Source organism: Enterobacter nematophilus (assembly GCF_026344075.1).
Lineage (GTDB): Bacteria > Pseudomonadota > Gammaproteobacteria > Enterobacterales > Enterobacteriaceae > Enterobacter > Enterobacter nematophilus.
Map to the genome: position 1 here is coordinate 397,603 of NZ_JAPKNE010000003.1, position 56,534 is coordinate 454,136.

The following is a 56,534-nucleotide window of genomic DNA, read 5'->3' on the forward strand; positions in this document are numbered from 1 at the left end:
CGTGCTGGCGCAGCGGACCCTGGGTTGGGTCGCGCGTTAAGGAGTTATCACCGTGCATAATGTTGATGTTGCCATCGTTGGCGGCGGAATGGTTGGGCTGGCGCTGGCCTGTGGATTACAGGGCAGCGGCCTGCGCGTGGCCGTACTGGAGCAAAAGCAGCCTCAGCCCGTCGCGCCTGATGCCCCGCCGGAACTCCGCGTGTCGGCGATTAACGCGGCCAGCGAAAAGCTGCTGACGCGTCTCGGCGTCTGGTCAGATATCATCGCCCAGCGCGCCAGCTGCTATCACGGCATGGAAGTGTGGGACAAAGACAGCTTTGGCCATATTGCCTTTGATGATGAAAGCATGGGCTATAGCCATCTGGGCCATATTATTGAGAATGCGGTGATCCACCACGCGCTGTGGCAGAAAGCAGAGCAGTGCAGCGACGTGACGCTGGTAGCGCCTGCGCAGATCCAGCAGGTGGCATGGGGCGAAAACGAGGCGTTTATCACCCTGCAAAGCGGCGACATGCTCACCGCGCGTCTGGTGGTGGGTGCCGATGGCGCCAACTCCTGGCTGCGTAATAAAGCCGATATCCCGCTGACGTACTGGGATTACCGCCATCATGCGATGGTGGCGACGATCCGTACCGAAGAGCCGCACGGCGGCGTGGCGCGGCAGATTTTCCACAACGACGGTATTCTGGCGTTCCTGCCGCTTGCCGATCCGCACCTGTGCTCGATTGTCTGGTCCCTGGTGCCGGAGAAAGCCCAGCAGATGCAGGAGACGACGCCGGAGACCTTTAACCAGGCGCTGTGCGTGGCGTTTGATAACCGCCTTGGCCTGTGCACGCTTGAAAGCGAGCGTCAGGTGTTCCCGTTAACCGGCCGCTACGCGCGCCAGTTTGCGGCGCACCGTCTGGCGCTGGTGGGCGATGCGGCCCATACCATTCATCCGCTGGCCGGGCAGGGCGTTAACCTCGGCTTTATGGACGCGGCGGAGCTGGTCGAGGAGCTGCGTCGTCTGCATCGTGAAGGTAAAGATATCGGCCAGCATCTGTATCTGCGTCGCTACGAGCGCAGCCGCAAGCACAGTGCGGCGATGATGCTGGCAGGAATGCAGGGCTTCCGCGAGCTGTTTGCCGGGGCAAATCCGGCGAAAAAACTGCTGCGCGATATCGGCCTCAAGCTGGCCGACACCCTTCCCGGCGTCAAACCTCAACTTCTTCGCCAGGCAATGGGTCTTAACGATCTTCCCGACTGGTTACGCTAATCTCGATCCCCGTCACACTTTATTTTCCCGGCCTCTGCGCCGGGAAAATTCCCTCGTTTGAAATATTCTAATTCCACGCCATTTTTCGCATTAGATATTCTCATGTCATGATTTTTACGTGACGGAAATTCGGCCCATTTTTCCGCACGAAATATCACCATGTGCTAAATCCTGTTAGATCATTGTTAATTTTGTGCGGGGTTAATCGCATTTTTCCAGTGAATAACTCTGTAGGCTTTTCAGCGTTTTTTGGTCATAAGCTAATGTGATGACCCGTTTTACCTTATGGTTAACCGCCGGTTTCGGTGGTAAGTTCAGGTAAAAGAGAACGTTTGCGTCGGCATTCGGGAACGAGGCCGATACCGGGTTTCACGGTGAATTTTTCAACGAGGACAAGATGGCTCAACAGACTCCTTTGTACGAACAGCACGTGTTATGCGGCGCCCGCATGGTGGACTTCCATGGCTGGATGATGCCGCTGCACTACGGCTCGCAGATTGATGAGCACCACGCGGTGCGCACCGATGCCGGTATGTTCGACGTGTCCCACATGACGATTGTCGACCTGCGCGGAAGCCGCACCCGGGAGTTTTTGCGTTATCTGCTGGCAAACGACGTCGCCAAGCTGAAGGCTCCGGGCAAAGCGCTCTATACCGGCATGCTGAATGCCTCGGGCGGCGTGATTGATGACCTTATCGTCTACTACTTCACCGAAGATTTCTTCCGCCTCGTTGTAAACTCCGCCACCCGCGAAAAAGACCTCTCCTGGATCACCCAACACGCCGAACCTTATGCCATCGACATCACCGTCCGTGACGATCTGTCGCTGATCGCCGTGCAGGGGCCGAACGCGCAGGCAAAAGCCGCGTCTCTGTTTAACGACGAGCAGCGCAACGCCACCGAAGGCATGAAGCCGTTCTTCGGCGTGCAGGCGGGGGATCTGTTTATCGCCACCACCGGCTATACCGGTGAAGCGGGCTACGAAATTGCGATGCCGAACGAGAAAGCTGCCGATTTCTGGCGCGCGCTGGTGGAAGCGGGCGTGAAGCCTGCGGGTCTGGGCGCGCGCGATACGCTGCGTCTTGAAGCGGGGATGAATCTCTACGGTCAGGAGATGGATGAAGGGGTTTCTCCGCTGGCGGCCAACATGGGCTGGACCATCGCGTGGGAACCGGCTGACCGTGATTTCATTGGCCGTGAAGCGCTGGAGATGCAGCGCGAGAAGGATACCGAACAGCTGGTTGGCCTGGTGATGAAGGAAAAAGGCGTGCTGCGCGGCGAACTGCCGGTGCGTTTTACCGATGCCGACGGCAATCCTCGCGAAGGCGTGATCACCAGCGGTACCTTCTCCCCGACGCTGGGCTACAGTATTGCACTGGCACGCGTGCCGGCGGGCATTGGCGACACGGCGGTGGTACAAATCCGCAACCGCGAAATGCCGGTCCACGTGACCAAACCGATTTTTGTTCGCGCCGGTAAGCCGGTCGCCTAACTATTTTTATCAGGAGAACTTCAATGAGCAATGTGCCAGCAGAACTGAAATACAGCAAAGAACACGAGTGGCTGCGCAAAGAGGCGGACGGCACTTACACCGTAGGGATCACCGAGCACGCGCAGGAGCTGCTGGGCGACATGGTGTTTGTTGACCTGCCTGAAGTGGGCGCAACCGTCAGCGCGGGCGATGACTGCGCCGTGGCGGAGTCCGTCAAAGCGGCATCCGATATCTACGCACCGGTAAGCGGCGAGATTGTTGACGTGAACGACGCGCTGAGCGACTCCCCGGAACTGGTCAACAGCGAGCCGTATGAAGGCGGCTGGATCTTCAAGATCAAAGCCAGCGACGAATCTCAGGTTGCCGCGCTGCTGGATGCGACCGCGTACGAAGCACTGTTAGAAGACGAGTAAGCCATTCTCCCTCTCCCCTTTGGGGAGAGGGAGAAAACACATTCACTGCACGTTTCAGGAACCATCGCTCATGACACAGACTTTAAGCCAGCTTGAAAACCGTGGCGCCTTCATTCAACGTCACATTGGGCCGGATGCTCAGCAACAGCAGGAGATGCTGAAGACGGTTGGCGCGGATTCATTAGACGCACTGATCGGCCAGATTGTGCCAAAAGACATCCAGCTTGCCACGCCGCCTCAGGTGGGGGAAGCCACCACGGAGTTTGCCGCGCTGGCGGAGCTGAAGGCTATCGCAGGCCTGAACAAGCGCTATAAGTCTTACATTGGCATGGGCTACACCAACGTGCAGCTGCCGCCGGTTATCCTGCGCAACATGCTGGAAAACCCGGGCTGGTACACCGCTTACACCCCTTATCAGCCAGAAGTCTCCCAGGGGCGTCTGGGAGCGCTGCTGAACTTCCAGCAGGTTACGCTGGATCTGACCGGTATGGATATCGCCTCCGCCTCTCTGCTGGATGAAGCGACCGCGGCTGCCGAAGCGATGGCGATGGCAAAGCGCGTCAGCAAGCTGAAAAATGCCAACCGCTTCTTCGTGGCGGCTGACGTGCATCCGCAGACGCTGGACGTGGTGCGCACCCGCGCGGAAACCTTCGGCTTCGACGTGATCGTCGACGACGCCGACAAAGTGCTGGATCATCAGGACGTCTTCGGCGTGCTGCTTCAGCAGGTGGGTACCACCGGCGAAGTTCACGACTACGGCGCGCTGATTGCCGAGCTGAAATCCCGCAAAGTGGTTGTCAGCGTTGCCGCCGATTTTATGGCGCTGGTGCTGCTGACCGCGCCGGGCAAACAGGGCGCGGATATTGTATTCGGCTCCGCGCAGCGCTTCGGCGTGCCGATGGGCTACGGCGGCCCGCACGCGGCGTTCTTCGGCGCGAAAGATGAATTCAAACGCTCCATGCCAGGCCGTATCATCGGCGTGTCAAAAGATGCTGCCGGTAACACCGCGCTGCGCATGGCGATGCAGACCCGCGAGCAGCATATCCGCCGCGAGAAAGCGAACTCCAACATCTGTACTTCCCAGGTCCTGCTGGCAAATATCGCCAGCCTGTACGCCGTGTTCCACGGTCCGGCTGGACTGAAGCGCATTGCCAGCCGCATTCACCGCCTGGCCGATATTCTGGCCTGCGGCCTCCAGCAGAAGGGCCTCAAGCTGCGCCATGCTCACTACTTCGATACCCTGTGCGTGGAAGTGGCAGACAAAGCGGCCGTGCTGGCGCGTGCGGATGCAGCAGAAATCAACCTGCGCAGCGACATCCACAATGCGGTCGGCATTACGCTGGATGAAAGCACCGCCCGCGACGATATCCTGAACCTGTTCAAGGTGCTGCTGGGCGACGCACACGGTCTGGACGTTGATACGCTCGACAAAGAGGTCGCGCTCGACAGCCGCTCCATTCAGGAAAGCATGCTGCGCAATGACGCGATCCTGACTCACCCGGTGTTCAACCGCTACCACAGCGAAACCGAGATGATGCGCTATATGCACTCTCTGGAGCGCAAGGATCTGGCGCTGAACCAGGCGATGATCCCGCTGGGCTCCTGCACCATGAAGCTGAACGCCGCGGCAGAGATGATCCCGATTACCTGGCCTGAATTCTCCGAGCTGCACCCGTTCTGCCCGCCAGAACAGGCGGAAGGCTATCACATGATGATTAACCAGCTTTCAGACTGGCTGGTGAAGCTGACCGGTTACGACGCGCTTTGCATGCAGCCGAACTCCGGCGCGCAGGGTGAATACGCGGGCCTGCTGGCGATCCGTCAATATCACGAAAGCCGCAACGAAGGTCACCGCGATATCTGCCTGATCCCAAGCTCCGCCCACGGCACCAACCCGGCCTCAGCCCAGATGGCGGGCATGGAAGTGGTAGTGGTGGCGTGTGATAAGAACGGCAACATCGATCTGGCCGATCTGCGTGCGAAAGCCGAGCAGGCGGGCGACAAGCTCTCCTGCATCATGGTGACCTACCCGTCCACCCACGGCGTGTACGAAGAGACCATCCGTGAAGTGTGTGAAGTGGTGCATCAGTTTGGCGGTCAGGTTTACCTCGACGGCGCGAACATGAACGCTCAGGTGGGGATTACCTCTCCGGGCTTTATCGGCGCGGACGTGTCGCACCTGAACCTGCACAAAACCTTCTGCATTCCGCACGGCGGCGGCGGCCCGGGCATGGGACCAATCGGCGTGAAGGCGCACCTGGCGCCGTTTGTGCCGGGCCACAGCGTGGTGCAGATTGAAGGCATGCTGACCCGTCAGGGTGCGGTCTCTGCGGCACCGTTCGGTAGCGCATCAATCCTGCCAATCAGCTGGATGTACATCCGCATGATGGGCGCGGAAGGGCTGAAGCAGGCGAGCCAGGTGGCGATCCTCAACGCCAACTACATTGCGACTCGCCTGAAGTCTGCCTTCCCTGTGCTCTATACCGGCCGCGACGGTCGCGTGGCGCACGAGTGCATTCTGGATATTCGTCCGCTGAAAGAGCAGACCGGCATCAGCGAGCTGGATATCGCCAAGCGTCTGATCGACTATGGCTTCCACGCGCCAACCATGTCGTTCCCGGTTGCGGGGACGCTGATGGTGGAGCCGACCGAGTCTGAAAGCAAAGCCGAGCTGGACCGCTTTATCGACGCGATGCTGGCCATCCGCATGGAGATCGACCGCGTGCAGGACGGCGAATGGACGCTGGAAGATAACCCGCTGGTTAACGCCCCGCACACCCAGCACGAGATGGTGGCAGAGTGGAACCACGGTTACTCCCGCGAACTGGCCGTCTTCCCGGCAGGCGTGGCAAACAAATACTGGCCGACCGTGAAGCGTCTTGATGACGTCTACGGCGACCGTAATCTGTTCTGCTCCTGCGTGCCGATGAGCGAATACCAGTAACATTGTTGGTGTAGTAACACAGGCCGGGTAAGGCAAAGCCGCCACCCGGCTTTTTTATTGGGAGAAGAGAATGGCAATTGCACTTGTCACCGGCGCGAGCCGGGGCATTGGGAAAGCCACCGCGCTGCAGCTGGCGCGCGAAGGCTACACCGTGGCCGTGAACTATCACCACAACATTAAAGCCGCGAGGGACGTGATCAAACAGATCGTTGAGGCCGGCGGCAAAGCGTTTGCCGTGCGTGCGGACATCAGCGATGAAGCTCAGGTGCTGGCGATGTTTGACAGCATCGATCGTGAAGGTGAGCCGCTTCGCGCGCTGGTCAATAATGCGGGCATTCTGTTTGAGCAATCCACCATTGAGAATCTGTCCGCAGAGCGCATTAACCGCGTGCTGGCGACCAACGTCACGGGCTACTTTCTTTGCTGTCGTGAAGCGGTGAAACGCATGTCCATCAAGCATGGCGGCAAGGGCGGGGCGATTGTGAATGTGTCATCCGCCGCTTCTCGTCTGGGCGCGCCGGGTGAGTATGTCGATTACGCTGCTTCTAAAGGCGCGGTAGATTCCCTGACCACCGGGCTATCGCTGGAGGTGGCGGCGCAGGGCATTCGCGTGAACTGCGTGCGGCCTGGGCTGATTTATACCGATATTCACGCCTCCGGCGGGGAGCCGGGGCGGGTTGATCGGGTGAAATCGCTGCTGCCGATGCAGCGCGGCGGCCAGCCGGAAGAGGTGGCACAGGCAATTGTCTGGCTGCTGAGCGAGAAGGCGTCGTACGTAACGGGCAGTTTTATCGAGCTGGCTGGCGGGAAATAAACCCCTCACCCTAACCCTCTCCCCAAAGGGGAGAGGGGATCACGGCGTTAAAGTTTCTCGCCGTTGCTGGCAATCACGCCTTTATACCATTCGAAGCTTTTCTTACGGGAGCGGGACATGTCGCCCGTGCCATCGTCGTGCTTGTTGACGTAGATAAAGCCGTAGCGCTTGCTGTACTGGCCGGTGGTGAACGACACGCAGTCAATGCAGCCCCACGGCGTATAGCCCATCAGATCCACGCCATCGTGCGTGACGGCTTTGATCATCTCTTCCACGTGGGCACGCAGGTAGTCGATGCGATAGTCATCGTTGATGCTGCCGTCTTCTTCCACCTTATCGTAGGCGCCAAAGCCGTTTTCCACGATAAACAGCGGCTTCTGATAACGCTCGTAAAGCTCGCACAGGGAATAACGCAGGCCCACCGGGTCAATCTGCCAGCCCCAGTCGGACGCCTTCACGTGCGGGTTCGGCACGCTGCCTTCAAAGCCGGAAATGGCGTCACCGGTGCCGCCTTCCGCCTTCACCGCGTTAGTCATGTAGTAGCTGAAGCCTAAATAGTCGCAGGTACCTTCACGCAGGATCTCCTCGTCGCCCGCCTCCATTTTGATGGAGAAGCCGCGGCGCTCCCACTCGTTCAGTACGTAGGACGGGTAGTAACCGCGCAGTTGGACGTCGGTAAAGACATAGCGCTCGCGCATGGATTCCTGGGCGAACATCACGTCTTCCGGCTTGCAGGAGAACGGATAGAGCGCAACCATGGCCAGCATGCAGCCGACTTTCATCTCCGGGTTGATGCGGCGCGCGGCTTTTACCGCCAGGGCGCTGGCCACAAACTGGTGGTGCAGCACCTGGTACATGGTCTCTTCCGGGTTTTCATGTTCGGTATAGACCACGCCCGAGCAGCAGTAGCCGAACAGCGGTGCGCGCCAGTTACGCTGGTTATTGATTTCGTTGAAGGTCATCCAGTATTTGACCTTGTTTTTGTAGCGCTCGAAGACCACTTCCGCGAAGCGCACAAAGAAATCGACCACTTTGCGGTTGGTCCAGCTACCGTACTCCTGCACCAGGTGCAGCGGCATTTCGAAGTGGGAGAGGGTGATCACCGGTTCGATGTTGTACTTCAGCAGCTCATCGAACATGTCGTCGTAAAATTTCAGCCCTTCTTCGTTTGGCTGCGTTTCGTCACCTTTCGGGAAGATGCGCGTCCAGGCGATAGAGGTACGGAAGCACTTGAAGCCCATCTCGGCAAACAGCCTGATGTCTTCTTTGTAGTGCCCGTGGAAGTCGATGGCCTCGTGGTTTGGGTAGTATTTACCCGGCACCACCTCCTGCGTGATTTCGCGCGGCACGCCGTGTGCGCCGCCGGTCAAGACGTCGCAAATGCTTGGCCCTTTGCCGCCTTTGTTCCAGCCGCCTTCAACCTGGTGAGCGGCAACCGCACCGCCCCATAAAAAATCTTTTGGTAAGGTTAATTTTTTCATCGCTGCTATTCTCAATAAATGGCTTATTGGCATTGAGTCTAGCAAAGCGAAATTGAATGTCACGATATAACAATTTGCGGAAATTGTGATTTGTCACATCAAAAAAACAGGGTGTTTTATTCCGTCAGCTTCTTCGCCAGCTTGCGTCCGAGAGATTCCAGAATATAGATAACGGGAATTTGCGTGGTGATATCGTAGACGCCGCCAATTCGCGTCTGGGGAACGTGCCAGGAGAGATTAAAGTCCGCCAGTTTTGCCAGACGCGAGTGCTCGTGGCTGGTAATGGAGAGCACCTTGCAGTGATGCAGGCTGAACTGGCTGGCGAAGCGCAGGATCTCCTCGGTTTCACCCGAGACGGAGAGCACGATGGCCAGCGCATTTTTCGCCATATCATTGGTGACCGGGAAATAAGGGTCATCAATATGATTACTGAATTTACCAATATTCGAAAAGAAACGTGCGCCATATTTCGCCAGTGAGCCTGAGGTTCCCGCCCCGACAAATATAATGCGCTCGGAAGAGAGAATGATATTTACCGCGTCATTTAATAGCGCATCGAACTCCTCATTATTCACGCTTTTAAAGAAGCTGATAATTTCGCTGGCGCCGAAATTCGCCTGCTGAGGCTCGTTCTGCTCAAGATAGAGCTTAAAGCGCACGCGAAATTCAGAATACCCTTCGCAGTTGAGCTTGCGGCAAAAGCGCAGGATGGTGGTGGTTGAGACGCCGGCCGCATCCGCCAGCTCGCGGATGGTCATGTACATCACTTTGTCTCGGTTTTTGATGACATAGTTGTAGACCATCATTTCCAGGTTATTGAGACTGGCAATGGCGGAGTGGGTGAACATACTCACAGTGGCAAAACTCTCATTCAGACCTCATTTATCCATCATATCACGCAGCCAGACGGCAGGAGCCAATTTTATGCTATTGATTAGTAACGCTTAAATTTTTATGTGAACAAATGTCAGGTGAATTATTTGTATATGTTTTTGATTTTTATTATAAAAATTTACGTTAAAATTATTTTAGCTAACAGGTGTTCACTGGAATCATTCTCAGTTAGCATAGTCATGCGATGAATAATCATCTTTAGTTTTCCCGGAGTTTTGTATGGCGAGCAGACCATTAATCGCACAGGGATATTCGCTGGCTGAGGAAGTAGCCAACAGCATCAGCCACGGCATTGGCCTGGTGTTTGGGATTGTCGGTTTAGTGTTATTGCTGGTACAGGCGGTGGATACCAATGCCAGCGCGATGGCCATTACCAGCTATAGCCTGTATGGCGGAAGCATGATCCTGCTGTTCCTGGCATCGACGCTCTATCACGCGATTCCGCATCAGCGGGCCAAAATATGGCTTAAGAAATTTGACCACTGCGCTATCTATCTGCTGATTGCGGGTACCTATACGCCTTTCCTGCTGGTGGGGCTCAATTCACCGCTGTCGCGCGGCCTGATGATTGTTATCTGGAGCCTGGCGCTGCTGGGGATCCTGTTTAAGCTGACCATTGCGCACCGGTTTAAAGTGTTGTCGCTGATCACCTATCTGACGATGGGCTGGCTGTCGCTGATTGTGGTGTATCAGCTGGCGATTAAGCTGGCGGTCGGCGGGGTAACGCTGCTGGCGGTGGGCGGTGTGGTCTACTCGCTGGGCGTCATTTTCTACGTCTGCAAGCGCATCCCATACAACCATGCCATCTGGCACGGCTTTGTGCTGGGCGGCAGCGTGTGCCACTTTTTGGCGATTTATTTGTACGTGGGGCAGGTGTAGTTTTTCCCACCGTGCGGGCGGTGGCCCTCACCCCGGCCCTCTCCTACAGGAAGAGGGTGGACACCAAAACCGTAGGCCCGGTAAGCGCAGCGCCACCGGGCGATACAGCATCACTCTTCCAGTGAATACGGCAGCGGCTCAATACTCAACGTATTGGCGTCGTCGCGCACGCGGAACACGCTGTCCGCTTCCATGTCGTTGTTCATTACAGCCTGTACCAAAAGACGGCCATCGTCCAACTGGACGGCGGCTAACACGGTACCGGTGCGGCGCCAGTTCTCACCCATCTTCAGCTCTAAGTCTTCACCTGCTTCCGGTACGCGGCTGGCATGGCCTGCCAGTGTCCATAGCGCGCGTTTGTTTGCCCCACGGAATTTTGCCCGCGCGACCATCTCCTGACCGGTGTAGCAGCCTTTTTTAAAGCTGATGCCCCCCAGCGCCTGCAGGTTAGTTGCCTGAGGAATAAACTGCGCGCTGTTGGCTGCGTCAATGACCGGCAGCCCCGCTTCGATGTTAAGCGCCAGCCACTGCTGGCTGTTGTTGAGCTGCGCTTCGCCGCGCAGCGCCTCGGTCACGCGTTCGGCTGTTGCGGCATCCGTGACTAACAGGAAGCGCTCTGCCGGGTGTTCAAACCACAGGATGGAGGTCGCGCCCTCGCTGACCACCAGTTTTTCTGCATCCGGCAGTTCAGCAAACAGGTTTTTCAGCGCCGCACGCGCCTGGAAGCCCGCCACGCCCAGCAGAACATGTTCGTCGTCCGGGGCGATGGTGACTTTGGAAAAGACCGCGTATTTTTTCAGCTCTTTGAGCTGCGCATCGCGCAGGCTGCGGCGCTCAATAAAGGCAAAACCGTCCTGACGGCGGAAGAGACGCAGGTTGCTCCACATTTTGCCTTTAGGATCGCAGTGCGCGGCCAGCAGATGCTGGTGTTCAGTCAACTGGGCGACATCCGCGGTGACCTTACCCTGCAGGTATTTTTCGGCGTCGGCGCCGGAGAGGGTTGCCAGCGCCCAGTCATCAAGAGAAATAAGCGTCAGCGGCAGACGCGCAGAGGCGGCGGGCTGGCGAGGAGAAAATGGTGTAAATGCCATAACGGTATCCTGAATTGCTTAACGCTTTGATAATGCCTAATGGTAAAAGAGCCTGCAGGCATTGCAAGCGCTTTCAGCAGACCATTTGTGCCATAAACAGGTTATGCGTAGCGCTACGCAAAATGGTGTAATCCGCTGTCTTTGTAGGGATTATTCTGGAAGCCAGCTCGTCGATCGCAATATTCCAGTAATGAAACGGTCAAAAACACGTTACACTAGCTGGTGTCCCCGTAGAGAAATTAAGAACAGAAAACGGGGTACCGACTGTGCCAAACGTAATGCAGGAACCTGAACATGGATATTAACAACAAGGCCCGTATTCACTGGGCATGCCGTCGCGGCATGCGTGAACTTGATATTTCCATCATGCCTTTCTTCGAATATGAGTACGACAGCTTAAGCGAGGATGATAAGCGTCTGTTTGTTCGCCTGCTCGAGTCTGACGATCCGGATTTATTTAACTGGCTGATGAACCACGGCAAACCCGCCGACACCGAGTTGCAACGGATGGTGCAATTAATTCAAACACGGAATCGGGAACGTGGTCCTGTGGCAATCTGATCTTCGCGTCTCGTGGCGCTCGCAGTGGATGTCTTTGTTGCTCCACGGTCTGGTTGCGGCCATCGTGTTACTCATGCCGTGGCCGCTCAGCTATACGCCGCTGTGGCTGCTATTACTTTCGTTTGTTGTTTTTGACAGCGTACGTAGCCAGCGCCGCATTAACGCGCGTCAGGGCGAGATTAAACTGCTGATGGATTCCCGCCTGCGCTGGCAGGGAAAAGAGTGGGATATTCTCGGTGTGCCCTGGATGCTTAACGCCGGGATGATGTTACGGTTACGCAAAGTGGGGGGCGGACGTTGCCAGCACCTGTGGCTGGCGGCGGACAGTATGGACGCATCAGAATGGCGGGATCTGCGCCGGATGTTGCTGCAACAGCCGACGCAGGAGTAATGCGCCTTAGCTGAATTTTTCTGCCATTTCGCCGAGGATCTGCTCGCACCAGGCCTGCAGGCGCTCGTCGCTGAGATCGTACTGATTGGTTTCATCCAGCGCGAGCCCCACAAACAGCTCGCCGTCGGCAATAATCGGTTTTTTACTGGTGAATTCATACCCTTCGGTTGGCCAGTAACCGATAAACGCCGCCCCTTTTGGTGCCAGCTTGTCGTGCAGCATGCCGAGTGCGTCCAGGAACCATTCGCCGTAGCCTAACTGGTCACCCATGCCGTACATCGCGATAATTTTACCGTCGAAATTGACTGAATCGAGCCGATCCCAGATGGCTTCCCAGTCTTCCTGTATCTCACCAAAATCCCAGGTTGGGATGCCGAGGATCAGCACGTCGTACTGCTCCATCAGCGCGACCGCGTCATCTTTCAGGTTATGCAACGTCACCAGTTCCGGGCCAATGATGTCGCGAATTTTCTCTGCCGCCATCTCGGTGTAGCAGGTGCTGGAACCATAGAACAGACCAATATTCATCGCGTAACTATCTCAATTCATGCTTTGACTTTGCGCGTAGTGTACCAGAAACCGGTCGCAATCAGGCATAATGGCCTGACTGCAAAATCAAAGGGGCTGATGTGGAAAAGGATCTCGCACTCGTTGAACAGTTTCTCGACGCGCTTTGGCTGGAGAAAAATCTGGCCGAGAATACCCTCAGTGCCTACCGGCGCGATCTCACCATGCTGGTGGAGTGGCTGGCGCGTCGGGCGCTATCGCTTGCGAGCGCGCAAAGCGACGACCTGCAGGCGCTGCTCGCTGAACGCGTAGAAGGGGGGTACAAAGCCACCAGCTCTGCACGCTTGCTCAGCGCAATGCGTCGGCTTTTCCAGCATCTTTACCGGGAGAAGATTCGCGAAGACGATCCCAGCGCGCTGCTGGCGTCCCCGAAACTCCCGCAGCGGCTGCCGAAAGATCTCAGCGAAGCACAAGTTGAGAGATTATTACAGTCACCGGCTGTTGACCTGCCGCTGGAGTTACGCGATAAAGCCATGCTTGAGCTATTGTATGCTACCGGCTTGCGCGTTTCGGAACTGGTGGGCCTGACGATGAGCGACATCAGCCTGCGTCAGGGCGTGGTGCGCGTCATCGGTAAAGGAAACAAGGAAAGGCTGGTTCCGCTGGGAGAAGAGGCGGTTTACTGGCTGGAGACGTACCTTGAGCATGGCCGCCCCTGGCTGCTCAATGGCGCATCTATCGACGTCCTGTTTCCGAGCCAGCGCGCGCAGCAGATGACGCGGCAAACGTTCTGGCATCGCATCAAGCATTACGCCACACTGGCGGGTATCGACAGTGAAAAGCTTTCGCCGCACGTATTGCGTCACGCCTTCGCGACGCATCTGTTAAACCACGGCGCAGATTTACGCGTGGTGCAGATGCTGCTGGGACACAGCGATCTTTCAACGACGCAAATTTATACCCATGTCGCGACGGAACGCCTGCGGCAGCTACACCAACAGCACCACCCTCGTGCGTGAGTGCCGACAAATTGTAACAGGATCAATTATGAAAAAGTCTTTCGCGCTGTTCACCCTGCTGGCAGCCTCATTTACCGGCTTCGCCCATGCGGATGACGCCGCCATCAAACAGTCTCTGGCCAAGCTTGGCGTCACCAGCAGCGACATCCAGCCTGCGCCGGTTGCCGGCATGAAAACGGTACTGACGAACAGCGGCGTGCTGTACGTCACCGAAGACGGCAAACACTTCATTCAGGGACCGCTGTACGACGTGAGCGGCGCGCAGCCGGTGAACGTGACCAACCAGCTGCTGATGAAAAACCTGAACGCGCTCGAAAAAGAGATGATCGTCTATAAAGCGGCGCAGGAAAAACATGTGATTACCGTCTTCACCGACATCACCTGCGGCTACTGCCACAAGCTGCATGAACAGATGAAAGACTATAACGCGCTGGGCATTACCGTGCGTTACCTGGCCTTCCCGCGCGCAGGCGTACAGAGCAAGCCAGAGCAGGACATGAAAGCGATCTGGTGTGCTAAAGACCGCAACAAAGCGTTTGATGACGCGATGAACGGTAAAGACGTTAAGCCTGCCTCCTGCGACATCGACATTGCTAACCACTACGCGCTGGGCGTGCAGTTTGGCGTGAGCGGTACGCCAGCGATTGTCCTGAGTAACGGTTACGTTGTTCCGGGCTACCAGGGACCGAAAGAGATGAAAGAGTTCCTCGACGCGCACCAGAAACAGTTTGGTGGTAAATAATTCGCGTGAAAGCCCCCATCAAATTGCGCCGCCGCGAGGCGGTTGAACACGTTGATTTGCCGGACGATCTCCCGGCGCTGCTAAAGCGCCTCTACGCCAGCCGCGGCGTGCGTCGCGCGGAGGATCTTGAGCGCAGCGTGAAAGGGATGCTGCCCTGGCAGCAGCTGAACGGTATCGAGAAAGCCACCGAAATGCTCTACAACGCGCTTCGTGAGGGAACGCGCATTGTGGTGGTTGGGGATTTCGACGCCGACGGCGCAACCAGCACCGCCCTGAGCGTGCTCAGCCTGCGCGCGCTGGGCTGCGATAACGTCACCTATCTGGTGCCGAACCGCTTTGAAGACGGCTATGGCCTCAGCCCGGAGGTGGTCGATCAGGCCCATGCCCGCGGTGCGCAGATGATCATGACCGTAGACAACGGGATCTCTTCCCATGCGGGCGTCGATCATGCTCACGCTTTGGGGATCCCGGTGCTGGTTACCGATCACCACCTGCCCGGCGATACGCTCCCCGCAGCGGAAGCGATTATTAACCCCAACCTGCGCGACTGCAATTTCCCGTCGAAATCCCTCGCCGGCGTGGGCGTGGCGTTTTATCTGATGCTGGCGTTACGGACCCTGCTGCGTGATAAGGGCTGGTTCGAATCCCGCGGCATTGCCGTACCAAACCTGGCCGAATACCTCGACCTGGTGGCGTTAGGCACCGTGGCGGACGTGGTGCCTCTTGATGCCAATAACCGTATTTTGACCTGGCAGGGCTTAAGCCGCATTCGCGCGGGCAAGTGCCGTCCCGGAATTAAGGCGCTGCTGGAGATTGCCAACCGCGATCCGCTCAAGCTGGCGGCAAGCGACCTGGGCTTTGCCCTCGGGCCACGCCTGAACGCTGCCGGAAGGCTGGACGATATGTCCGTCGGCGTGGCGCTGCTGCTGTGCGACAACATCGGCGAAGCGCGCGTGCTGGCCAACGAGTTGGACGCCCTGAACCAGACCCGTAAAGAGATTGAGCAGGGGATGCAGGCCGAAGCGCTGACCCTGTGCGAAAAACTTGAGCGCAGCGGCGATACGCTGCCGGGCGGGCTGGCGATGTACCATCCTGAGTGGCATCAGGGCGTGGTCGGCATTCTGGCGTCGCGCATTAAAGAGCGCTTCCACCGCCCGGTGATCGCGTTTGCACCCGCGGGCGACGGCACGCTGAAAGGCTCTGGCCGTTCGATTCAGGGGCTGCACATGCGCGATGCGCTGGAGCGTCTGGATACGCTGTATCCGGGGCTGATGATCAAGTTCGGCGGCCACGCGATGGCGGCAGGCCTGTCGCTGGAAGAGGCGAAGTTCGACGAATTCCAGCGCCTGTTTGGCGAGCTGGTCACCGAGTGGATTGACCCGGCGCTGCTGCAGGGCGAGGTGGTCTCTGACGGTGAGCTGTCTGTCTCTGAAATGACGATGGACGTCGCGCAGATGCTGCGCGATGCGGGGCCGTGGGGGCAGATGTTCCCGGAACCGCTGTTCGATGGGCGATTCCGCCTGCTGCAGCAGCGTATCGTCGGCGAACGTCACCTTAAAGTGATGGTCGAGCCCGTGGGCGGCGGACCGCTGCTTGACGGCATCGCCTTCAACGTTGACACCTCCATCTGGCCGGACAACGGCGTGCGTGAGGTCGAACTGGCATACAAACTGGATATCAATGAGTTTCGCGGTAACCGCACCCTTCAGATCATCATCGACAATATCTGGCCAATTTAGCGGCAGTAATCTCTATAAAAAAGGGCGTGGATTCGGTACAATCCCGCTCTTATCACCGCATTTTGACAAGTCCATAAAAGAAAACAGACCATGTTTGAAATTAATCCGGTAAAAAACCGTATTCAGGACCTCACGGAGCGCTCTGACGTTCTTAGGGGGTATCTTTGACTACGATGCCAAGAAAGAGCGTCTTGAAGAAGTAAACGCCGAGCTGGAACAGCCGGACGTCTGGAACGAACCTGAACGCGCACAGGCGCTGGGTAAAGAGCGTTCCTCTCTCGAAGCTATCGTAGATACGCTGGATCAAATGGCTCAGGGGCTGGAAGACGTTTCCGGTTTGCTGGAGCTGGCCGTCGAAGCCGACGACGAAGAAACCTTTAACGAAGCCGTGGCAGAACTCGACGTACTGGAAGAGAAGCTGGCGCAGCTGGAATTCCGTCGCATGTTCTCCGGCGAATACGACAGCGCTGACTGCTATCTCGATATTCAGGCAGGTTCTGGCGGTACCGAAGCGCAGGACTGGGCCAGCATGCTGACGCGTATGTACCTGCGCTGGGCGGAAGCGCGCGGCTTCAAAACCGAAATCATCGAAGAGTCTGAAGGTGAAGTGGCCGGTATTAAATCCGTCACTATCAAGATCATTGGCGACTACGCCTACGGCTGGCTGCGTACCGAAACCGGCGTTCACCGCCTGGTGCGTAAGAGCCCGTTTGACTCCGGCGGTCGTCGTCATACCTCCTTCAGTTCCGCGTTTGTCTACCCGGAAGTTGACGAAGATATCGATATCGAAATTAACCCGGCGGACCTGCGCATTGACGTATACCGCGCATCCGGCGCGGGTGGTCAGCACGTTAACCGTACGGAATCAGCGGTGCGTATTACCCACATTCCAACCGGGCTGGTAACACAGTGCCAGAACGACCGTTCCCAGCATAAGAACAAAGACCAGGCTATGAAGCAGATGAAAGCGAAGCTTTATGAGCTGGAGATGCAGAAGAAAAATGCTGAGAAACAGGCGATGGAAGATAACAAGTCCGACATCGGTTGGGGCAGCCAGATCCGTTCTTACGTCCTTGACGACTCCCGCATCAAAGACCTGCGTACCGGGGTAGAAACCCGCAACACGCAGGCGGTGCTGGACGGCAGCCTGGACCAATTTATCGAAGCAAGTTTGAAAGCAGGGTTATGAGGAACCAACATGTCTGAACAACAAGCACAGGGCGCTGACGCGGTAGTCGATCTTAACAACGAACTGAAAACCCGCCGCGAGAAGCTGGCAGCGCTGCGCGAGCAGGGCGTGCCGTTCCCGAACGATTTTCGTCGTGACCATACCTCAGACCAACTGCACGCTGACTTCGACGGTAAAGAGAACGAAGAGCTGGAAGCGCTGAACGTTGAAGTGGCCGTTGCAGGCCGTATGATGACCCGTCGCATCATGGGTAAAGCCTCCTTCGTGACCTTGCAGGACGTTGGCGGCCGTATTCAGCTGTACGTTTCCCGTGATGACCTGCCGGAAGGCATCTACAACGAGCAGTTCAAGAAGTGGGACCTGGGCGATATCCTGGGCGCGAAAGGTAAGCTGTTCAAAACCAAAACCGGTGAACTGTCTATCCACTGCACCGAGCTGCGTCTGCTGACCAAAGCCCTGCGCCCGCTGCCGGACAAGTTCCACGGCCTGCAGGATCAGGAAGCGCGCTACCGTCAGCGCTACCTGGATCTCATCTCTAACGATGAATCCCGTAAGACCTTCAAAATTCGCTCCCAGATCATGGCCGGTATCCGCCAGTTCATGGTGAACCGCGACTTTATGGAAGTGGAAACCCCGATGATGCAGGTGATCCCTGGCGGCGCGTCTGCGCGTCCGTTTATCACCCATCACAACGCACTGGACCTGGACATGTACCTGCGTATCGCGCCGGAACTGTACCTGAAGCGTCTGGTGGTCGGTGGTTTCGACCGCGTGTTCGAAATCAACCGTAACTTCCGTAACGAAGGTATCTCCGTTCGTCATAACCCAGAGTTCACCATGATGGAACTCTATATGGCGTACGCGGACTACAAAGATCTGATCGAGCTGACCGAATCCCTGTTCCGTACCCTGGCGCAGGACATTCTGGGCACCACGCAGGTCCCTTACGGTGAAGAAGTGTTCGACTTCGGCAAGCCGTTCGAAAAACTGACCATGCGCGAAGCGATCAAGAAATACCGTCCGGAAACCAATATGGCGGATCTGGATAACTTCGACTCTGCGAAAGCAATCGCTGAAAGCATCGGCATCAAGGTTGAGAAGAGCTGGGGTCTGGGCCGTATCGTGACCGAGATCTTCGAAGAAGTTGCGGAAGCGCACCTGATTCAGCCGACCTTCATCACCGAATACCCGGCTGAAGTCTCTCCGCTGGCGCGTCGTAATGACGAGAACCCGGAAATCACTGACCGTTTCGAGTTCTTCATCGGCGGCCGTGAAATCGGCAACGGCTTTAGCGAGCTGAATGATGCGGAAGACCAGGCGCAACGCTTCCAGGATCAGGTTGACGCGAAAGCGGCAGGCGACGACGAAGCGATGTTCTTCGACGAAGACTACGTGACCGCGCTGGAGCACGGCCTGCCACCAACTGCAGGTCTGGGTATTGGTATCGACCGTATGGTGATGCTGTTCACCAACAGCCACACCATCCGTGACGTGATCCTGTTCCCGGCGATGCGCCCGGTGAAATAAGGCGCTACGTTGCTAAAAAAGCCCCGCAAGGGGCTTTTTTATTGCGCTGCGAACGCTCTCAACGCCTCTCGTGCGGCCGTTGCTTCCAGCACCATCCACGGGCTAAAGCTCCAGGGCGCGGCGTCCAGCGCGCGGAATAACGACTCCAGCCTGACCCACTCGAATTCCATTACTTCATCGTGATTAATACGCAGTTCGCTGGTGACGCGTGCCGCGAAGACCGGGCAAATTTCATTTTCCACGATGCCGGAAGGATCGGTTTCACGGTAGCGAAACTCCGAGGCGACTGGCGTAATCGCGGCGATCTCAGCGCCAACCTCATAGCGGCAGCGGCGGATAATCGCCTCTTCCGTCTTTTCACCGGATTGCGGGTGTCCGCAGACGGAGTTCGTCCAGACGCCCGGCCAGGCTTTTTTGCTTAACGCGCGTCGTGTTACCAGACATTCGCCTTCGGCGTTAAAGAGCCAGGATGAGAAAGCCAGATGCAGCGGGGTTTGGGTGGTGTGCGCAGCGTATTTTTCCTGAGTGCCAATCACCATTCCCTGGTCATTTACCAAAATAACGTGTTCTTGAATACTCATTCATGCTCCAGTGCCAACGATGCGGATGGTTCTGCACCATCAGCAGAGAGCATTATACGGCATTCTTATACGAACGGTTTGTCTCCAGGAGCGGAAAAGGGCTGACCCATAACTCTCCGGGCTGCTATCATAGAGCGCCATTCACGCTGACCGAGGATCTGTTTTGTTTGCAGGAAGCCTGACGAGAAACCCCATTATCGCCATCTTTTGCCTGACGCTGACGCTATTCCTGGCAGGCTGCTCAGGAAGCAAATCGTCGGATATGGGTAGCTATTCCGGTTCGGTCTATACCGTTAAGCGCGGGGATACGCTGTACCGGATTTCGCGCGCAACGGGGACCAGCGTGAAGGATCTGGCGCGCCTGAATAACATCTCTCCGCCGTACACCATCGAAGTGGGACAAAAGTTGAAGGTGAACGGCAGTTCGTCCTCGGGCAAAAAATCCTCATCGAAAGGCAAAACCGCCAAAGTGACGCCGTCCTATCAGGTACCGCAATCGTCATGGCCGCCGGTTGGACAGCGCTGCTGGATTTGGCCTGCCAGCGGTAAAGTTGTCGCCCCTTACTCACTCTCTGAGGGTGGTAACAAGGGTATTGATATCGCCGCTGCGCGCGGTACGCCGGTTTATGCCTCCGGGGCAGGGAAGGTGGTTTACGTCGGTAACCAGCTGCGCGGCTACGGTAACCTGATCATGATTAAGCACGGTGAAGACTACATTACCGCCTACGCGCATAACGACACGATGCTGGTCAACAACGGGCAGAACGTAAAAGCCGGGCAGAAGATTGCCACTATGGGGAGCACGGGCACGGACTCGGTGAAGCTGCACTTCCAGATTCGCTATAAGGCGACGGCCATCGATCCGCAGCGTTATCTTCCTGCGCCCGGCAGCAAACTGAAGTGCTAAGTGATTATTTAATCGCCACTTAGTGGTGAAGAGGCTTGTATGAAGAGGCGTAAGGTCTATAATGCCTTACGCACCTCAAAGCGGGCGTAGTTCAATGGTAGAACGAGAGCTTCCCAAGCTCTATACGAGGGTTCGATTCCCTTCGCCCGCTCCAGATCTCTCCCCATGTAGAGAAGCCTTAAAAGTCTGCTCTATCAGAAGTTCAAATAGTTATCTCTCTTAGTCGCCTGTGTGTTCTACCGTTGTGTGTTTTCTGAAATTAACAGAAAATTTTTGATAGCACTCTTAGCATCACTTTGTGTAATACAGTTTGGATAACAAGAAACCTCACGGCAACGATATACGCATGACAAAGGAGGTTGTGCCTGTGCCGGCACTTACGCCTTTGCCAAATATTCTGGTAGTAATAGTGCCGTTGCTGGCATAAGCAGGCGTATGGTTATTACAAACTCCCTCCAGCTTGACGCGATATTTTGCAATATCAGTTCCGCTGGCGTTTTTTACATCCTGATATTCATTGGATGTTTTGCAATCGTCAGAATAGTTTTGGTCAAGTATTTCTACTTTGGGTCTTTCATTCTGCGGGCATGACCATGTCACCGCCGCTGTTGCCTGGTCTTCTCTACTGCCTGCAACGTAGGTTGTGAGTGATACGTTAGAGGCCGTTGTAGTAAACGTGCAGGGTTCTCGCTGAAATTCGGCTAAACAACCTGAGACCCAGCCACCCTCCGTTGTACGGAAATAGTGGCACCATTTCGTTCTTCTGCTGCCCGTGTTATTGAGTTGAAGAATAACAGGTCCGTCGATTAAGGCTTCATTAGTCCATCCAGGAAAAATCTTAACCTGTCCTGTGCAGCTCATTCTAGGCCACGTCGCCGAAGTTCCCGTTCTGGTACATGATGCAAGGATTTTTTCATCTCCTGTCTCTTCCTCAACGAATTTATGAATAACCCAGGTTTGACCTTCAGGTATGCTTGAAGGATAAAACTTATTAGCCATGCTATTGGGAACTGGAACTGAAACCTGTCCAGGATTGCCGTAATTAAAAGGTACATTATTGGTCATGACGATGCCGGGGCTTAATGTAACAAGATTATTTATTGTCGCAGTTTGCCCATCAAAGCTCAGTAATATAAAGAGTATTAAGGCAAGATTATTTTTCTTTAAGGCTCTATTTTGCATGACTTCACCATTTATTTTATAGGTTGTTATTATGCGAAGTGTGAGGGGTTAATAAATAAGAGCGCTCTCAAAACAAACATGGCTGAATTAAACCTAATTTGAGAGTGCTCTTGTAGTGGAAAGAATGTTGCAAGTTTAAATTTATCTCACGGATGTTAGCCTCAATAACGTCCGAGCCAGATATCAACATCAATACCTTAGGGATAAAAAATGAAATTAACACGTTTAGCACTGGCTGCGGCAATTGCTGCATCAAGTCTCTCGGCTGCACAGGCTTCTACCGGTACCGTAAACTTCTCTGGTTCAATTGTTACGGCTTCTTGCTCCATTGCCTCTGGCGAAGGTGGTGATGCCAGCAATATTGATATGGGCCAGATTGGTAACGCTATTCTTGAAACTAATGGCAACACGGGTGAAACCGCGCCTAAACCTTTCACCATTAAGCTGGAAGGCTGTTCTCCGGGCGCTGGTGCCAATACCGTGAGCGCTAAGTTTACGGGTGATGCCGCTTCCGCTGACCCGAAAAGCTTTGCTTTGAACGGTTCGGCGTCTGGTGCGCATCTGGTGTTGACTGAAAAAGACGGCACTAAAATCGGACTGGGTGAAGAATCCGTTGCTCAGCGCTTTGGTAGAGGTGATATGACACTGGAATTTGCAGCAAAGCTAAAAGGTGACGGTAGCACCACGGGGGCTGATCCAGAGTTGATTCCCATTGTGCCGGGGGCATTCACCGTGCCGGTGACATTTGCACTGAGCTACAACTAATGATGCGTCTCCTTCTGCTGAGCAGAAGGGGACTGTTAAACTGAAAAATATATTGCGCAAAACATAATGAATAATCACAAACCCAGCGCAGCATTTTTATTAGGTGTTTTATCATTATTTATACAACGCACTGCTCAGGCTGATTTTTTAAAGCATGGCCATGTCAGCCTGCAGGGAGAAATCTTAAGTTCTCCCTGCCTGATCAATTTTTCGGATAATGCTAAAACGTCGAGTGATAAATATATTGCCCCAGAAGACGTTAACAATATAAGGCGTTCATTATCGCTGGCAATTGATTGGAAAGGGTGTAACAACCCGACGCTGTCGCACCATCATGCGGACATTGGTTTTGAAATTTTACCTGCTGAAGCTATGACTGCACAGGAAACAAGCCTGAACTTTCCGGACGTTAGTATTCGTGATGCAGCAGGTAATGAAATAATGAGCGGGAATGGTTATCAACCTGTTCGGCATTCATTTGACACCAGAGCATTAAAATATACTTTCCATTTCAGGGGAGACAGCAGGCTTTTGATGGATGGTTTTTACCGCCCGGCGGTCAGGTTCAGAGTGGATTATAACTGAGGTATCCCATGCGTATTTTTCGTCGTTCAGCGATGAATATTTACTGCCGTAAGGCGCTTGCGGCTGTGCTGGCTGGCTCAATAAGTTCGGTCCATGCAGAGGAGATCCAGTTCAATACCGATATTCTGGACGTGAAAGATCGCGAGAATTATGACTTGAGTCAGTTTTCCCGTAAGGGCTATATTCTACCGGGTATATATAGCCTCGCCATACAGCTTAATGAACAGAAATTACCAGAACAAAATATAGATTTTATTGTGCCAGACGACGATCCCAACGGCAGTGAGGCTTGTTTAACTAAGGATATAATAAAGCAATTGGGATTAAAGAAGAGTGCATTACGCGATTTAACCTGGTGGCACGACGGTCAATGTTTGTCGACAGCCAGTTTGCCCGGCATGGAAATCCGTACCGATCTCTCCAGCGCGACATTATATGTCAGCGTGCCGCAGGCTTATCTGGAATATAGCCATCCGGACTGGGATCCCCCCGTACGCTGGGAAAACGGTATTTCAGGCGCGCTATTTGATTACAACGTCAATGTGCAGACACAAAAACAGAAAAGCGCCGGTGCCTCGCATTATCTGTCAGCGAATGGGACCGCAGGCGTCAATGCCGGCGCATGGCGTTTGCGCGGCGACTGGCAAGCGCGTCATGAGAAAACCCCACACCAGACCGGGACTGAGCAACCCTGGCAGTGGAGTCGTATTTATGCCTATCGCACGCTGGGTGAGATGGGGGCGAGACTGACAATAGGCGAGAACTATCTCAACTCCGCCATGTTTGACAGTTTTCGCTACACCGGCGTGAATGTGGCAACGGATGACACCATGCTGCCACCCAACCTGCGCGGCTATGCGCCAGAGGTCACGGGGGTGGCACGCACCAACGCGCGCGTAGTGATTTCGCAACAAGGGCGCTTAATTAAAGAAGTACAGGTTGCCGCTGGCCCCTTTCGCATTCAGGACCTGAGCAGCGCGGTAAACGGGACGTTAGACGTGCTGATTGAAGAGCAGGATGGCAACGAGCAGCGCCTGCAGGTTGATACGGCGACTATTCCCTATCTGACGCGACCTGGGCTGGTGCGTTACAAAGTGACGGTGGGGCAGCCCTCTGACTGGGAACACCGTTTAAACGGTTCACTCTTTGCCGGCGGTGAATTTGCATGGGGCGTCAGCAACGGCTGGTCGCTATATGGCGGACTGCTGGGCGACAGTCAATATCAGGCGCTGTCGCTGGGCGTAGGCCGTGACTTAATGATGTTTGGTGCCCTTTCTGGCGATATCACAGAGTCACGAATGCGCCTTGCCGATCGGGCGTTGCTGCGTGGGCGTTCGTACCGTCTGAGCTACTCGAAACGCTTTGACAGCACGAACAGCCAGATAACGTTTGCGGGCTATCGCTTCTCGGAACAGGACTTTGCCAACATGAATGATTATCTGGCGGCGCGTCTTCAGGGCGAGTGGTCTCGTTATGGTCGTAATAAAGAGATGTATACGCTCAGTTTCAACCAGTATATCGAGCCGCTGGGATTGACGGCCAATCTCAATTACAACCACCAGACCTACTGGGATCGCCCGGAAAGCGACAGCTATACGCTGACGATGTCGCGAGGTTTTGATTTTTGGCGTTTCCGTAACGTGAATCTCTCGCTGACGGGATTCCGAAATAAATACAGGAATGATAACGATGAAGGCATGTATTTAACGCTCTCAATGCCGCTGGGCGAGCGGTCGCGTCTCAGCTATAACGGCGCGTATTCCCGACGTGAGCAGCGCAACAACGTGAGTTATTACGATCGTCCCGGCGATAACCAAAGCTATCAAATTGGTTTTGGTAAATCGCAGCTGCGAAACGAAGTCAACGGCTTTTATGGTTATAACGGCTCGATTGCGGATGTAACGGCGACCGGCAGCTGGGTTGAAGGTCAGTATGAGTCGTACGGCGTGTCAGTGCAGGGGGGCGCGACCGTCACACCCCAGGGCGCAGCCCTGCACCGCATTAGCTCGTCGGGAGGGACGCGTATGCTAATTGATACGCACGGCGTGTCGGGTATCCCCATCGCTGATTCAGGACGCAGTACCTATACCAACTATTTTGGTAAGGCAGTGGTGGGCAGCATGAACGACTATTCACGCAGCAGCGTCAGTATTGATGTGGCAAAACTGCCCGATCACGCGGAAGCCCTGCGCAGTGTGTCACAGGCCACTTTGACCGAAGGCGCAATCGGTTATCGCAGCTTTGAAGTTGTGTCAGGGGATAAAGCCATGGCGTTTATTCGCCTTGCTGATGGCAGCGTGCCACCGTTTGGCGCCACGGTGCTGAACAGCAAGCAGCAAGAAACGGGAATTGTAAGTGATGATGGACACGCTTACTTAAGCGGCATCCAGGCGGGGGGGATGATGTCGGTACGCTGGGGCGGCGCCGTGAAGTGCGTTATTACCCTTCCTGCTGTGCTGCCTGCGGATATGAGCTCTGAGCTGTTACTGCCTTGCGAACGCAAGCCGGAACCAAATTAATAGTCTGTTGGCGTTATGCTAACAATGTTGTGGAATGAACAAGCATGAAAAAACGTTTTATAGCCAGCGTGTTAACCGGCACGTTACTGGCGACACTTGCTCCTGTAGTGAATGCTGCGGTTGCACTCGATCGTACCCGCGTGGTTTATCCGGGTAATGAAAAATCGATTAGCCTCAGCATCAGTAATCAAAACCCGAAATCGCCTTATCTGGCGCAGGCGTGGCTCGAATCGGAGGAGGGGACCAAGCTCACCGGTAACGCGCCACTGATGGTGCTGCCGCCGGTTCAGCGCGTTGAGCCTAATGGTAAAGGGCAGGTCAAAGTTCAGGCAATGCCCGGTGCCGCAAAGCTGCCGCAGGATCGTGAAACGCTTTTTTATTTTAACCTGCGCGAAATTCCGCCAAAAGCAGATAAAGGCAACGTGCTGCAAATTGCCTTGCAAACGCGCATCAAACTTTTCTATCGCCCGACGGCGTTAGCCGCCGCGGCAGCTAATCAAAGCAATGCGCCATGGCAGGAAAAACTTACGATGAGCAAAACCGGTGATAGCTATCAACTCAACAACCCAACGCCGTATTACATCACCATTATTGGTGCCAGCAAGAAAAAAGGGGGAGAAAGCGTTAAAGGTTTCCAGGCCGTGATGATTGCACCAAACGGTAGCGAAAAGCTCAGCGTTCCGGCATCAAGTTTGGGGGCAACACCGGTGCTAACGTATATCAATGACTACGGTGCACAGCCGGAACTGGTTTATCAATGTTCGGGTTCAAGCTGCAAAGTGGATAAAAGCGCCAGTAAATAAGCGCTGCCAGCAAATCGGGATTTCTTATGAAGATGAATATGATGTCATCAGCATTGCTGATAACACTCTGCTGTGGCGTATCGGCACAGGCTGCAGACATAGATAAAAACGAAGTCACCATTAATATTACCGGCAAGCTTTTTTATCCACCTCCCTGCGTTGTCAGCAGTGAAAATATTACGGTTCCGCTTGGCGATATGACGACCTCTAAAGTTGATGGCACTGAATATATCAAAGAGATTGGGGTGACCATTACCTGTACAGCAGCGAAAAAGGACTCGCTTAAACTTTCGTTTGCGGGCGATGCTGCAACGGGAACGGGTGTGCCGGCAGGGTTGCTGAAAACAAGCTATGACCGACTGGGCATTCGATTTAAAACGGGAGCAATTACGCCCGTCGATTTGAATATTAATACCGATTTCAACTTTACAAAGACAACCGTTCCAAAACTGTGGCTCGTCCCGGTAAAAATTGGTACCGCAGAACTGGAACCGCGCGATATTACCGCGACGGCGACATTAAAAATTCAGCATAACTAACGCAGGAGGCAGGAGGCGTAATGTTACGTAAAAAATCAAAGCTTACCTTGCGCCAACTGGCTTTTATCTCTTTTATTGTCGGGCTGAATTTACCTGTTTCAACGGCACAGTCTTCAGAAGTTGAAGTGACTTTTTCGGGTACTTTATTCTATCCACCGCCTTGCACGATAAGCAGCGTGGTTAATGTTGAACTGGGAGACGTTATTTTTGATTCAACGAGTGCATCATTTATAAACTTACCCGTTTCATTTAACTGCGCTTCTGCCGGAAAAAACCAGCTTACCTACGCCATCAGAGGTGAGGCAATGGGAGGCGATCAGCAGTATGTTATTAAAACATCCATTGAGAATCTTGGCGTGACTTTTCTTGATGAAAGTAATACGGATGAGGACGATAATGGACGGGTTAACATCAGAAAAACTTACAACTTTGATAAGGATAGTGTTCCAACAATACAAGTTGGCGCTTTCCACTTCAAAGCTGTGCCAGTTGATCGGAAACCGATTCCCGGAGCATTTACTGCAATTGCTACTCTCGAGATTGGCTATCAGTAATAGCGTTAGAACAGAATTCCAAATAGAGTAAATGTGATTGATGAGAATATTATCCAGTATCTGGCTATTGGCGATAGCCTCTGCTACTTCACAGGCAAACAGCAATGATCTGGTACTCAATATCACCGGAGAACTGGCCTATCCAGTCCCGTGTAAGTTCAGTAGTGATACGATCGAGGTCGATTTTGGCGACAATTTACATCACAATGCGGTTGACGGCGTCAGATATGAACAAGTGCTGGAAACCCTTGATTGCAGTGCCGCTGCGGTAAATGCCTTAAAATTACGTTTTGTTGGAGAAGGGGCAGAATTCGATAGCGAGGTACTTAACACCACGCATGGTGATTTAGCCATTGAAATTCGTCAGAGCGGGAACAAGCTGGCAAATGGTGAATGGCTTAATTTCACCGCTACACCACCTAAACTTTCGGCGGTACCCATAGTAAGGCCAGGACGCGTTTTAACCCCCGGTCAGTTTACCGCTACGGCCACGCTGGAAGTGGATTATCAGTAATGTATTCAAATAAACCAGACAATATAAAATGCCCGATGATTGCATTTTGAGAATATTCAGGTGAGAAGATGAGTAGCACAATTATTCAAAATAAAAAGCAGCGCTTTAGCCTCTTCGTCGCCTTGTTGAGTTTCAGTTCTATGGTGATAGCATCGGATGCGAACGAGGTTGAAGTCAGCATTACAGGTAAACTGCATTATCCGCCACCATGTAATGTTTCATCAGAGCTTGATGTTACGTTCGACGATATGCTGACTACGAATGCTAATACCCAGCGCAAAGATATACCTTTAGCGTTAAATTGTGCTGGCGCAAAAAAAGATCAACTTGCTTATCGCGTCACGGGACGCGGAATGGGCGGCAATGTCTGGCAGTGGTTTGAAACCGGCATAAGTGGTTTAGGCATAGGAATTTATAATCAGGATGATACTGAACTTAGAATTGGATCATGGTATTCGTTTAACAAGGACGATGTGCCTACTTTTTATGCCAGGACGAGACACTATTCCACTGCAGTGATAGAACCGGGTAATTTCTCTGCCACTATAACGCTTGAAATTAAACATGAATAAAACCCTTCTAAACGACTTCGCGATGATAAAAAAAACGGCTGCCGTCTGCATACTTACTTTCTTATCGCTAAAAGCTGTTAATGCTGATGACCTTACGATCACGGTCAATTTTACGGTGTTAGAGACGCCTTGCACGGTCAATTCAGGAAATCCAATTTCAGTGAGTTTTGGCGATGAGATACTGACAACGTCCATTGTGGGAGATTTACAAAAAAAGGATATTGCCATGACATTCAATTGTGCGGCAAATAATTACACCGGGAAAATAACAATTGTTCCCGGCGCGATTTCTACTTTTGATGAGAATGCTATCGCGACGAACATAGCGGGGTTAGCCATAAAAGTGAATCTTGATGATAACCGGGTAAGGATGAACGAGGCGCACGTCGTCGAACTCAATACAGCGCCTAAATACGAAGCGGTATTGCTAAAAGACACCTCAGTGGCCTTACAGCCTGGCAAGTTTACTGCCAGTGCGACATTTCGTCTGACAGTTGATTAAGGAAGAATATGCAAATTCGACTTCTTACCCTCATAGTGTGTGCGTTCTTTTTACCCGCATATGCTGAGCAGGATACCAATAGTGTGGCGATGACCTTATCTGGTAAGGTTTTTTATCCCCCGCCATGTGTAGTCACGAGCAACACGATTGAGGTTTCATTTGGAAGAATATTCACCGACGAGATCAGCCCTTCAACGGTAGGCAGTGATAAAAATACAAAAAAAATAGCCTTAGGCTTAGATTGTCAGGGAGCAAAAAAAGATCAGCTTAAGATTATGGTCAGCGGTGATGCCGCAGAGCAAGACAGTAATGTACTGAAATCGGCACAAGACGGTTTTGGGTTTCGCTTCGATGATGCTTCAGCACAAAGCATCATGCCGGTTAACCAATGGTACTCATTCGACAAAAATAGCGTTCCTGACTTAACCGTTACGCCGGTACGATGGGTAAATCAGAACAACCTGAAGCCTCTGACCATTAATACCAATGCCACGGTGCATATTATGCACGACTAAGTGCTGAGCTATTCGGCTCACGCATCTCTTCCTGCGTTAATAACTGAGCAATTGCTCACCGCCCAGTTCGCCAGCCAACTGCGATTGCTCCGCTGAAGTGATGCCGTCAATTTGTATAAATTTCCCTTCTCGCTGATGCATTTTAAGCTCGGCTTGTGCATCGCTTGAGGCCATGAGTGTCGCCATATCATAGCGCACGCCATCACAGAGCATTTTCAGACGTAAATAGTGACCGCAACGTCCTTGCGTACTCATAACAAAACGCAGACCCTGCTGTTTTAGCTCGCGAATATTGGTAAGGACCTGTTCTGTCAGCGTATCGCTGTTACCGCTGTCAATGTTCAGTACCAGCTGCATCGGTTGCTGTGAGAAGGAGAGCGTCCGGAACAGCAGCTCGGGTAAGCTGGCATGGGAAAGCCAGGCAAGGCTGACTGTTAGAGACAGCGGTGCAATCGCGTGTATTTGCTGTTGCACCATCTCCTGCAGCAGGCGAAAGCTTGCAAGCATCTCCAGCCCGCTTTCGTTGAGGCGTAGAAATGAGATTGTGGCATCGTGAGGCTCAGGTTCACACGCCAGGACCTGGTTTGAATCAGCCGTGCGCCAGTAGCGAATGCGCGCAATCAGCGGAGCCGGGTTGAGTAAGCGTCGCAGCAGTTCAGCAGACTGCTGCTGCTGCTTCAGGCGCGGTTTTAAGGCATGCATGATCCAGCTACGCTGCACCTCAGATAACATCGCGGGCTGAAGATGAATGGCGCTTTGCTGCGTAATACTGGAGAGCTGCTGACAGACCAGAATGACGTTGCCTCCTGCCTGTCGTGGCGCTGCTGTCATTGCGTAGCGCAGGTTTTTCAGGTTCTTCATCAGCAATTCGACGCTGGCGGCATCGGGCAGATCGTCGATACACGCAATTCCCCCCGCCACGTTATTGTTGCGCCATGCATTGAGCGCTGACTGGCAGCAGGCGCAGCAGGAGGTATAGCTCAGCTTCGACTGGCGGATCAGAAGCAGCGATAATTTTTTATTGTCACTACAGGCGGAGAAGGAATGCTCAATGTTCATCACGCTCTCGCTCAGGGATCCGGTAAAAAGGGAATATCAACGTCAAATACCAGCGTCGCAGAGCCTTTCCAGGTCGAGCCCAGGTGCGATGCCATTTTAAGACTTTCGACTTCATTAACGGTAAAATGCACCTGGCCAGCGACATTGTTAAGATAGTTATCCGGCTCAATGATCACGCCCGGCGTGGCTGGTGTGGTAATAGGTATAGCCACTCGGGTTACGGATTCCCCTGTGTCACGTTCGTGCACTCCTGGCATTGAGAAGTTGATATCAAGGGCTACGGTTTCATCCCCTCCTTCACGTTTAAGGGCACAGCTCTTCAGCTGCTCATGCGAGCAATATGCCGTAATGCTGACAGGTGAGGATGCCGTCATCAGGATCTGTCCCGTACCTTCCAGGCGAAACTGCGGCTTACTGCTATTACTCCATGAACGCCATCCTCCTGGCGGGATTAATTCAATACTGTTAGAACCCTGAATGCTGGCCTTAAAATCATGCTTGATTTCAGCATTGATATAAACCTGCAGGAAAGTATCGTTATAGGTTCCTTCCCCAAGATCAATATCCTTGTCTTTTCCCACTGTATACTGGAATCCGCCGCTGTAATTGCCGTTAGGTAACGTTAATGGGCTGGCGATACTTCTTAATTCATAGCCAATCGAGACTTCATCGATATTCACATTATCTAGATCAAGCGATGATACCGGCGCACGGTGACATGTTGAAGAAGCCCTGTCTGGATGAAGCCATGCGAAACGGTATGAGGAACCGTCACTAAGCGCCCATCCTTGTGTCCCGGTGCACCCACCACCGGGAAGTGCACCAGCGCCGTTCAATTTATTTAAAAGTCCTTTATCGCGGTGGTAAAATCGTTGACCTAATAAGGTAATGCGAAACTGCAAAATGATGGTCTTGCCCGTTTCAGCATCAGTAAGAGTAACGTATTGCCAGTTAGATTTTACTTTCTGAAATGTTTGTTCCCGCAAAACACCACCGGTACCTCTTAATATTTTATTTTCGACCTCAATCCCCGTGTCGATTGAAAACGTGCCCTCAGGGCAGGTTTTTGCACGATCCCCAACGCAAAACCCTGTTGATGGGGTGATATTTGTAAAATCTACCACATCAGGGTTTGCGGCGGACGGTTTGAATTCTGCATTGACAGTAATTTCCGCAGCATAGCCTGACGGCAGAAAGATAAGTGTAAGAGATACACAGGATAACAATATAAAGATGTATTTCATTTTACCTCTCGCTGAACAACATCAATGTGTAACGTCAAAAATCATCTGCACATGATGTCTCAAATCGTCTTAATTTAGATACAAGAGCACTCTCAAACCAAAAAAAAACAAACAAAATAAAACGTGTTTTTAGTGAGAATGAAAATTAAAGAAAAGCAAAATTATTGTATCTCATTGATTTTAATTGTTTATTTTTCGGTATTGAGAAATTCGAGAGTGCTCTCATATTTCTTAGAGGCAGTAAAACAAGATACTTCGCTTCGTTAATTAAGTGCTGCCAGACAAGGATGACGGTTTAGTGGCGGTGCTGATGAAAAGAGGACTCCATTGTGAAAAAACTGTTATTGACAGCATTAATGGCAGTGAGCTTTACGGCAACTGCTATACCGCAGATCTCTGTTGGTCAGATGTATGAATTTATAGAAAGCGATAAGAGCACGCTTCTGAAAAGAATCATGAATAACGGCGAAAATACCGCCTTTATTAAAACAGAAGTCAGTGAAATTACCTGGGGCGCCAATGGGCAAAAAAATGAAAAACGCTTCGATGCCAGTGCAATATCAAATACCAATGTCGATGGCCTGATCGTGACGCCAGCCAGGATGATTGTGCCTGCAAAAAACATGCAGCCGGCGCGTTTTATCGTTACGGGCAACAGGGATAAAGAACGTTATTACCGTGTGCGATTTATCCCGGTTATGCCTAAGGATCAGTATGAGTTTGGACAAACTAAAAAAGATTTTGACGATTACAGTAAAAAACTGAATGCGGGCGTCAATGTCCTCGCCGGCTTTGGCACCATAGCGGTAGTGCGGCCAAAAAATTCAATATTTAACACCACCATTCAGAGTGAAGGAAGTAGCATCACTATTCGTAATAACGGTAATAGCACCGTAGTGCTGGACAATATTAAACAGTGCGCCGGAAATAGTTGTTCGGAAAGCGCATCCATTATTCTCTTGCCCGGAAAGCAGCATCAACTCCGGAAAGAAATGAAAAAAATCTGGCAATTTACCTTGCTGGAAGGACGTAAGAAAACGCCGAAAACATTCGGATGACCATTAATTTAACATGAGATATTTAAATGAAATATTCAAATAAAACTATTTTCGCTGCACTGCTCGCCACCAGCTCCGCCGCGATCGCAGATGACCAAACGGAACTGCAGTTTCAGCTAGAGGCTAACATTCCTGCTCAACAATATTTTGTTGAGTTTCAGGATCCCGCCTTTGGTACCACGACACAAACAATGGCATGGGACAACGTAAACGAAAAGCTGGAGGATGTGAGCACCACCCTGCTGGCCAAAAATAACGTTGGCAAAATTACCGCGCATCTGGATTCCGCTGCCCTCTTATCAGATGGCAACCAGACGATCCCGCTGACGGTTTCAATTAACAACCTTGCTCTGCCGGTGGGAGCAACAAACGCGGTTGAAATTATCAACGCCACCACAAATACGACGCAGTCACTGCCGTTAAACGTTACACCAACCGGCACGCCAACTTATGTGCCGGGTGACTATAACGGTGCAGTCAAAATGATGTTTGATTTTGAATTGCCTTAATCCGTTACCTTCCTGACACATTAAAGGACGCGCAGGCGTCCTTTTTTAGCGGACAAACTCATGACGTTATCTTCAAAAACTCGCCTCGCAGCGGTTATCGCATTTACGCTGATGTCTCTGCAGGCCGCGGCGTTGCCAATGGAAGACTTGATTTCTCAGACAGAAAATCTGCCTGAAGATTTTAGCTCTCATTTCTTTAATGCCCCTTTGATGACACGTATTGAACTCGATGGTCAATACCTGGGTGACGCCATGATTTTGTTATCGAAGGAGAAAACGGTACAGCTCATTAACTTCATCCAGTCAAACGAGAGTCAGTTTCCACCAGCCACACGCAGCCGCTGGGCGCAGGCGCTGAGTAAGCCAGTTTCTCTGGGAAGCTGTGATAAGCAGTGCCCGCAGGGGTTAGTCAGTCTTTACTATAACCTTGTAAATACCACGCTATCGATTGCCACAACGGAGGCTCTCGCGGTACAAGGCGAGCAACGCCATGTTGCGCTGCCGGAAGGTGGCAGCAGCGGGCTGATTTTGCGTAATCAGCTGAATTTAATCGGTGGTGAACAGCAGCCGTGGTCGGGTTCACAGAACCTGAACCTGGAAAGCAGCCTCGGTAACTGGACGGGGATTGCCGCGGGTCAGCTGAGCCGGAGCGATATCGAAAACAGCCAAACGGAAGCACGTGTGAGCTCATTGTTTGTTCAGCGGGAATACCCGGATCGTGTCTTACGAGCGGGTCTGTTCCAGCCGGATAGCCAGGGTATTTTGCGCCAGCCGAACATGCCGGGTGGCAGCAGCGTACAAACGGTGGCGGGGGCCATGCTGGCATCATCCGACACGCTGTTGATCCAAACCGGGCAGTCCAGCCTTTACCCGGTCATGGTTACGGCGAATCGGGACTCTGTCGCTGAAATTTTTCGCGACGGCGTTCTGATTAATAGTCAGCCGGTTGCACCAGGATTACAGCAGCTCGACACCACCGTTCTGCCTGGCGGCATTTATGATGTAGAAGTGCGCATTGTTGAAGCGGGTAAAGAGATTAGTCGCAGCACTGAAACTATTTATAAGCCGTCGAACTGGCGCAATCCAAATAAGCGCTGGCAATACTCAGCGTATGCCGGCATGGAGCAGCAGCTCGGCAATAGCCGCTATAAAAATAATGAAGGCGAGCCCGCTCTTGGGGCCAGCGTCAATTATATGGCGCACCCAAAAGTGGTCCTGGGCGCCGCTGCACAACATGCTGCAGAGGGCAAGCAATATGGCGTATCTGCGGATGTGCAGGCCGCGGAAAATATTCAATTATACGGCAGCGCAGGAAGCAGCGATCGTTGGGGATCGCGCTACGACACGCAATTAAACTGGAGGCTGGGCCAGCAAACAAGCCTGATGTTTAACCACAATCAGAGCTGGTATCAGGAAAGTAACAGCCGTAATTCACCTGGTCGTCAGCAAAATAGCAGCGCAACAATCAATCAGCGGCTCGGCAATGGCGATTCACTTTCGCTGCGCGGCACGCATTACAGTCGCGAGAATGGCGTCGGTGTGGATGCGACCTGGCGTATGCGCATGAAAATAAAAGATACGCCGGTCACGTTAAGTCTGAACGCCTACGACCGTCCCTACATGCAAGGTGCTCAGAAGCGTAATCGTGGCGCCAGCCTTAACCTCTCATTGGCATTGGGCGGCGAAAACCGGAGCGTCAGCGCCAGTTTAGGGAGTCGTAACGACAACAAAGGCGGGCGCGATCTGTTTGCGTCGGCCAGCGTCAGCCAGAGTTTTGAAGAGAGCGTGTTTAAAGACGTGAGCGCAGGCGTCACCGGCGATAAGTTCGGCGTCAGCACCAATCTTTACACCCGATTTGAAGGTCTCTACGCCAGCGGCACCGCGTACGCCAATCATTCTTCGCAAGGACAGGCTTTCAGCGGCGGCCTTAACATGAACAATACCCTGGCCGTGGGGGGAGGGAAGGTTTCCGTGAGCCATAGCCCGGATGCGTATGGTAATAAAACCGGCATTATCGTTGATGTGGAGAGTGACGATCCTTATGTGCGCCTGAAAACGCGGGACAGCCAGGGAGGTAGCAGTACGCTGCGAGCCGGACGTAACTTTATTCCGACCACGGCATATAAACCGGGCCAGCTGCAAATTGATTTCGACGGTCGCGATGCGCCGCCGCTGAAAATTTGGCCCGCGGAACTGCCTTATCACCTGAATAAAGGTGGCGTCGCGCACAGCAAAGTACGCGTGATGAAAACGCTAACGTTAATTGGTCGCGTACTGGATCACAACGGGACGCCGCTCTCCGGCGCGAAACTGGTTAATCATGCCGGTCAGGGTATCACAGAGAATGACGGCTTTTTCATCATGGATATGCACGAACACACGCCTGAAGTGGTCGTTCATGCTCGCGACATAGAGCTCTGCACGGTTAAATTCGACCTCAAGGATTATAAACGTGAGAACGATACGCTAATGATTGGCGATTTTAGCTGCAAACGTAATACAAAAAGCTGATATGCATTTAATCCCCGGGCCAGTAACGTGACCTGGGGATTAAAATTCATTAATAAAAGGAACCAGTCACCATGGGTAATAATCCCCTCAATCGTACCCGAATCGTCATTATTGATGACCAGGCGATCACCCTTCATGGCATGTACGCACTACTGAAGAAGCCGAATGACTTCCAGGTCGTTGGCCGCTATGTTCATAGCAGTGACTTATTGGCAGAGCTGGCAAGCTTAGACGCAGACGTTCTGGTGATGGATTTTGCCCTCGCACCCGACGATATGGATGGCATCAGCCTGCTGCGTTTACTCCAGACGCAGTATCCGACGCTGGCAATCCTTGTCATTTCTGCCATTTACAACAGCGCTACCGTGCTGCTGGCTTTGCATGCAGGCGCCAAAGGATTTATCAGTAAAAGCATGCATACGGAGGAGTTAGCCCGTGCAGTCGGCAATGTCGCGAGCGGACAAATTCATCTTATGCCTGAGATGGCGCTGGAATTGACCCAGCTGTTCAATACCGAGCTCACGCAACACCTGCCGCCTTTTGGTAACAGTGCTAAACAGCCGTCGCTGGACTTTTCACTTTTGTCACCGCGAGAGCAGGAGGTGATTCAATGCTTCATCGACGGTATGAGCGTTTCAGAAATCGCCGATAAGTTTAAACGCAGCATAAAAACCATCAGTGGTCAGAAGCAGACGGCAATGCGCAAACTGGGTTTCAGTTCGGATCGGAGCTTTTTGCAACATCATAACGCGCTAAATGGCTCCAGTGTGCCCTTGCCATAAGTCGCTACAATAAACAGAAAAACTGTTCATTAGCGTTGCCTTTTGCAGGCTGTTGCTGGCCTTAAATAAACGCAAATCCGGCAATTCTTTTACTCGCTCTACTTTACTTGCTTAAAATTCTATACAGTAGGGGATGACGTCCAGGTCTGTGAAGGATAGCGAATGCTACGTTGGTGGTTCCTGATTGTGCTGGTAGCGGTATCCTTACCGTGCATGGCGAAACAGCAATTTTCATCCCAGCAGCAAGCCTGGATCGATGCCCATCCGCGCGTGTTCTACACCGTCAAAAACCTCTGGCCTCAGGAATCCGTGCGTGACGGTAAGCATACCGGGCTAAGCCGGGAAGTGCTGGATGAAGTCACGCGGCGCACCGGCATCACCTTTATCTATGTTCCTCCCGGGCAAACCGGCGAGCAAAAGCCAATGATGGACAGCGCTGTTACTGCCAATTTACTGAGCGATGAACAGCGTAAGCGGTGGCTTCTGACCTTTCCATGGATTAATACCATGCCCATTATCGTGTCCACAAAAGATCAGGTTCAGGTGCGCACGCTCAGCCAGATGCAGGGCAAAAGGATAGCCGTCGCGGCTGACGGTCAATACGCACAGTGGATCCGGCAGCACTATCCTGGCATACGGCTAAGCGTCAAACCCAATGTGGTTAGCGCATTAAAATCTGTTCAGTCGGGTGAGAACGTGGCCGCTATTGCTTCAGGTTTGGTGGTGTTGCCCATTTTGCAGCGCCACTATATCAATCATCTCGGCATCGTAGCGCAGATTCCGGAAATGGTCAGCGGCGTGAATATGGGCATTGACCCTGCTTATCCTGAACTGCGGGACATTCTCAACAGCGTCATGGCGAATATCACCGCGCGTGATGCTGAACGTTTATTTGCGCATTGGGTCAGCGTGGTGGATATCGGAACGCCGACTTTGCTTTTTGTGTTATGGCAATATCGGTACCCGTTGATAGTGATTGGTGTCCTGATCGTGCTGTTACTTATTGCCATGCGGTTCGCCTGGGTTTCACGACGTCGTGCTATCCGAAGCGAGCAGTACAAAAGCCAGTTCCTCGCCGTAATGAGTCATGAAGTGCGTACGCCGATGAATGCCATTATTGCTTCGCTGGAGTTGTTACAGCAAAGCAGTGGCGATAAGCGTCAGAAGTATGCCGACCTCGCCTATGCATCTTCGCAGGAACTAATGGAACTGCTGAACAGCGTACTCGACCATGAGAAAATCAACCAGAATCGTCTGGCGCTTGCCCTTGAGCCTGTTGATCCTGGCGCGCTTCTGGAGGCCGTTATCGACAGCCAGCGGCCTGCCGCCGAGCGTAAAGGATTATCGCTAATCTTTGAGGATGTCCGTAGCGAACCGTTCCAATGGATCCTTTCCGATCCGCATCGTCTGCGGCAGGTAGTCAATAATATCATTTCTAATGCCATCAAATTTACTCACAGCGGCAGCGTAAAGTTGCGAGTCAGTGATGAAGAACAGCAGCTCCGTATTTGCGTCGAGGATAGTGGAACAGGCGTTCCGCCAGCGCTGCAGAAAAAGTTGATGCAGGCGTGGCAACAGGGAGAGCCTCAGGCGGGTGGCAGCGGTCTTGGCTTATACATCAGCCGCTCCCTGGTGACACAGATGCAGGGTACGATTCAGTTAGAAAGCGCTCCAGGAAAAGGCACAACGGTAACAATAACCCTGCCACTGCAGACAGTTTCAGCCGTTGAGGGGGGCAGTAGCTCTCATTTGCAGGCATTACCCGATTTCGCCGGAAAGTGTGCAGTGCTTGTGGTGGAAGATCATTTTGCGAACAGACAATTACTGGCTGAGCAGCTTACTCTTTTAGCTTGCCATTACGAGCTGGCTGAAGACGGAGAAAGTGCACTTGCGCTGTTAGAGGAAGAGAATTATTACGATGTCATTCTGCTGGATTGCGGGCTTCCGGGAATGGACGGATATGCCGTGTCGCGAAAAGTCAGGCTGTTAGAACAGCAGCAGCAGCGTGACCCATCAATCATTATCGCCATTTCTGCTCTGCAGTCTGCCAACCATCTCGCCCGCTGCCGTGAAAGCGGGATGGATGCGGTACTGACAAAACCGATCCGGTTAGGTGAACTCGCCGCTCAGTTACAAAAGTGGTTTCAGCCAGCTGATATAAGAGCGGTGAGAGATGAAATACCCCTCCAGCTCTCGGAAGATGTCTGGCAGTCATTGCAGGAGGATGTGCAGGATTTTTATGCGGCAAGCGAGCGGCAGCAAAGCCGTCATATGATACACCATATTCATCGTATAAAAGGCGTGGCGCTGATGTACCAGCTGCACGCTCTGGCGGAATATGCTGAATCAATTGAAAAAAGTTTGCGAGCCGAATTGCCCCCTGAGCAGTGGCGTCCTGAACAGTGGCGTCAGCAATTATGGGCGCTTTGTACGCCCCTAAATCCTGTTAAAGACTAATGATTTAAGAGTGCTCTCGTAGTTAGGGGGAGAACATTTTCTGTTCAATTGCTACTCATTTACACGAACATCCGTGGTAGCAAAGTGAGAAAATGGTTATGCCCTCCCGTATTGCAACTTTATTAATTGTAATGGCGTTGTCCCTCCTGAGTACCAGCGCTCGGGCCACATCGCTGTTCAGTGAGGAAGAGCATGCCTGGATGGTGGCAAACCCCGTGATTAGCTATAGCGTGCAGCAGGAGTGGCCGCTTGATTATAGCGATCGGGGCAGGCACTTCGGCCTGAGCCGCGCGTATCTCGACCAGATAGAGAAGATGACCGGGCTGCGTTTTAAGCTGGCCGAAGAGCCCCGGAAGGCCGCGCTGGTTACCAATCTCGCACCGTCCCTGATGACAGACACAGAACGTGCAAAATGGCTTTTCAGCCAGCGCTGGATCACCACGAATGCACTGATGATCGCACGAGATGATGCCAGTAATTTACGTACTCTTGAGCATCTGCGCGGTAAACGGGTAGCGGTTCGTAAGGACAGTGACTATGAGCGCTGGCTACGCCGCTTCCATCCTGAGATTCATCTTTTTCCTCAGGAGGATATGCCTGCTCTGTTGCGAAGCGTAAGGGAAGGGGAAGCCGATGTTGCCATCGGTGCCGATCTCATCATTCGTCCGCTGCTTTACCGCAGTTTGGGCAGTAAGCTGGTGGTCTCCGGACAACTCCCCTCGCTAGTGGCGGGCCTGCACATGGGGACGCTGCCCGAATTGCCTTTGCTGAAAACCATTATCGATAAAGCGCTGGGCGAGATGCCAGCAAGCCGAACAGACGCCATGTTCAGCCAGTGGATTGGCGATCTCAAAATTGGAAAGATGACTGCAGGCATGATTTTCGGCCTTTACCAGCTGGAACTTTCGCTCATTGCTCTGCTTCTGCTCGGTCTCGCATGGGCGCTGTGGCGCGCGCTATGGCACCGCAAGCGTGCTGTCGCCAGCGAGGCGCGCATGAGTCAGTTTCTGGCAGTGATGAGCCATGAAATCCGCACCCCGATGAATGCGATGATTGCGGCCCTGGAGCTACTACGGCTGCCCGGCACCCCTTCACAGCGCAATGAGTATCTCGCCCTTGCGCACAGCTCATCAACGCATTTAATGAACTTGCTGAACGACATTCTCGACCATAGCAAGCTGTCGCACAGTCAGCTTGTCCTGAGCAGGCAAGGCTTTTCACTGAAAAAACTGGTAGACGATCTGGCGGCAGTGCATCGTCCCCTGGCAGCTCAAAAGAGATTATTGCTGAATGTGACGCTGGATACGACGCTTGAGCGGCAGTGGATAGTGGGTGATGCACATCGCTTGCGTCAGGTAATAAGTAACTTATTGTCGAACGCCATTAAATTCACCGAAGCAGGCAGCGTCACGCTCCTCGTCTTTGCAGAACCTTATGACAATACGGAAGGATTACGTTTTACCGTCTGCGACACGGGCATTGGCATTCCGCTTGAGGCCCAGCTGACGCTCTTTGACGCCTGGACGCAGGCAGATACTTCAGCCGCGCGCTCGTACAGCGGCAGCGGCCTGGGATTGTATATCTGCAAAGAACTGGTGAAATTAGCGGGGGGGCGATTAAGTTGCACCAGCAGACCGGGAGAAGGTGCGACTTTTATCGTTGAACTGCCGGTTATTTTCTGTGACGTATCCGTTGAAGATGTTAGCGAATCTCCCACCGTACAAGAATTCGTGAAAGGCACCAGCGTTCTGATTGTAGAAGATCACCCCGCTAACCAGGCGATGATGGCAGCACAGCTGGGGGCGCTCAACTGTCACTATGATATTGCCGGAGAGGGCATGGAAGCTTTGGCGTTGCTTGCTGAGGAAAATTATTACGATGTCATCTTGCTTGACTGCAACCTTCCGGATATCGATGGTTATGAAGTCGCGCGGCGGATACGTGCCTTTGAAAGCGCTCAGGGTCTTGAGAGAACGCCGATTGTGGCAATTTCTGCGCTGAGTGGCTCAGCGCATCAGCAGAAATGTCTGGACAGTGGTATGCAGGCCTTGCTGACCAAACCTTTGCGGCTCTCGTGTCTGTCTTCAATGCTCATGCGCTGGTGCCAGACGGCTGGCACCATGTCGACAGAGGTTATAAATGTAAGGCCGGAGGGTGAGGTTGCCTCCTGGCTTTTACAGGACATCGCGGGCTTCGCCGAGGCGCTAAAACAGCAGGATGCTCGCTGGATGCTACATCACATTCATCGGTTACACGGCGCAGCTAAGGTCTATGCTCAACATGCGCTGGCTGAGTGCGCCGCGGCATTTGAGCAACAAATGCGCGAGGATAATATTCCTTCAGTGACGGAGGGCGAGCGCTGGATTGAACAGCTTAAGCGCCACCTTTCAGCAACTCATCTTTAATGATAAACAGCTCATGGTCAGCTTTCAGGCCCAGCTTACGCATTGCACTTTGCTTCTGACCACTGACCGTTTTAAGGCTTCGGGAAAATTTTTCGGCAATGTCGGTAACCGTCATACCGGTCAGGAAGCAGCGAATGACCTCCTGCTCCTTGGGCGAGAGCATTTTTAACGACACCGCGTGCTTAATATTGTCGGTGCTCAGGTTGCCATTGATGAGCACTTCTCCGTGGTGCTGCTGTTCGGCAAGACGTTGGGTCATTTCAGGTTCAAGGTAGATTCGCCCGGCCGTCAACTCGGTTATCGCTTTACTCAGCTCCTCAAATGGACGGTTTTTACCGATAAATCCCTTTGCTCCGCTGCGAAGAGAAAGCGCGACTGTGGCAGGATTGTAGTGTGCAGATACTACCAAAATGGCGATATTGGGATGGCGGCGGTGAAGGGTTTTGATGAGATTTAACCCATCCACATCCGATGGAGCCAGCTCATAGTCCACGATTGCAACATGGCAAGGTGTGGATTTTAGATGACTGAAAAACTCGTCGCTTGTGGTGAACGTGCCCGTTACGTTGAATGCTGGATTTTCGGTTAACACATCGCGTAATCCACGTAAGACTAAAAAGTGATCGTCCAGCAAGGTAATGGAGATATTTTTTTTTGCGAAATCCTTCATCTCAAATCACTCTGTTTACTCTGACAAATGGATACAAGTATAAGGTATTTTCTGAATAAAGATCGTTCGGAGTCCCTTTTTTTGCAGGTCAAAATGAAGCCCTTCAGCCAGATGGCGTATGCTAAATCATAAGGCAGCGATTTCATTCTTCCGCACGGCCCGTGAACTGTTCTGCTTTGTAACAAAAAGCATGTCCACCTGTTTGTCTTGTACAGGTTTTGAGAGTGCTCTTGTTCCGATAATAGTGAGCTTTTTCATATGATTTGCATCGGCACATTCACTAACTAAAAACATATATTATTAAAGTTAGAAAATAAATTATCTCTATTTGCTGAAGCTAAACGATTTAAGCGAAATTTCTGTGTGCACTGTATTAATTGAAAGCTGACAGAGTCGGAACGCATTTCGAAATATTCAGCAAATAAAATCAGCCCCAATATACGGAAGTTAATATGACGCTTTTAACTGCTGACTCCAGACGACTCATGTTCGCCTGTGGCGTACTGATGCTGGCTGGCTGCGCCGGTCATTCAGGTACCCCATCAACCACCTTAACACAGGCCGCTGAGGACGCAAAGCCACTGCAACGCTGTCAGGATGAGTTGGCAGCCCTGAAACAATACGATGCGGCACGTTTTGAAAAGCATAACGGAACATTAACGGTGTTGTTAAATAACAGTGCCCAGTATTTGCTGACGCGGGATAAAGTTCAGGAAGACATAAAGAGCGTAGTAGATAGCATATTTCAGGCTCAGCTCGCGCGGGAATGCCAGGCAATTCATATCGCCTTGTATCAATCTATCGTGTCGCAAGCAGACGAGGGGATTAACCCATGAAAAGCGTAACAGCGATGCTGGGTATGCTTTTCCTGACTGGCTGCAACTCATACCCTGTTGAGCGTGAAAAAACACCTCAACCTGCACTGCTCAATGAATTTAATCAGCAGGTGGCGGCTGTTCATGAACAGGCCGGGCGTGGCGATGTGCTGTCTCAGCAACGTAGCGGGGCCTGGCTGTTTTCTGCCGGAAAGGATGCTTTAGCCGAACCGTTGCTGCGTGCTGCGGCAGAGAAAAATCAGGCGGAAGCCCAATTTCTACTTGGCAGGCTCCTTCTGGAACAGCAACCCGCTGAGGGTCGACGGTGGTTAGAAGCCTCCGCTGAACAGGGAAACATCAGTGCCCAACAATTACTGGCCCGTCATTATCGTTCAGGTTTATTGAACGTTCATCCTGAGAAGGCGTTTAAGTGGCTACTCATGGCAGCTCAGCAGGGCGATGCACAGGCACAAAATGATGTGGGCGCCGCGTATACCCAGGGGGCAGGCGTAAAAAAAGATGTGCGCCAGGCATTCACCTGGTACAGCAAGTCGGCAAAGCAAGGCAACGCCCTTGCGCAGTTTAATCTGGCGGGGGCGTACCAGGCCGGAGAAGGGGTCTCTGCACAGCCAGAGCTGGCTTTTGCCTGGTACAACGCGGCAGTCAATAACAGCCGCGATGAGCGCCTGAAACGAACAGCGGAAAAAATGAAGTTACGTATGTATGCAGAAGCGTCGCGGCAGGGGAAAGCGTTAAAAGCCCGTCAACTGGCAGAGCAACTTCTTGTAAATAACTCAACATCATGGAGCGCAGAATGACAAACATGAGATTGACCAGACTCAGTTTCTGCATTGCTGCGCTGGTATTGGCCCCACGGATTAATGCAGCTGAGCCCGCGCTGACAGGCTACAACTCGGATAATACCATTCCTTATTCACTGTTTGATGATACGGAGAAAAAGCAACCGTGGATTAAGCCTCCGGTTGCCCGAACGCCTTCTCTGCGACCCGCAACAACCGGACAGGCGAAGGAGAATCAGCGCGTGCAGGCGCTGGAAAAATCACTTTCAGAACAGCAGCGCCTCTACAAAGAGACGCTGGATAAGCACGCAGGGGAAGTTCAATCTTTGCAAAATAAGCTGAGCTCATCAGAGGTTGACAGGGATGCAATGACGGCTCAGCGCGAGAAGCTGGATGCGCTACAGCGAGCGCTGGCCGAAGCACAAGCGCAGCACGACAATTCCGATCGGGAGCTGGCGGAGTTACGCGCAAAAGTTGCCGCCCATCAAATGCTGGAGGATTCCCGCGCAATAACCCAGTCTGCGTTTGCCGATCGGCTGAAGGAAAAAGAGGACAGCCTTCTCGCGATGTCGCAACAAATCGAAGCGCTGAAGGCTGAAAACAACGTTTTGACCGAAAAACAGCAGGCTGTTAAGCCTCAGACCCGCGAACAAAAAATTTCCTATGCCAACGGCGTGGCGTTTGCCAGCGATATAGTACGCGTTTTACGTTCGCAGCAGGAGGTGGGTATTGAACCCGATCGCCCGATGGTGCTTGCCGGTCTGAAAGATGCTTTCGGCCAACGTATCGCGTTACCAAAAGATGAAATTGCCGAACTGGTAAGCGATCTTGACCGCCAGCTTAATGAAAAAGTGGCCGAACAACAGCAGCAGCAAATACAGACGGCCAGTCAGCAGAAGAAGCTCGGTGAAGAGCTGATTAAAAAGACACAAAATCGTCCAGGAATGAAAGAGATGGATGGCGCCTATTACTTCGTCATTAAAAAAGGGGAGGGAGCAAAACTTAGCGCTGACAGCACAGCTGAAATGCTTATTACAGGGAAATTAGCCGATGGCACCGTATTTGATAACAGCGGTGAGCTGAATGAAATTCAGCAACTTAAAATCGATACATTGCTTCCGGCAGTGAGCAAAATTATAAGCCAGAGTAACGTTGGCAGCGAACTCGAAATCATTCTGCCGCCAGAGCAGGCCTTTGGCGAGGCGGGAGCTCAGCCTCTAATTCCGCCTGGTGCAACCCTGGTATTAAAAATAAAAATCATCAGTGCTATGTGAAGCTCTGGCAGGAACAGCCATTACTATAAATAATTTCGCTGAGCCATACCTCTCGTAATGGCGTTTTTTAATGTAAGGATAGACTAAAATAAGGTAATTATGATGGTCAAAAATATCATTATTCTTGATGATCACCCTATTTTTCATAACGGCGTGAAACAGCTAATTGATTCGGAACCTTTACTGGAAGTGTTAGATATGTGCCGAACCCGCGAGGAGTTATTTTTCTCGTTGAGCTTAGGGCCGGCAGATATACTTCTGTTAGATTGTTCGCTGCCAGACGGTGAAAGCAATATTCTTGAACTGGTTGAGCAGTTATCTCTACAGCTGACTGACTCAGCACTGGTTTTGATGGGGGATAGTGTTTCACATCAAAAAATCGCTGAGCAATGTTCTCCAATGATTGCAGGGTATTTCTGTAAAACGTTACCGGCAGAAAATTTTCTCATTTTACTTCACCGTGTCCGAAGAATGCTTAATAATGAGTCAAATAATAACAGCAAATGCAATATAGTTATGCAAGATAATATTCCATTTGTAAGTAATCGTTTGTCGGTAAAAGAGAAGACCGTTATGAAATATCTACAAAAGGGTCTGAGCGTAACGCAAATAGCCGAGTGTTTAAACCGCAGCGTTAAAACGATTAGCTCTCAGAAAAGGCAAGCAATGCGTAAGCTCGATCTGAAGAACAATCGCGATATTTTTGAGCTGAAGATAAATGAGTTGTAGTCAATTTTGACAAAGCCGGGAGGAGTGCGGCCTGGATAATACTGGCAAGGAATGTAAAAGCGACTCTGAAAAATTTAGGTTGGGAAACTACGTGCGCGACAACAGTCTAGCCAGTTTATCTCAGTAATGCACTGACTCGCGGCAGATATCCCTTACATTTACCTCTTTTCTGAAGGTGAAATTCAAAAATAAACAAAATTTCTTTTTACTCATGCTTTTCCATCTGATATCACTTCTCCCCTTATACTTGTCTGAGCATTGACCGTTGTAGACTATACTGGCCATTACCCAACGCTAAAAGGTGGTGTCATGAATATTTTACCTCCCGTTCGGCCTGAGCAATCCATTGAGCGTCTGACGGCCATCCTTGAGCCGATCGCAGAAAAGGTGAAGCTCGTGCCGCGTAAGCGGATCACCTGGAAACACAAAGGCCACCAGCAAATGTATCTTTTTCAGGAGGGTGAGCTTTCTTTGCTGCGGGCATCTGATGGCCTGCTCCTGGTGACCGTTTTTGAGCCTCATCTGTTCGGCATTGCCGAGATGATCCAGCCGACACAGGGTCATATATTACGTGCGGAAAGAGAGTCCATCATTTTACGTGCTGATGCAGATGAAGCAGCTGCGCTATTTCGCGAGCAGGGCGTCTGGGAAGATGTTGCGGCCTTGCTGTCATATCATACGGCGTATCTCATCTATCGTGATGCGCAGGTCGTGCAGCAACGTACCTATTCCGTGATTCGTAGCTATCTGCAGGAGATGATATTATTGCCCGAAGAGGCGCGTATGCGAACCAGCATTCTGGAATATATTCAGGACCGCACGCTTCTTTCACGCAGCAGTATTCTCAACGTATTATCGGCGCTTAAGCAAGGTCAATATATCGCATTTAAGCGCGGCGGGTATTTAATGGAGGTTGGAAATTTACCGGAGTCGTTTTAAAATTTAAAATTAAACAGAAAAGCATTTCACGTTGCTCTCGTTTGTCTATATCGTTTGCTCACTGAAACTATTCAACAGAGTAAACGGGATTTGTATGAAGAAGACACTTTTCGCATTAATTATTGCTAACGCGTTCACAGCCACAACTGCATTTGCAGCTGCAGATACAGGTACATGGTATAGCGGGGCTAAATTCGGCTGGTCACACTATTTTGACGCCAGCACCGGTTCTAAAGCGAGCGATAATAACAATGGCTCCAGCCAGTATAATATCGATCATGATAACGTCGGTGGCGGGGTTTACGCTGGCTATCAGATGACACCCTGGCTGGCAGTAGAAGGTGGTTACGATTATTTAGGAAATATGCAGATGAAAGGTAACCACAGCGCGGGCGCACAAATGAAAAGCCAGGGGCTGCAGATGTCCTTAAAAGCCAGCTATGCCGTGACCGACAGCTGGGATATCTATGGTCGCGCCGGGGCGATGGCCTATCGCGCAGAATCTGATGTAAGTGGTCACAATCGTTTCGATACAGGCGTTCGCCCGCTTGCCGCGGTGGGGACGGAGTATGCGTTCAACAAAAATTTGGCTGGCCGCCTCGAATATCAATGGGTAAGCAATGTGGGTAATGCCAACCAGATTGGCGTCAGCAGCGACGTAAGCTCCGTAACGGCAGGTCTGACATGGCGTTTTGGACAGCACGATTAATCGTTGTTAGCCTCTCAATGATAAAAGCCCGACTGCTCAGCAGTTGGGCTTTGTGCCATTTAAGTGACTAAAGGCTCAAGAGCAAGTTTAATCTTTTGCAGGCCGATAACGTTTTTATCTTTCAGGTATTGCTGATTAATCAGTTCAAGCTGCTCCAGTTTTGTCAGTGAGGCGTAGACTGGCTGAACGGAGCTGTCTTCGGTGAAAATATCCTTCGCGGTAGCGTGCTGTAAATATTCTGATTTCAGCTGTGCTGACAATCTGTCTATCTGTACTTTATTCTCTTGATAAAGCGCTGCAATATGCGATGCCGGAACGGCAGGCGGTTTTTCTCCCGGTAAAACTAGCGGGACCTGCATATGGTGTATCTGTTCAACCTTATCTGGCGCAGAAGCGCTGCAGGCGGTTAATAAATTGAGGCTGAGCAGAGTCAGTAATAATGACCGTGTCTTCATGGGTAACTCGTGTTAAATAAGCAGAGCGGACATTATCGTAAACGACAGGCATATCTTCAGATTAAACTTGTTTAATTTTAAACATCTCACCGGGAATAGAACGCTAGTTCACGCTTTATATATAAAACAGCCTGTATGCGCAGCCATCCACGTACGCAGGGGGACGCAATCCGGCAAGATAAGCGTTGTGAGCTGGCTTTTCGAGATAGCTATCAGGATCCCGTAAGGCTATGCTTCATTCAGCACGAGAATAATTACAGAGGCAATGTCATGGATAAAGAACTACTGGATGCGGGTTACCGGGCCTATACCGGCGAGAAAATTGACGTTTACTTCAACACCGGGATCTGCAAACACTCCGGTAACTGCGTGCGTGGAAGCGCAAAGCTGTTTAATCTGAAACGCAAGCCGTGGATTATTCCCGACGAAGTAGACGTGGAAACGGTTGTAAGCGTGATTGATACCTGCCCGAGCGGTGCGCTGAAGTACCGCCAAAAATAAGCGAGGAACCATGGATATTCTGGAAGGCCATAACAAGTTTTACGTGAATGATGCAGACGGCAATCAGGTCGCAGAGATTGTCTTCGTGCCGACCGGCGAGCACCTGAGCATCATTGAGCACACCGATGTCGATCCGAGCCTGAAGGGGCAGGGCGTTGGCAAGCAGCTGGTGGCGAAAGTAGTTGAGAAGATGCGCGGTGAGAACCGCAAAATTATCCCGCTGTGCCCGTTTGCGAAGCATGAATTTGATAACACGCGGGAATATGACGATATTCGGGCGTAAAACACACCGGCGATGGCCGGTGTTTTTTTATCTCATCTGTTCAAACAGCAGTATCAACGCGATCAGCACCATTATCCCTCCCGATGCCATGCTCACCAGACGCGCCGCCTGCGGCCGGGTCGCCAGCACCGCTCTCGAACCATACCCCACAAGCAGATAGACCAGCGTGCAGGTGACCAGGTGCATCACGCCAAGCGCGGACATCTGCATCGCTATCGACCAGCTTCCGGCCGGATCTGTAAACTGCGGAAGCAGCGCCAGAAACAGCAAAAAAACTTTCGGGTTAAGGCCGCTAATGCAGAGCCCTTTCACCGCCCACTGTTTCCAGTTTCCCGCGTGGTGGGTGGCCTTTTCCGGCGCGGCGGGGTGACGTAACAGCGTAATGCCAAGCCACAGGAGATATATCGCCCCCGCGAGGGTCAGCCCGGTTAATGCCAGCGGATGTTGAGCAATCAGTACGCCCACGCCAGCCACCACAATCAGCGTGGCTAAAAGATGCCCGGACATCAACCCCATCACAGCCGGGACAACGCGTTTCCCGTTAATCCCGGCGCTAATGGCGTAGGCCCAGTCGGCACCCGGCGTCATGATGAGCAGAAAAGAAACCACCCAAAAGCCGGCCACAATACTCATTTCCATCGTCCTGAAGACTCCCGCAGTGCGTCAAAGTTGAGAAAAAGAATATCGCTAACCCTGCGAAATAGGTTTTCAATGTTATGCTCATAACACGGTTAAAATGAGAAAATCTTCCACATGGATAGCATCGATCGAAAAATTCTTGCGGAGCTACAGTCTGATGGCCGCTTATCCCTGACCGAGCTGGCTGAACGGGTGAATCTGAGCCTCTCGCCGTGCCATCGTCGCGTGCGGGCGCTGGAGCAAAGCGGGGCCATAACGGGATACCGTGCCAGCCTCGACCCCGCCAAAATGGGCTTTAACTTTCTGGCGATAGTGTTTGCGACGCTAAAAGAGGGTGACCGAAAGGCGGTAAGCGCGTTTGAAGAGGCGGTAGAAGAGATCCCGCAGATCGTGCTGGCACAGCGTCTGTTTGGCGATCCGGATTATCTGATGCACGTCGTGACCCGCGACCTGTCGGCTTTTCAGAAACTCTATGACGAGAAACTCTCCGCCATGCCCGGCGTGCAGCACCTTCGCTCTACGCTTGTCATGAAAACGGTAGTGCAGGACAGACCTTTTCCGCTGGAATCAGCGGGGCGGGACTAAGAGGCATGCCCGACAGACGTCGGGCATGAAAGGGGGTTAGCCAACAAACATCACCGACACGCACAGCACGCCGACGATCAGCGTCAGCAGGCTGCCAATGGAGCGGTACGGTTTCAGGGAAGGGATCAGATACGTCGACAGCGTCGGCATGATAAACAGGATCATGGCGATAAGCGGGCCGCTGATGGCGTAAATCATTGAGATGGCGTTCGGGTTAATGCAGCAGACCGCAAAGGTGATTAACGACACTCCCATAATGGAAATCGCGCGGTTAAAGGCGCGGCTCTTTTTAATGCCTACCTGATTCAGCGACGACTTCACGATCTCCGTCGCCCCTTCAATCACCCCAAAATAGGTGCCGAGGAACGATTTCGACATCGCTACGATCGCCACGATAATTCCCGAAATCCCCAGCCAGGCGGGAGAAGAGGGCATCATCGACAGCGCTGACAGGATCGTTACCCCCTGCTCTTTGGCGGCCACAATATAGGAAGGCGGGATTGAGAGCAGGCAGCTGAAGACAAAGAACAGCACGCTCAGGCAGATAATCAGGTACGCCACCTTCATGATCTTCTTGCATTTATCCATGGCTCCGTCGGCAAACTTCTCGCGACGGTCAACGGCAAACGTTGAGATAATCGGGGTATGGCTAAAGGCAAACACCATCACCGGAATTGAAATCCAAACCTGGTGCAGCGTATGGCGATCGAAGGCCATCTGCCTGGTGAGCAACGAGGTCTGCCAGCTTCCGGTGAGATAGATCGAGACAAACAGGAAATAGGCAATCAGCGGAAACACCAGGAAGCCCATCACTTTTATCGTGATATGCCGTCCCATCAGGAAGATCAGATTCAATACCAGCACCACCCCCAGGCTGACCAGCACGCGAACGGCGGTATCCACCGTCAGGTGTTTCGCCAGCTGCTCGGTTAACGAGTTGGTTATGGCCACCGCATAAATCTGCACCACCACAAAAAAGGCGATGAAATAGAGCGTGGTGATCAGATTGCCAATCTTTTTACCGTAGTAGTGAGAGACGGCGCCGGTGATCCCTTCATGACCTTTGGTTTTTGACGAGAGAATAAATTGCGCCAGCGCCCGGTGCGGCCAGTAGGTTAACGGGTAGGCCACAAGGGCGGTGATAAACAGGACAATAGCGCCTGCGGAGCCCAGCTGAATGGGCAAGAACAGCGTTCCTGCGCCCACGGCCGTGCCATAGAGAGCGAAACTCCAGAGAGTCTCATCTTTTGACCAAATTTTCGACATTAGAGCAACGTTTCAACTAACAAACCATCAGAATGGCGTGCAATTTACCATAGTTATGCCCGGAGAGCGCAGTTGCTTCGACGGAGTTTGGCCGGAACGGACGTCCGGCCAGTGGAGGTTTAGCCTGCCAGAGCGCGTCGTTGCTGGCGACGCTTAAGAAATTTCTCGCGCAGGGTATCGTACGCCCAGTTATAGAACATGGTGTACGGCAGGAAGAACAGGAAGAAACCTATTTCCAGCGTGAATGCCTGAAGCAGGGTCACGCCCAGCACGGCGGCGACAATCGACACGCCGATCACAATAAACCCGCATTCGAACCCCAGGGCGTGCAGCGCGCGAACCTTAGCCGTGCGTTTGACCCGCTGGACAGGCCAGAAACGGTCGAAACCGAAGTTATAGATAATGTTCCAGAGCATGGCGGTAGTAGCCAGGATAATGGTTAACCCACCCATCTCCACCACCGAGCGCTGCATCAGCCACGCCGCCGTGGGGGCGAGAATTGCCGTGGCAATCCCTTCGAAACAGACAGCATGAAAGATCCGCTCCGGCAGCTTGCGTTGGAGTGCATCCTGATGTTGCATAGTGTAGACCTCATTAATTCGCCGGTATGGGCGTTGATGCAGCCTATTTTTATCGCTAAAGCTGATATATTAAAGATAGTATCCATCGATAAAGTAGATAGTGTATGCGCTATTCACCTGAAGCCCTTACCGCGTTTGTTGAGACCGTTGCGGCAGGCTCTTTTTCTGCTGCCGCGCGCCGGCTGCGTAAAAGCCAGTCGACGATCAGCACCTCCATTGCCAATCTTGAAGCCGATCTGGGGTTCGAACTGTTTGACCGCTCGGCGCGCCAGCCGGTGTTAACGGTCCAGGGAGAACAGGTGCTGGGCTACGTGCAGGCCATCCTCGCCGCCAGCACGCGGCTCGATGAGCTGGCGGTGTCGTTAACGGCACAGACCGAGGCGCGTCTGACGTTTGTCCTCTCCGATACCCTCAACCCCGACGTGCTGGAAGATCTGATGAAGCAGTTTGACGCCCGCTTTCCCCACACGGAATTCGAATGCCTGATTGGCGAGGAAGAGGACGTGATCGATCTGCTGCAAAAGGAGCGCGCGCAGGTGGGCCTGACGGAAGCGCGAGACGGTTACCCGACGGATATTGGCGCTACCCGGCTGCCGGTGCAGACCCGAATGGCGATATACGTCGCGACCACGCATCCGCTCGCCGGACAACACGAGGTGCAGAGCGACGAGCTGCACGGCTGGCGGGAGCTGAGGCTCAGCACCTATCTTGAACGCGAGGCTGAGATCGCGTGCGGGCCCGTCTGGTCAGCGCCGAACTACCTGCTACTGCTGAGTATGGCCGTCCAGGGGTTCGGCTGGTGCGTGCTGCCGTGCGCGCTGGTGGATGAATTCGCCGCCGCGAAGTCGCTGGTACAGCTCAATGTTCCCGGCTGGCCACGGGCGATCGGCATTGATTTGCTGTGGAATAAACGATCCCCTCCCGGCGTTGCCGGAAGCTGGCTGCGGCAGTATCTGCAGGATGCACGCTAATCCTTGTGATTAAACTCACTATTTTTAAACAATTAAGATAATTGCCAGTAACAATCCTCTACTATCGTCATGTCATTTAACACAGAGGTCGTGATGAAAGATGTCGTAATAGTGGGTGCGTTGCGTACGGCTATCGGCTGTTTTCAGGGAGCGCTTGCGCGTCACTCGGCGGTTGACCTGGGCAGCGTGGTCGTTAAAGCGCTGGTGGAACGTAGCGGGATCGCCGCCCATGAAGTTGACGAGGTGATCCTGGGGCAGGTCCTCACGGCCGGGGCCGGGCAAAACCCTGCGCGCCAGGCGGCGCTAAAGGGCGGGCTGCCCAATACCGTATCCGCCATCACCATCAACGACGTCTGTGGTTCAGGATTAAAAGCGCTGCATCTCGCCACCCAGGCCATTCAGTGCGGTGAAGCGGATGTGGTTATTGCTGGCGGACAAGAGAACATGAGCCGCGCGCCGCACGTTCTGACCGACAGCCGTACCGGGGCGCAGCTGGGCAACAGCCAGCTGCTCGACAGCCTCGTGCATGACGGGCTGTGGGACGCGTTCAACGACTATCATATGGGCGTGACGGCAGAAAACCTGGCGCGCGAGTACGGCATTAGCCGCGAATTGCAGGACGCCTATGCGCTCAGTTCGCAGCAAAAAGCGCGTGCCGCGATTGATTCCGGTCGCTTTTGCGACGAGATTGTTCCGGTCAGCACGCAGCGTCAGAACGGCGAGGTTATCGTGATAGATACCGATGAACAGCCGCGCACCGACGCCAGCGCGGAAGGCCTGGCGAGACTGAATCCCGCGTTTGAAACCCAGGGCTCGGTCACGGCGGGAAATGCCTCTTCCATTAACGACGGTGCCGCCGCCGTGATGATGATGAGCGAAAGCAAAGCCCTTGAGCTCGATCTCCCCGTGCTGGCCCGCATTAAGGCGTTTGCCAGCGTGGGCGTGGATCCTGCGTTAATGGGGATTGCGCCGGTTTACGCTACCCGTCGCTGCCTGGAGCGCGCAGGGTGGCAGCTTTCGGATGTGGATCTGATTGAAGTGAACGAAGCCTTTGCCGCGCAGGCGATCTCGGTCGGCAAAATGCTGGAGTGGGATCCGCTGCGGGTCAACGTGAACGGTGGGGCAATTGCGCTGGGGCATCCCATCGGCGCGTCCGGCTGCCGGATCCTGGTTTCGCTGGTCCACGAAATGAAAAAGCGAAACGCGCGCAAAGGGATCGCTACCCTCTGTATAGGCGGCGGACAGGGCGTGGCGCTCGCTATCGAACGCTAATCTCTCCACACTGAAAAAACCTCCTCCGGGAGGTTTTTTTTATCGTGGTCTTCTCCTCATGAGGAGTAATCGTGATCCGCGCGTCATTTCTGTTATAAACAAAAATAAAAAATGAAACGTTGTTTTAATTGCAATTGAAAACCCTATTTTATGCCGCTAGTATGTGCTCATCATAAAACGAAACGTCGTTTCGTTTAATTTCTGCCTTCGGGCATGACCACATCTGGAGGTTACCGTGGACGTCAGACAAAGCATCCACAGCGCGCACGCCAAAACGCTGGATACTCAGGGACTGCGCAGCGAGTTTTTAGTTGAGCAGGTGTTCGAAGCCGATAAGTACACCATGGTTTATAGCCACATCGACCGCATTATCGTGGGCGGCATTATGCCGGTGGCGAAAACCGTCTCCGTGGGCGGTGAAGTGGGCAAGCAGCTGGGCGTAAGCTACTTCCTGGAGCGTCGTGAACTGGGCGTGATTAACATCGGCGGGCCGGGCACGATTACCGTGGACGGCCAGTGCTACGAGATTGGCCACCGCGACGGGCTGTACGTCGGCAAAGGGGCGAAAGAGGTGGTCTTTGCCAGCATCGACGGCGGTAAGCCCGCGAAGTTTTACTATAACTGCGCCCCCGCGCACACCGCTTATCCAACCAAAAAAGTGACGCCCGCGGACGTTGCGCCCGTGACGCTGGGCGATAACCTCACCAGCAACCGCCGCACCATCAATAAATACTTCGTTCCGGATGTGCTGGAAACCTGCCAGCTCAGCATGGGGCTGACCGAACTGGCCCCGGGCAATCTGTGGAACACCATGCCGTGCCATACCCACGAACGCCGCATGGAGGTCTACTTCTACTTCAACATGGATGAAGACGCCTGCGTGTTCCACATGATGGGGCAGCCTCAGGAAACCCGCCATATCGTCATGCATAACGAGCAGGCGGTGATTTCACCCAGCTGGTCCATTCACTCCGGCGTGGGGACGAAAGCCTATACCTTCATCTGGGGGATGGTTGGAGAAAACCAGGTCTTCGATGACATGGACCACGTCGCGGTTAAGGATCTGCGCTAGTCGCGGGCAGTTAAGCATACATCTGCCTGTTGATGACAGGCGCTGAAAGAGTAAGGAACAAACATGATTCTGGATGCATTTTCTCTGCAGGGTAAAGTGGCCGTGGTTTCCGGGTGTGACACCGGACTGGGCCAGGGGATGGCGTTAGGCCTGGCGGAAGCGGGCTGTGATATCGTCGGGATCAACATCGTTGAGCCCACGGAAACCATCGAACGCGTGACCGCGCTGGGCCGCCGTTTTCTCAGCCTGACCGCCGACCTGCGTAAAATTGACGCCATTCCGGAGCTGCTGGATCGCGCCGTGGCGGAATATGGCCATATCGACATTCTGGTCAACAACGCGGGGCTGATCCGCCGTGAAGACGCGATCAACTTCAGCGAGACCGACTGGGACGACGTCATGAACCTGAACATCAAGAGCGTGTTCTTTATGTCGCAGGCAGCGGCGAAGCACTTCATCGCGCAGGGGAAGGGCGGCAAGATCATTAATATCGCCTCGATGCTCTCCTTCCAGGGCGGCATCCGCGTGCCGTCTTACACCGCGTCGAAAAGCGCGGTGATGGGCGTGACCCGCCTGCTGGCGAACGAATGGGCGCAGCACAACATCAACGTCAACGCGATTGCGCCGGGCTACATGGCCACCAACAACACCCAGCAGCTGCGGGCAGACGAAGAACGCAGTGCGGCGATCCTGGAGCGTATTCCGGCGGGCCGCTGGGGGCTGCCGAGCGATCTGATGGGGCCGGTTGTGTTCCTGGCTTCCCCGGCTTCGGACTATATCAATGGTTATACCGTCGCGGTTGATGGCGGCTGGCTGGCGCGATAACCTTACTTATGACAAACACCTCTGCTCTTCGGCGGAGGTTTTTTTTGCTTAAAATTTGACAAAGTCCATATTGATAAACACGAAAAATCCATACTTAAAATTCATAGATGACTGCCATCACACTTTTATTACTGAAAAATTAAGGAATTAGTAAAATTAGGTGATTATCCAGCATTAGTTGAAATTGTAATGTCCATCACAGATCGCTATGCCATAGCGAAATAATCCATATCTTCACGAATTCCGGCCTGACACTTTTCCCCGCTATCTCGTAATTTCACTTAACGAATTTTGCTGTTGAGGCAGGAAAAATATGACATCTATAAATGACTCTACCCTGATGCCCGCCGCGCTGCGCGATACCCGCCGCATGAACCAGTTTGTCTCCATTGCGGCAGCCGTGGCCGGTTTGCTGTTTGGTCTGGATATCGGCGTTATCGCCGGGGCGCTGCCGTTTATTACCGATCACTTCACGCTGAGTAACCGCCTTCAGGAGTGGGTGGTGAGCAGCATGATGCTCGGCGCGGCCATCGGCGCGCTGTTTAACGGCTGGCTTTCGTTCCGCCTTGGGCGTAAGTACAGCCTGATGGTCGGGGCGGTCCTGTTTGTTGCCGGGTCCATTGGCTCGGCGTTTGCCACTAACGTTG

At 52.8% G+C, this 56,534-nt stretch carries 58 protein-coding genes and 1 tRNA gene (2 of these 59 only partly in view); 46 read left to right on the forward strand and 13 right to left on the reverse strand.

What is annotated here, in order from left to right; all coding sequences use genetic code 11:
• The 6 genes from ubiH to OSH03_RS11610 form a co-directional block, all read left to right on the forward strand.
• Window positions 1–40, forward strand: partial view of a 2-octaprenyl-6-methoxyphenyl hydroxylase gene (gene ubiH, locus OSH03_RS11585; protein ID WP_266179102.1) — the 3' portion only. It extends 1,139 nt beyond the left edge of the window; only the last 40 of its 1,179 coding nucleotides appear in the window; the start codon falls outside the window, past its left edge; its stop codon occupies window positions 38–40.
• A 12-nt stretch (window positions 41–52) separates the two neighbouring features.
• Complete coding sequence (gene ubiI / locus OSH03_RS11590; protein WP_266179103.1) at window positions 53–1,255, forward strand: FAD-dependent 2-octaprenylphenol hydroxylase; 1,203 nt, start codon at window positions 53–55, stop codon at window positions 1,253–1,255.
• A gap of 397 nt (window positions 1,256–1,652) precedes the next feature.
• Window positions 1,653–2,747, forward strand: coding sequence for a glycine cleavage system aminomethyltransferase GcvT (gene gcvT, locus OSH03_RS11595; RefSeq protein WP_266179104.1), 1,095 nt, complete (start codon window positions 1,653–1,655; stop codon window positions 2,745–2,747).
• Between the two features lie 23 nt (window positions 2,748–2,770).
• Window positions 2,771–3,160 (forward strand): glycine cleavage system protein GcvH, encoded by a 390-nt coding sequence (gcvH, locus tag OSH03_RS11600; RefSeq protein WP_266179105.1) that lies wholly within the window; start codon window positions 2,771–2,773, stop codon window positions 3,158–3,160.
• Between the two features lie 70 nt (window positions 3,161–3,230).
• The gene (gene gcvP / locus OSH03_RS11605) at window positions 3,231–6,104 is read left to right on the forward strand and encodes an aminomethyl-transferring glycine dehydrogenase (RefSeq protein WP_266179106.1); all 2,874 of its coding nucleotides are present in this window, start codon (window positions 3,231–3,233) and stop codon (window positions 6,102–6,104) included.
• Window positions 6,105–6,174: 70 nt separating this feature from the next.
• Complete coding sequence (locus OSH03_RS11610; RefSeq protein WP_266179107.1) at window positions 6,175–6,918, forward strand: SDR family oxidoreductase; 744 nt, start codon at window positions 6,175–6,177, stop codon at window positions 6,916–6,918.
• 47 nt (window positions 6,919–6,965) lie between these two features.
• Here OSH03_RS11610 and bglA read toward each other — a convergent pair whose 3' ends face one another.
• Both bglA and OSH03_RS11620 read right to left on the reverse strand, forming a co-directional pair.
• A complete protein-coding gene (bglA, locus tag OSH03_RS11615) occupies window positions 6,966–8,399 on the reverse strand; it encodes a 6-phospho-beta-glucosidase BglA (protein WP_266179108.1) in 1,434 nt (477 codons plus the stop codon).
• A gap of 116 nt (window positions 8,400–8,515) precedes the next feature.
• Window positions 8,516–9,247 carry a MurR/RpiR family transcriptional regulator gene (locus OSH03_RS11620; RefSeq protein WP_028014325.1) on the reverse strand — a complete coding sequence of 244 codons (732 nt, stop codon included), beginning with the start codon at window positions 9,245–9,247 and terminating at the stop codon, window positions 8,516–8,518.
• 265 nt (window positions 9,248–9,512) lie between these two features.
• On the opposite strand from OSH03_RS11620, the gene trhA reads away from it, so the two are divergent.
• Window positions 9,513–10,172: a PAQR family membrane homeostasis protein TrhA gene (gene trhA, locus OSH03_RS11625; RefSeq protein ID WP_266179109.1), complete on the forward strand. Its 660-nt coding sequence runs from the start codon at window positions 9,513–9,515 to the stop codon at window positions 10,170–10,172.
• 110 nt (window positions 10,173–10,282) lie between these two features.
• Here the strand turns inward: trhA and ygfZ are convergent, their stop codons facing one another.
• Entirely contained in the window at window positions 10,283–11,263 is a 981-nt protein-coding gene (ygfZ, locus tag OSH03_RS11630; protein WP_266179110.1) for a tRNA-modifying protein YgfZ, read from the reverse strand.
• Between the two features lie 294 nt (window positions 11,264–11,557).
• Between ygfZ and sdhE the strand changes: the two genes are divergently transcribed.
• Together sdhE and OSH03_RS11640 are read left to right on the forward strand one after the other, a co-directional pair.
• Window positions 11,558–11,824, forward strand: a complete 267-nt coding sequence (sdhE, locus tag OSH03_RS11635; protein ID WP_014071654.1) for an FAD assembly factor SdhE — start codon at window positions 11,558–11,560, stop codon at window positions 11,822–11,824.
• Complete coding sequence (locus OSH03_RS11640) at window positions 11,805–12,215, forward strand: protein YgfX (protein ID WP_028014322.1); 411 nt, start codon at window positions 11,805–11,807, stop codon at window positions 12,213–12,215. Before sdhE ends, OSH03_RS11640 begins: the two co-directional genes overlap by 20 nt.
• 6 nt (window positions 12,216–12,221) lie before the next feature.
• Here OSH03_RS11640 and fldB read toward each other — a convergent pair whose 3' ends face one another.
• On the reverse strand, window positions 12,222–12,743 hold the full coding sequence (fldB, locus tag OSH03_RS11645; RefSeq protein ID WP_061097152.1) for a flavodoxin FldB: 522 nt from the start codon (window positions 12,741–12,743) through the stop codon (window positions 12,222–12,224).
• 101 nt (window positions 12,744–12,844) lie between these two features.
• On the opposite strand from fldB, the gene xerD reads away from it, so the two are divergent.
• The 5 genes from xerD (at window position 12,845) to lysS (ending at window position 18,938) form a co-directional block, all read left to right on the forward strand.
• Window positions 12,845–13,741, forward strand: coding sequence for a site-specific tyrosine recombinase XerD (xerD, locus tag OSH03_RS11650; RefSeq protein WP_061097153.1), 897 nt, complete (start codon window positions 12,845–12,847; stop codon window positions 13,739–13,741).
• A gap of 28 nt (window positions 13,742–13,769) precedes the next feature.
• The gene (dsbC, locus tag OSH03_RS11655) at window positions 13,770–14,483 is read left to right on the forward strand and encodes a bifunctional protein-disulfide isomerase/oxidoreductase DsbC (RefSeq protein WP_049136419.1); all 714 of its coding nucleotides are present in this window, start codon (window positions 13,770–13,772) and stop codon (window positions 14,481–14,483) included.
• Window positions 14,484–14,488: 5 nt separating this feature from the next.
• Window positions 14,489–16,222, forward strand: a complete 1,734-nt coding sequence (gene recJ, locus OSH03_RS11660; RefSeq protein WP_266179111.1) for a single-stranded-DNA-specific exonuclease RecJ — start codon at window positions 14,489–14,491, stop codon at window positions 16,220–16,222.
• A 90-nt stretch (window positions 16,223–16,312) separates the two neighbouring features.
• Window positions 16,313–17,411 (forward strand): peptide chain release factor 2 gene (prfB, locus tag OSH03_RS11665; protein WP_096059326.1). Its coding sequence is split into 2 segments (ribosomal slippage): window positions 16,313–16,387 and window positions 16,389–17,411, totalling 1,098 coding nucleotides; the frame shifts between segments, so codons are not numbered across the junction.
• 9 nt (window positions 17,412–17,420) lie between these two features.
• Window positions 17,421–18,938, forward strand: coding sequence for a lysine--tRNA ligase (gene lysS / locus OSH03_RS11670; RefSeq protein ID WP_061097156.1), 1,518 nt, complete (start codon window positions 17,421–17,423; stop codon window positions 18,936–18,938).
• Window positions 18,939–18,976: 38 nt separating this feature from the next.
• On the opposite strand, the gene idi is transcribed toward lysS, so the two are convergent.
• Entirely contained in the window at window positions 18,977–19,519 is a 543-nt protein-coding gene (gene idi / locus OSH03_RS11675) for an isopentenyl-diphosphate Delta-isomerase (RefSeq protein ID WP_151412612.1), read from the reverse strand.
• Window positions 19,520–19,682: 163 nt separating this feature from the next.
• Between idi and actS the strand changes: the two genes are divergently transcribed.
• Complete coding sequence (gene actS, locus OSH03_RS11680) at window positions 19,683–20,426, forward strand: amidase activator ActS (RefSeq protein WP_266179112.1); 744 nt, start codon at window positions 19,683–19,685, stop codon at window positions 20,424–20,426.
• A gap of 80 nt (window positions 20,427–20,506) precedes the next feature.
• Window positions 20,507–20,580, forward strand: a tRNA-Gly gene (locus OSH03_RS11685).
• Window positions 20,581–20,753: 173 nt separating this feature from the next.
• On the opposite strand, the gene OSH03_RS11690 is transcribed toward OSH03_RS11685, so the two are convergent.
• Entirely contained in the window at window positions 20,754–21,608 is an 855-nt protein-coding gene (locus OSH03_RS11690) for a hypothetical protein (protein WP_266179113.1), read from the reverse strand.
• A 210-nt stretch (window positions 21,609–21,818) separates the two neighbouring features.
• Between OSH03_RS11690 and OSH03_RS11695 the strand changes: the two genes are divergently transcribed.
• The 10 genes from OSH03_RS11695 to OSH03_RS11740 all read left to right on the forward strand — a co-directional run bounded on the left by OSH03_RS11695 (window position 21,819) and on the right by OSH03_RS11740 (window position 29,476).
• Window positions 21,819–22,373: a fimbrial protein gene (locus OSH03_RS11695; RefSeq protein WP_253543250.1), complete on the forward strand. Its 555-nt coding sequence runs from the start codon at window positions 21,819–21,821 to the stop codon at window positions 22,371–22,373.
• 66 nt (window positions 22,374–22,439) lie between these two features.
• Window positions 22,440–22,958, forward strand: coding sequence for a hypothetical protein (locus OSH03_RS11700; RefSeq protein ID WP_266179114.1), 519 nt, complete (start codon window positions 22,440–22,442; stop codon window positions 22,956–22,958).
• 32 nt (window positions 22,959–22,990) lie between these two features.
• Window positions 22,991–25,477 (forward strand): outer membrane usher protein, encoded by a 2,487-nt coding sequence (locus tag OSH03_RS11705; protein ID WP_266179216.1) that lies wholly within the window; start codon window positions 22,991–22,993, stop codon window positions 25,475–25,477.
• Between the two features lie 44 nt (window positions 25,478–25,521).
• A complete protein-coding gene (locus OSH03_RS11710; protein WP_266179115.1) occupies window positions 25,522–26,280 on the forward strand; it encodes a fimbria/pilus periplasmic chaperone in 759 nt (252 codons plus the stop codon).
• Between the two features lie 26 nt (window positions 26,281–26,306).
• Entirely contained in the window at window positions 26,307–26,819 is a 513-nt protein-coding gene (locus tag OSH03_RS11715; RefSeq protein WP_266179116.1) for a fimbrial protein, read from the forward strand.
• 20 nt (window positions 26,820–26,839) lie between these two features.
• Window positions 26,840–27,373: a fimbrial protein gene (locus OSH03_RS11720; RefSeq protein ID WP_266179117.1), complete on the forward strand. Its 534-nt coding sequence runs from the start codon at window positions 26,840–26,842 to the stop codon at window positions 27,371–27,373.
• Between the two features lie 40 nt (window positions 27,374–27,413).
• Window positions 27,414–27,887, forward strand: coding sequence for a fimbrial protein (locus OSH03_RS11725; RefSeq protein ID WP_061097164.1), 474 nt, complete (start codon window positions 27,414–27,416; stop codon window positions 27,885–27,887).
• 68 nt (window positions 27,888–27,955) lie between these two features.
• Complete coding sequence (locus OSH03_RS11730) at window positions 27,956–28,459, forward strand: fimbrial protein (protein ID WP_253543244.1); 504 nt, start codon at window positions 27,956–27,958, stop codon at window positions 28,457–28,459.
• The gene (locus tag OSH03_RS11735; RefSeq protein ID WP_266179118.1) at window positions 28,452–28,961 is read left to right on the forward strand and encodes a fimbrial protein; all 510 of its coding nucleotides are present in this window, start codon (window positions 28,452–28,454) and stop codon (window positions 28,959–28,961) included. Before OSH03_RS11730 ends, OSH03_RS11735 begins: the two co-directional genes overlap by 8 nt.
• A gap of 8 nt (window positions 28,962–28,969) precedes the next feature.
• Window positions 28,970–29,476, forward strand: a complete 507-nt coding sequence (locus OSH03_RS11740) for a fimbrial protein (protein WP_266179119.1) — start codon at window positions 28,970–28,972, stop codon at window positions 29,474–29,476.
• Window positions 29,477–29,512: 36 nt separating this feature from the next.
• Here the strand turns inward: OSH03_RS11740 and OSH03_RS11745 are convergent, their stop codons facing one another.
• Together OSH03_RS11745 and OSH03_RS11750 are read right to left on the reverse strand one after the other, a co-directional pair.
• Window positions 29,513–30,535: a hypothetical protein gene (locus OSH03_RS11745; RefSeq protein WP_266179120.1), complete on the reverse strand. Its 1,023-nt coding sequence runs from the start codon at window positions 30,533–30,535 to the stop codon at window positions 29,513–29,515.
• An 11-nt stretch (window positions 30,536–30,546) separates the two neighbouring features.
• Window positions 30,547–31,779 (reverse strand): hypothetical protein, encoded by a 1,233-nt coding sequence (locus tag OSH03_RS11750; RefSeq protein WP_266179121.1) that lies wholly within the window; start codon window positions 31,777–31,779, stop codon window positions 30,547–30,549.
• Window positions 31,780–32,108: 329 nt separating this feature from the next.
• Between OSH03_RS11750 and OSH03_RS11755 the strand changes: the two genes are divergently transcribed.
• The 6 genes from OSH03_RS11755 (at window position 32,109) to OSH03_RS11780 (ending at window position 41,501) form a co-directional block, all read left to right on the forward strand.
• On the forward strand, window positions 32,109–32,837 hold the full coding sequence (locus OSH03_RS11755; RefSeq protein WP_266179122.1) for a fimbrial biogenesis chaperone: 729 nt from the start codon (window positions 32,109–32,111) through the stop codon (window positions 32,835–32,837).
• Between the two features lie 26 nt (window positions 32,838–32,863).
• Entirely contained in the window at window positions 32,864–33,346 is a 483-nt protein-coding gene (locus OSH03_RS11760; RefSeq protein ID WP_266179123.1) for a CS1 type fimbrial major subunit, read from the forward strand.
• 210 nt (window positions 33,347–33,556) lie between these two features.
• Window positions 33,557–35,857, forward strand: a complete 2,301-nt coding sequence (locus OSH03_RS11765; RefSeq protein WP_266179124.1) for a CS1-pili formation C-terminal domain-containing protein — start codon at window positions 33,557–33,559, stop codon at window positions 35,855–35,857.
• 71 nt (window positions 35,858–35,928) lie between these two features.
• Entirely contained in the window at window positions 35,929–36,639 is a 711-nt protein-coding gene (locus OSH03_RS11770) for a response regulator (RefSeq protein ID WP_266179125.1), read from the forward strand.
• Between the two features lie 162 nt (window positions 36,640–36,801).
• Entirely contained in the window at window positions 36,802–39,096 is a 2,295-nt protein-coding gene (locus OSH03_RS11775) for an ATP-binding protein (protein ID WP_266179126.1), read from the forward strand.
• A 98-nt stretch (window positions 39,097–39,194) separates the two neighbouring features.
• Window positions 39,195–41,501, forward strand: a complete 2,307-nt coding sequence (locus tag OSH03_RS11780; RefSeq protein WP_266179127.1) for an ATP-binding protein — start codon at window positions 39,195–39,197, stop codon at window positions 41,499–41,501.
• Here OSH03_RS11780 and OSH03_RS11785 read toward each other — a convergent pair.
• Complete coding sequence (locus OSH03_RS11785; RefSeq protein WP_253543238.1) at window positions 41,470–42,171, reverse strand: response regulator; 702 nt, start codon at window positions 42,169–42,171, stop codon at window positions 41,470–41,472. The two genes, OSH03_RS11780 and OSH03_RS11785, sit on opposite strands and share 32 nt — an antisense overlap.
• A gap of 452 nt (window positions 42,172–42,623) precedes the next feature.
• Between OSH03_RS11785 and OSH03_RS11790 the strand changes: the two genes are divergently transcribed.
• From OSH03_RS11790 to OSH03_RS11815, 6 genes are all read left to right on the forward strand, one after another.
• Window positions 42,624–43,007, forward strand: coding sequence for a hypothetical protein (locus OSH03_RS11790; protein WP_266179128.1), 384 nt, complete (start codon window positions 42,624–42,626; stop codon window positions 43,005–43,007).
• Window positions 43,004–43,804: a tetratricopeptide repeat protein gene (locus OSH03_RS11795; protein WP_266179129.1), complete on the forward strand. Its 801-nt coding sequence runs from the start codon at window positions 43,004–43,006 to the stop codon at window positions 43,802–43,804. Before OSH03_RS11790 ends, OSH03_RS11795 begins: the two co-directional genes overlap by 4 nt.
• A complete protein-coding gene (locus OSH03_RS11800) occupies window positions 43,801–45,060 on the forward strand; it encodes an FKBP-type peptidyl-prolyl cis-trans isomerase (RefSeq protein ID WP_266179130.1) in 1,260 nt (419 codons plus the stop codon). The genes OSH03_RS11795 and OSH03_RS11800 overlap by 4 nt, the downstream gene beginning before the upstream one ends.
• Before the next feature lie 99 nt (window positions 45,061–45,159).
• Entirely contained in the window at window positions 45,160–45,789 is a 630-nt protein-coding gene (locus tag OSH03_RS11805) for a response regulator transcription factor (protein ID WP_266179131.1), read from the forward strand.
• Between the two features lie 309 nt (window positions 45,790–46,098).
• Window positions 46,099–46,728: a helix-turn-helix domain-containing protein gene (locus tag OSH03_RS11810; RefSeq protein ID WP_266179132.1), complete on the forward strand. Its 630-nt coding sequence runs from the start codon at window positions 46,099–46,101 to the stop codon at window positions 46,726–46,728.
• 94 nt (window positions 46,729–46,822) lie between these two features.
• Entirely contained in the window at window positions 46,823–47,437 is a 615-nt protein-coding gene (locus OSH03_RS11815; protein WP_061097181.1) for an outer membrane beta-barrel protein, read from the forward strand.
• Window positions 47,438–47,496: 59 nt separating this feature from the next.
• On the opposite strand, the gene OSH03_RS11820 is transcribed toward OSH03_RS11815, so the two are convergent.
• Window positions 47,497–47,892, reverse strand: coding sequence for a hypothetical protein (locus tag OSH03_RS11820; RefSeq protein WP_061097182.1), 396 nt, complete (start codon window positions 47,890–47,892; stop codon window positions 47,497–47,499).
• Window positions 47,893–48,162: 270 nt separating this feature from the next.
• Between OSH03_RS11820 and yjdI the strand changes: the two genes are divergently transcribed.
• Window positions 48,163–48,393: a 4Fe-4S mono-cluster protein YjdI gene (gene yjdI, locus OSH03_RS11825; RefSeq protein ID WP_253543231.1), complete on the forward strand. Its 231-nt coding sequence runs from the start codon at window positions 48,163–48,165 to the stop codon at window positions 48,391–48,393.
• 10 nt (window positions 48,394–48,403) lie between these two features.
• Window positions 48,404–48,676 (forward strand): GNAT family N-acetyltransferase, encoded by a 273-nt coding sequence (locus OSH03_RS11830; protein ID WP_014071634.1) that lies wholly within the window; start codon window positions 48,404–48,406, stop codon window positions 48,674–48,676.
• 27 nt (window positions 48,677–48,703) lie between these two features.
• Here the strand turns inward: OSH03_RS11830 and OSH03_RS11835 are convergent, their stop codons facing one another.
• A complete protein-coding gene (locus OSH03_RS11835) occupies window positions 48,704–49,315 on the reverse strand; it encodes a LysE family translocator (protein WP_253543230.1) in 612 nt (203 codons plus the stop codon).
• Between the two features lie 114 nt (window positions 49,316–49,429).
• On the opposite strand from OSH03_RS11835, the gene OSH03_RS11840 reads away from it, so the two are divergent.
• Window positions 49,430–49,900: an Lrp/AsnC family transcriptional regulator gene (locus OSH03_RS11840; RefSeq protein ID WP_061097185.1), complete on the forward strand. Its 471-nt coding sequence runs from the start codon at window positions 49,430–49,432 to the stop codon at window positions 49,898–49,900.
• A 36-nt stretch (window positions 49,901–49,936) separates the two neighbouring features.
• Here OSH03_RS11840 and OSH03_RS11845 read toward each other — a convergent pair whose 3' ends face one another.
• Together OSH03_RS11845 and OSH03_RS11850 are read right to left on the reverse strand one after the other, a co-directional pair.
• Complete coding sequence (locus OSH03_RS11845) at window positions 49,937–51,166, reverse strand: amino acid permease (RefSeq protein ID WP_266179133.1); 1,230 nt, start codon at window positions 51,164–51,166, stop codon at window positions 49,937–49,939.
• 119 nt (window positions 51,167–51,285) lie between these two features.
• On the reverse strand, window positions 51,286–51,747 hold the full coding sequence (locus OSH03_RS11850) for a multidrug/biocide efflux PACE transporter (protein ID WP_020687112.1): 462 nt from the start codon (window positions 51,745–51,747) through the stop codon (window positions 51,286–51,288).
• Between the two features lie 104 nt (window positions 51,748–51,851).
• Between OSH03_RS11850 and OSH03_RS11855 the strand changes: the two genes are divergently transcribed.
• From OSH03_RS11855 to araE, 5 genes are all read left to right on the forward strand, one after another.
• Window positions 51,852–52,718: a LysR family transcriptional regulator gene (locus tag OSH03_RS11855; RefSeq protein ID WP_266179134.1), complete on the forward strand. Its 867-nt coding sequence runs from the start codon at window positions 51,852–51,854 to the stop codon at window positions 52,716–52,718.
• A gap of 93 nt (window positions 52,719–52,811) precedes the next feature.
• Window positions 52,812–53,990 carry an acetyl-CoA C-acetyltransferase gene (locus OSH03_RS11860; RefSeq protein ID WP_061097188.1) on the forward strand — a complete coding sequence of 393 codons (1,179 nt, stop codon included), beginning with the start codon at window positions 52,812–52,814 and terminating at the stop codon, window positions 53,988–53,990.
• Between the two features lie 235 nt (window positions 53,991–54,225).
• Window positions 54,226–55,062, forward strand: coding sequence for a 5-dehydro-4-deoxy-D-glucuronate isomerase (kduI, locus tag OSH03_RS11865; protein ID WP_045260916.1), 837 nt, complete (start codon window positions 54,226–54,228; stop codon window positions 55,060–55,062).
• A 63-nt stretch (window positions 55,063–55,125) separates the two neighbouring features.
• Window positions 55,126–55,887 carry a 2-dehydro-3-deoxy-D-gluconate 5-dehydrogenase KduD gene (gene kduD / locus OSH03_RS11870; RefSeq protein ID WP_266179135.1) on the forward strand — a complete coding sequence of 254 codons (762 nt, stop codon included), beginning with the start codon at window positions 55,126–55,128 and terminating at the stop codon, window positions 55,885–55,887.
• Window positions 55,888–56,200: 313 nt separating this feature from the next.
• Window positions 56,201–56,534, forward strand: the 5' portion of a protein-coding gene (araE, locus tag OSH03_RS11875) for an arabinose-proton symporter AraE (RefSeq protein ID WP_028014298.1). Its footprint extends 1,082 nt past the window's final position; the window shows 334 of its 1,416 coding nt (coding positions 1–334); its start codon is at window positions 56,201–56,203; its stop codon lies off the right edge, out of view.

Excerpts from the sequence above, each read along its gene's own strand:
- gcvT (WP_266179104.1), top strand. The coding sequence starts at position 1,653 with ATGGCTCAACAGACTCCTTTGTACGAACAGCACGTGTTATGCGGCGCC.
- gcvH (WP_266179105.1), top strand. The coding sequence starts at position 2,771 with ATGAGCAATGTGCCAGCAGAACTGAAATACAGCAAAGAACACGAGTGG.
- gcvP (WP_266179106.1), top strand. The coding sequence starts at position 3,231 with ATGACACAGACTTTAAGCCAGCTTGAAAACCGTGGCGCCTTCATTCAA.
- OSH03_RS11610 (WP_266179107.1), top strand. The coding sequence starts at position 6,175 with ATGGCAATTGCACTTGTCACCGGCGCGAGCCGGGGCATTGGGAAAGCC.
- bglA (WP_266179108.1), bottom strand. The coding sequence starts at position 8,399 with ATGAAAAAATTAACCTTACCAAAAGATTTTTTATGGGGCGGTGCGGTT.
- OSH03_RS11620 (WP_028014325.1), bottom strand. The coding sequence starts at position 9,247 with ATGTTCACCCACTCCGCCATTGCCAGTCTCAATAACCTGGAAATGATG.
- trhA (WP_266179109.1), top strand. The coding sequence starts at position 9,513 with ATGGCGAGCAGACCATTAATCGCACAGGGATATTCGCTGGCTGAGGAA.
- ygfZ (WP_266179110.1), bottom strand. The coding sequence starts at position 11,263 with ATGGCATTTACACCATTTTCTCCTCGCCAGCCCGCCGCCTCTGCGCGT.
- sdhE (WP_014071654.1), top strand. The coding sequence starts at position 11,558 with ATGGATATTAACAACAAGGCCCGTATTCACTGGGCATGCCGTCGCGGC.
- fldB (WP_061097152.1), bottom strand. The coding sequence starts at position 12,743 with ATGAATATTGGTCTGTTCTATGGTTCCAGCACCTGCTACACCGAGATG.
- dsbC (WP_049136419.1), top strand. The coding sequence starts at position 13,770 with ATGAAAAAGTCTTTCGCGCTGTTCACCCTGCTGGCAGCCTCATTTACC.
- lysS (WP_061097156.1), top strand. The coding sequence starts at position 17,421 with ATGTCTGAACAACAAGCACAGGGCGCTGACGCGGTAGTCGATCTTAAC.
- idi (WP_151412612.1), bottom strand. The coding sequence starts at position 19,519 with ATGAGTATTCAAGAACACGTTATTTTGGTAAATGACCAGGGAATGGTG.
- OSH03_RS11690 (WP_266179113.1), bottom strand. The coding sequence starts at position 21,608 with ATGCAAAATAGAGCCTTAAAGAAAAATAATCTTGCCTTAATACTCTTT.
- OSH03_RS11695 (WP_253543250.1), top strand. The coding sequence starts at position 21,819 with ATGAAATTAACACGTTTAGCACTGGCTGCGGCAATTGCTGCATCAAGT.
- OSH03_RS11700 (WP_266179114.1), top strand. The coding sequence starts at position 22,440 with ATGAATAATCACAAACCCAGCGCAGCATTTTTATTAGGTGTTTTATCA.
- OSH03_RS11705 (WP_266179216.1), top strand. The coding sequence starts at position 22,991 with ATGAATATTTACTGCCGTAAGGCGCTTGCGGCTGTGCTGGCTGGCTCA.
- OSH03_RS11710 (WP_266179115.1), top strand. The coding sequence starts at position 25,522 with ATGAAAAAACGTTTTATAGCCAGCGTGTTAACCGGCACGTTACTGGCG.
- OSH03_RS11715 (WP_266179116.1), top strand. The coding sequence starts at position 26,307 with ATGAAGATGAATATGATGTCATCAGCATTGCTGATAACACTCTGCTGT.
- OSH03_RS11720 (WP_266179117.1), top strand. The coding sequence starts at position 26,840 with ATGTTACGTAAAAAATCAAAGCTTACCTTGCGCCAACTGGCTTTTATC.
- OSH03_RS11725 (WP_061097164.1), top strand. The coding sequence starts at position 27,414 with ATGAGAATATTATCCAGTATCTGGCTATTGGCGATAGCCTCTGCTACT.
- OSH03_RS11730 (WP_253543244.1), top strand. The coding sequence starts at position 27,956 with ATGAGTAGCACAATTATTCAAAATAAAAAGCAGCGCTTTAGCCTCTTC.
- OSH03_RS11735 (WP_266179118.1), top strand. The coding sequence starts at position 28,452 with ATGAATAAAACCCTTCTAAACGACTTCGCGATGATAAAAAAAACGGCT.
- OSH03_RS11740 (WP_266179119.1), top strand. The coding sequence starts at position 28,970 with ATGCAAATTCGACTTCTTACCCTCATAGTGTGTGCGTTCTTTTTACCC.
- OSH03_RS11745 (WP_266179120.1), bottom strand. The coding sequence starts at position 30,535 with ATGAACATTGAGCATTCCTTCTCCGCCTGTAGTGACAATAAAAAATTA.
- OSH03_RS11750 (WP_266179121.1), bottom strand. The coding sequence starts at position 31,779 with ATGAAATACATCTTTATATTGTTATCCTGTGTATCTCTTACACTTATC.
- OSH03_RS11760 (WP_266179123.1), top strand. The coding sequence starts at position 32,864 with ATGAAATATTCAAATAAAACTATTTTCGCTGCACTGCTCGCCACCAGC.
- OSH03_RS11765 (WP_266179124.1), top strand. The coding sequence starts at position 33,557 with ATGACACGTATTGAACTCGATGGTCAATACCTGGGTGACGCCATGATT.
- OSH03_RS11770 (WP_266179125.1), top strand. The coding sequence starts at position 35,929 with ATGGGTAATAATCCCCTCAATCGTACCCGAATCGTCATTATTGATGAC.
- OSH03_RS11775 (WP_266179126.1), top strand. The coding sequence starts at position 36,802 with ATGCTACGTTGGTGGTTCCTGATTGTGCTGGTAGCGGTATCCTTACCG.
- OSH03_RS11780 (WP_266179127.1), top strand. The coding sequence starts at position 39,195 with ATGCCCTCCCGTATTGCAACTTTATTAATTGTAATGGCGTTGTCCCTC.
- OSH03_RS11785 (WP_253543238.1), bottom strand. The coding sequence starts at position 42,171 with ATGAAGGATTTCGCAAAAAAAAATATCTCCATTACCTTGCTGGACGAT.
- OSH03_RS11790 (WP_266179128.1), top strand. The coding sequence starts at position 42,624 with ATGACGCTTTTAACTGCTGACTCCAGACGACTCATGTTCGCCTGTGGC.
- OSH03_RS11795 (WP_266179129.1), top strand. The coding sequence starts at position 43,004 with ATGAAAAGCGTAACAGCGATGCTGGGTATGCTTTTCCTGACTGGCTGC.
- OSH03_RS11800 (WP_266179130.1), top strand. The coding sequence starts at position 43,801 with ATGACAAACATGAGATTGACCAGACTCAGTTTCTGCATTGCTGCGCTG.
- OSH03_RS11805 (WP_266179131.1), top strand. The coding sequence starts at position 45,160 with ATGATGGTCAAAAATATCATTATTCTTGATGATCACCCTATTTTTCAT.
- OSH03_RS11810 (WP_266179132.1), top strand. The coding sequence starts at position 46,099 with ATGAATATTTTACCTCCCGTTCGGCCTGAGCAATCCATTGAGCGTCTG.
- OSH03_RS11815 (WP_061097181.1), top strand. The coding sequence starts at position 46,823 with ATGAAGAAGACACTTTTCGCATTAATTATTGCTAACGCGTTCACAGCC.
- OSH03_RS11820 (WP_061097182.1), bottom strand. The coding sequence starts at position 47,892 with ATGAAGACACGGTCATTATTACTGACTCTGCTCAGCCTCAATTTATTA.
- yjdI (WP_253543231.1), top strand. The coding sequence starts at position 48,163 with ATGGATAAAGAACTACTGGATGCGGGTTACCGGGCCTATACCGGCGAG.
- OSH03_RS11830 (WP_014071634.1), top strand. The coding sequence starts at position 48,404 with ATGGATATTCTGGAAGGCCATAACAAGTTTTACGTGAATGATGCAGAC.
- OSH03_RS11835 (WP_253543230.1), bottom strand. The coding sequence starts at position 49,315 with ATGGAAATGAGTATTGTGGCCGGCTTTTGGGTGGTTTCTTTTCTGCTC.
- OSH03_RS11840 (WP_061097185.1), top strand. The coding sequence starts at position 49,430 with ATGGATAGCATCGATCGAAAAATTCTTGCGGAGCTACAGTCTGATGGC.
- OSH03_RS11845 (WP_266179133.1), bottom strand. The coding sequence starts at position 51,166 with ATGTCGAAAATTTGGTCAAAAGATGAGACTCTCTGGAGTTTCGCTCTC.
- OSH03_RS11850 (WP_020687112.1), bottom strand. The coding sequence starts at position 51,747 with ATGCAACATCAGGATGCACTCCAACGCAAGCTGCCGGAGCGGATCTTT.
- OSH03_RS11855 (WP_266179134.1), top strand. The coding sequence starts at position 51,852 with ATGCGCTATTCACCTGAAGCCCTTACCGCGTTTGTTGAGACCGTTGCG.
- OSH03_RS11860 (WP_061097188.1), top strand. The coding sequence starts at position 52,812 with ATGAAAGATGTCGTAATAGTGGGTGCGTTGCGTACGGCTATCGGCTGT.
- kduD (WP_266179135.1), top strand. The coding sequence starts at position 55,126 with ATGATTCTGGATGCATTTTCTCTGCAGGGTAAAGTGGCCGTGGTTTCC.